The following is a 57,671-nucleotide window of genomic DNA, read 5'->3' on the forward strand; positions in this document are numbered from 1 at the left end:
GTCTGATCATCGCCACGGTGTTGACGCTGCTGTTCCTGCCGGCGCTGTATGCGGCGTGGTTCCGCGTCAAGCGGCCCGAGGCAGAGGCGGCTGCGCCGGCAGCCTGACCTTGCGGTCTTGCAGCAGGTGCCCGGGAGGGGACTCGAACCCCTGCTCCACGTGAGGCGGAGCGGGGGATGGAAACCCTCGAACGACTGCGATATAATCGCGGGCTTCCTTTCCGGCGCTCCTGTTCAGGGAGCGCCGCGATCCATCCGGCGAGGGTGGCGAAATTGGTAGACGCACCAGGTTTAGGTCCTGACGCCAGCAATGGTGTAGGGGTTCGAGTCCCCTCCCTCGCACCAAAACTCCATTTGAAGATCAACGATTTAGATTTTCAGGCCATTAAAAATCTGGCCAATCTTTTGCCAGATTTACACTCGATTGGCCTGCATCCTTGGGTGCGACCGTGAACCGTTGCGCGTGCGAGGGCTGCATATCTGCTCGGCTGTGAGCCCAGAAAAAAAAGGCGACCGGATGGTCGCCCTTTTTCTTAGCCATGCGCACGCCAATCAGCGGGACTTCTTTGCAATGTCCTTCGCTGCCTCCTTGACGTCTCCCGCCTCCTTGCGAGCTTGGCCGCCGGCCTGCTGGAGATCGCCCTTCAGCTCACGTGCAGGATTGTTGGTCGCTTTGCCCAAGGCCTCGTTGACCTTGCCCTTCATTTTCTCGACAGTACCTTTCACTTGATCCTTGTTCATGGTCTGCTCCTTTGAAAATGCGCTCTTGCGCACAGGAACGGGATAGCAGACAGCGTGCCTGGCGGCGTGATCGGACTGCGCGATGGAGCCCCCTTCGGTAATACGCTCGCATGCGGCACGCCACCCGCGCCGCACCGTGGAAATCAGCCTCCTGCGGGTTCCATGGACGGTACTACGCGTCTGGGGTGCCAAGTGCCTTATTGATCCGCAGCGCCACCAACGTCCCCACCACGCCCGAGAGCAGGTACAGGCTCACTGCACCCAGCCCGAACAGCGACGACAAACCTAGCGCCACGAGGGGCGCGAATGCCGCACCGAACAGCCATCCAAAATCGGTCGTCAGGGCAGCCCCGGTGTAGCGGAATCGGCTTTCGAAGTTGGAGGTGACCACGCCGGCCGCCTGGCCATACGACAGCCCCAGCAGACCGAAGCCGACCAGGATGAAGATGTCCTGCCCCGCAACACCGCCATCGAGCAGCCACGGCGCAGCCAGGCTGAAGATGCCGATCAGCACGGCCATGGCCGCCAAGGTGGTGCGTCGGCCGAAACGGTCTGCGATCAGGCCGGAGACCAGCGTACCCACAAACGCAATCGCAGCGCCGATGATCTGGACGGTCAGCACGGCAGGCACCGTCTGTGTCTTGCGCAGCGACACCCATGACAGCGGAAACACGGTGACCAGGTGGAATAGCGCGTAACTTGCCAGCGCGGCAAAGGCGCCCAGGAAGATATTGAAACCCTGCGCGTTCACCATCTGCAGGGTGCTGATGGGTTCCAGATCTTCTTCCTCAAGAAGTTGCGTGTATTCGTGCGTGACCACCAGCCGCAGCCGCGCAAACAGCGCCACCACGTTGATGGCAAAGGCGACGTAGAACGGATAGCGCCAGCCCCAATCGATAAATTCCTGAAAACTTAGGCTGGTGTAGAGGAACAGGAATAGCGCGCCAGCGATGATGAAGCCGGTGGGCGCGCCCAGTTGCCCAACCATGGCGTACCAGCCGCGCTTGTTTTCCGGCGCATTCAATGCCAGCAGCGATGGCAGGCCGTCCCACGAACCGCCAAACGCAATGCCCTGCATGAAGCGAAACAGCGCCAGCAGATAGATTGCCGAGTGGCCGATCGACGCGTACGACGGCAAGAACGCAATGCCCACCGTGGCTGTGCCAAGCAGGAACAACGACCCCGTCAGCTTGGTGCTGCGCCCCCATCGGCGCTGGATCCGCATGAACAGCGCCGTGCCGAAGGGGCGGCCGATAAAGGCGAACGAGAAGACCGTAAAGCTGAACAACAGCCCAGCCAGTTCACTCGCAAACGGAAAATAGACCGTAGGGAAAACCAGCACCGAGGCGATGCCGTAGACGAAAAAATCGAAGTACTCCGACGCTCGCCCGATCACGACGCCTATGGCGATCTCTGCCGGTGCAACTTCATGGTGTCCTGGTGCCGGAGGCGCAGTGGGCGACGCGCGATGCTGGTGGGTCAGACTTGCCATCGTGGAGTCTCCATCGAGATTTCGGGGGAGGAGGGGGGTGTCGTACGGCGATCTAAAAGTCCGTCATCACAAGACCAGAATAGCGCCTAAACTGCAACGACAAGTCGAAAGATCGTTGGGCCATCCCAGCGCGACGTTAACCAAACGCCACTTCCGAGACCCATGCCACGCTTCAATGCAGTAGTGACACCCCTTGGAATTACGGGAAGGTCGCTTTGGCGAGGTGCAGCAATTGCCTTGTTGGTGACCCTTGCTGGTTGTAGTAACGCTGTGCTGTTGGCGCCGGCTGGCGACATGGCGGTACGACAGCGGGACTTGATCATCATTGCAACATGCCTGATGTTGCTGATCATCGTGCCCGTGATCTTTCTCACGCTGCTGTTTGCGTGGCGATATCGGGAGAGCGCCGAAAACGCGAACTACAACCCCGATTGGGACCATTCCACCGTGCTGGAGCTGGCCATCTGGGCTGCGCCGCTGCTGATCATCATCACGTTGGGCGCCATCACCTGGGTCAGCACCCATCAGCTAGATCCGTATCGGCCGCTGACGAGACTGGATCAGAACCGTCCGGTGCCTGCCGAGACCAAGCCGCTCACCGTGGAAGTGGTGGCAATGGACTGGAAGTGGCTGTTCGTCTATCCCGAGCAAGGCATTGCCACTGTCAACGAGTTGGCTGCACCCGTCGACCGCCCGATTTCGTTCCACATCACGGCCACCACGGTCATGAACGCGTTCTTCGTGCCGTCGCTGGCAGGCATGGTCTATGCGATGCCGGGCATGGAGACGAAGCTTCATGCGGTGATCAACCGGCCTGGCGTCTATGACGGGTTCTCTTCCAACTACAGCGGCGCGGGCTTCTCGCACATGCGGTTCAAGTTCCATGGGCTGTCGAACGAAGAGTTCGACCGGTGGGTCCAGCAGGTCAAGTCGTCGGGTACGCCGCTGTCGAAGGACGCCTATCTGAAGCTTGCCAAGCCCAGCGAGAGCGAACCCGTGCAGCGCTACGCCAGCGTGGCGCCAGACCTTTATGACCGCATCCTGAACCGCTGTGTGGATGGCCAGGCATGCCTGGCCGACACCATGGCGAGCAACCGCAACGTAAGGCGCTTCGACCCGTCGGCGGAAATCTGTACCGCCAGCAATACGGCCGATGCCATGCCGATGTTTGCGCCGGATGCGGCCATCAACGACGGTCGAAGGCTGTTGCGGTAGCCGAGGGCCCTGAGTCGTTCCGGCCCTTTGCGCTTTTCAGCTATTTCAGTCCCTTTGACGTTTTTCGCCAACATTGATCGGCCAGAATTGGTCAATACAGGCACAGGTGACATCCATGCCCGAGCGTTCCGAACTCGCCAACATGATCTTTGGCCGCCTGACGTGGGAGGCCATTCCGTATCACGAGCCCATCCTGCTTGCTACCTTCGCGGTCGTCGCGCTTGGCGGCCTTGTGGTGGTCGGGGCGCTGACGTACTTCCGCCTCTGGGGCTATCTCTGGCGTGAATGGTTCACCAGCATCGACCACAAGAAGATCGGCATCATGTACGTCGTGCTGGGTATCGTGATGCTGCTGCGCGGCTTTGCCGATGCCGTCATGATGCGGATCCAGCAGGCGGTGGCGTTTGGCGACAACCTTGGCTACCTGCCACCGCATCACTACGACCAGATCTTCACTGCGCACGGCGTGATCATGATCTTCTTCGTGGCCATGCCGCTGGTGACGGGGCTGATGAACTTTGTCATGCCGTTGCAGATTGGCGCGCGCGACGTGGCGTTTCCGTTCCTCAACAACTTCAGTTTCTGGATGACCACGGGTGGCGCCATCTTGGTGATGATGTCGTTGTTCGTGGGCGAATTCGCACGCACCGGCTGGCTGGCCTATCCGCCGCTATCGGGCATCCTTGCGAGTCCCGATGTGGGGGTCGATTACTACATATGGGCATTGCAGATAGCGGGGGTCGGTACCGTGCTATCGGGCATCAACCTGCTGGTGACCATCGTCAAGATGCGTGCCCCGGGCATGACGCTGATGCGCATGCCGATCTTTACGTGGACGGCACTGTGCACCAACGCGCTCATCGTTGCAGCGTTTCCGGTGCTGACGGCCGCCGTGACACTGCTCGCCTTGGACCGCTACGTCGGCACCCATTTCTTTACGGTCGAGCAGGGCGGCAGCGCGATGATGTATGTGAACCTGATCTGGATCTGGGGCCACCCCGAGGTCTACATCCTTGTGCTGCCCGCATTCGGCATCTTCTCGGAAGTGGTGGCCACGTATTCGCGCAAGCGCCTGTTCGGCTACGCGTCGATGGTCTATGCAACAGTCGTGATCACCGTGCTGTCGTACCTGGTCTGGCTCCATCACTTCTTCACCATGGGGTCGGGCGCCAGCGTCAACTCGTTCTTCGGGATCACAACGATGATCATCTCGATCCCGACCGGGGCCAAGATCTTCAATTGGCTGTTCACGATGTACCACGGCAAGATCCGCTTCGAGCCGCCCATGCTGTGGACAGTCGGGTTCATGGTCACATTCGTCATTGGCGGCATGACGGGCGTGCTGTTGGCGGTGCCACCGGCGGACTTTTCGCTGCACAACAGCCTGTTCCTCATTGCGCATTTCCATAACGTGATCATTGGCGGCGTGCTGTTCGGCCTCATGGCCGGCATTACGTACTGGTTCCCCAAGGCCTTTGGCTACCGCCTCGTGTCGTCGTGGGGTAAAGCGTCGTTCTGGTTCTGGTTTGTCGGCTTCTACGTTGCGTTCATGCCGCTGTACTGGCTGGGCATGCTTGGCGTAACGCGCCGCATGAACCATTTCGACGATGCGTCGTTGCAGATCTGGTTCCAGATCGCCGCCTTTGGCGCGCTGCTGATCGCCATCGGCATTGCCTGCTTCCTGATCCAGCTTGTGGTGAGCTTCCTGCGCCGCGAGGAACTGCGAGATACGACAGGCGACCCTTGGAACGGCCGCACGTTGGAATGGTCAACATCGTCGCCGCCGCCGCAGTACAACTTCGCATTCACGCCGCTCGTACATGATTCCGACGCCTGGTGGCAGATGAAGCAGTACGGCTACCGGCGTCCGCAGGAGGGCTTCAAGCCGATTCACATGCCCAAGGGCACCGCTGCAGGCATCGTGCTCGCGGGGCTGTCCACGGTGTGCGGCTTTGCGCTGATCTGGCATATCTGGTGGCTGGCCATCCTGTCGTTCGCGGCCACGATCGTCTCGGCAATCATTCACACCTTCAACTACAAGCGCGACTACTACATCCCGGCGGAAGATGTGGTCCGGACCGAAGCATCGCGCACCCAACTGATGGCAGGCCATGGCTGAAACGACCACATCCCTGCATGTGACCGGCCCCACGGGTACCACCACGGTGGATGACGTCCCGCCGGGCGGCTACCAGTTCCACGTCACCGAAGAGCCCCATGTGCCAAATGGCACGCTGCTCGGGTTCTGGCTGTACCTGATGAGCGATTGCCTGATATTTGCGTGCCTGTTTGCCGCGTATGGCGTGCTGGGCCGCGAGTATGCAGGCGGGCCCACCGGGGCAGAACTGTTCGAGCTGCCGCTGGTGGCGCTCAACACATCGTTCCTGCTGCTGTCGTCCATCACCTATGGCTTTGCGATGCTGCAGATGCAGCAGAACAAGGTCTCGGCCATGCAGATCTGGCTGGCCATCACGTGGGTCTTCGGCGCTGCGTTTCTTGCGGTGGAGCTTTACGAATTCGCGCACCTGATACACGAGGGCGCGGGGCCGACGCGCAGCGCGTTCCTGACCTCGTTCTTCTCGCTGGTCGGCACGCACGGGCTGCACGTAACGTTTGGCCTGATCTGGTTGATCGTGCTGATGCTGCAAGTGTCAAAGCACGGGCTGATCACTGCCAACAAGCGCCGGCTGATGTGCCTGTCGATGTTCTGGCACTTTCTGGACGTTGTCTGGATCGGCGTCTTTACCTTCGTCTACCTGATGGGAACGCTGCCATGAGCGCGCAAGATCAAACGATGAACGGCCACGGTGATACCCACGATGGTCATCACCACGAAGAAGAGGTCGGACCGCACGCCACGCTGGGCGGTTACCTGACGGGTTTTGTGCTGTCCGTCTTCCTGACGGCGATTCCGTTCTGGCTGGTGATGGGGAACGTCTTCGACAGATCATCGACCACGGCGGTGGCGATCCTGCTCATCGGGGCGGTGCAGATCGTGGTGCACATGATTTACTTCCTGCACATGAACGCCAAGTCCGAGGGCGGCTGGAACATGCTGTCGCTGATGTTCACGCTGGTGCTGGTGGTCATTACGCTTAGCGGTTCACTCTGGGTGATGTACCACCTGAACGCGAACATGATGCCGCATATGCGTCCGCCAGCGCAGTCGAGCCCCGTCAACCTGCCGGCCCGAACACAGTAGGGCTGGCATGCACGCTCCAGAAATCATCGTCACCAACGAGGCGGATGACGAATCGATCCAGATCATCGGCAACGGGCTGAACCACTTCAACGATCAACACGTCGGCTATGGCGACCGGCAACCGCTTGCGGTGCTGGTCCGCGATCCGCAGAGCGGCGACGTGGTGGGCGGCGCGAGCGGGCGGACATCGTTGGGGCTGCTGTTTCTCGATCTGTTCCATCTGCCCGAGACGTTGCGCGGCATGGGCATTGGCACTGAGGTGTTGCGCCGGTTTGAAGACGAGGGCCGCCGCCGCGGTTGCCGCTCGGCGGTGGTCTATACGATCAGCTTTCAGGCGCCGCAGTTTTACGAACGCAACGGCTGGGTACGGTTTGGAGAGGTACCTTGCGATCCGCCTGGTACGAGCCGGATCTTCCTCAGCAAGACGCTGTGAGTTAAGCCCTCAGGGCTTCACGTTCTCTTGCGCCGCGGCTTCGAGGTACTCGAGAAAGCGGCTTGCTACCGGCTCTGCATCGCCCGTGCGTCGCAATGACAGCACGGGCGATTCTTTTTTGCCGCCAGCCAGCGGCACAAAGCTGACACGCGCGTCGCCGGCGTGTTGCAGCGTCTTGGGCACCAGCGCCACGCCCATGCCGAATCCCACCATCGTCACCACCGTTTGCCACAGCCGTGCCTCGTGACGAATCACGGGGCTGAAGCCCGCATCCACGCACAGCGCGATGATCAGGTCGTGATAGTGCGGCGACACCGTGCGCGGAAAGAGGATGAACGGCTCTTGCGCAAGTGCGTCCAGCTCCAGGCTCTTGCGACGCGCCAGCGCGTGGCCAGCGGGCAAGCAGGCGACGAAGGGTTCCGAGAAGATCGGCGTGGAAACGACCTCGGCGGGAAACGTGCCCCAGTACGCGCAGCCCAGGTCGATCTGCTGGCGCTGGATCGCCTGGACCTGCTCGCCGGTGTTCATCTCGCGCAGGATGATTTCCACGGCCGGGTGGTCGGCCTCGAAGCGCTCCACCGCGCGCGGCAGGCCCCGATACAGCATCGAATTGACGAAGCCCACGCGAAGCCGGCCCGCCAGCCCGTGGGCGGAGCGCTGTGTGATGCGCTCGACTTCCGCCGCTTGCTGCAACAGCTTGCGGGCCTCATCCAATAGCACCTGGCCGGCGTTGGTGAGCGCCACGCTCTTGTTGGTGCGCGCGAGCAGTTGCACGCCCAGCTGATCTTCGAACTTGCGGATGTCGAAACTCAGTGCGGGCTGCGAGATGAACAGCCGTTGTGCCGCACGCCCGAAGTGCAGTTCTTCCGCCACGGCAACGAAGTAGCGCAGCTGTTTCAGGTCCATGGCCGTCTTGTTAAACGATAAGGAATATTTATCGTACCGGATAAAACCTGTATTGGACGATTATCGATGGCGTTTCTATGCTGGCCGGACAAAACAGGAGACAGCGAGGCCACCCGCATGAACGACATCGCCCGCGAGCCGCTTATGACCCATCCCAGCGGCCACCAAAACATCCCCGACAGCCGGGGCATCAATTTCTTTCACGTCGATCCTGACCTCGGTCGCCTCTTGCGGTTGTATCTGGGCGACGCCCGATACCGCGAGCTGGAGCCCCAGCTCACGTCGCTCGGCCAGCGCGCCTCGGACGAACTTGACGCCTGGGCCATCAGCGCGGATCACAACCCGCCGCAGCTTCGCCACCGCACCCGCCGCGGCGAGCCCTTGCAGAGCATCGACAAGCACCCCGATTACATTGCGCTGGAACGCGTGGCCTATGCCGAGCTTGGTCTCGCATCGATGAGCCATGTCGGCGACGCACCGCCGCCGCTGGTCAAATACGCGCTCACCTATCTGTTCGTACAGGCCGAGTTCGGCCTTTGCTGCCCGGTCAGCATGACGGATTCGCTCACGCGCACGCTGCGCAAGTTCGGCGATGCGGCGTTGGTGGCGCGTTATCTGCCGATGCTGGCTTCGCGTGACTTTGATGTGCTGTACCAGGGCGCGATGTTCATGACCGAGCAGGCTGCCGGTTCGGACGTCGCCCGCATTGCCACGCGCGCCGCCTTGGAAACCGCGCCCGACGGCACGCAAGCTTGGCGGCTGTACGGCGATAAATGGTTCTGCTCGAACGCCGATGCCGACCTCGCTATGGTGCTCGCCCGACCCGACGGTGCGCCATCCGGCATCAACGGCTTGGCGCTGTTCCTCTTGCCCAAGACGCTGCGCGACGGCTCGCGCAACCATTACCGCATCGTCCGCTTGAAGGACAAGCTGGGCACCCGTTCGATGGCCAGCGGCGAGATCGTGCTTGAAGGCGCCACCGCATACCTCATCGGCGAGATCGGCCGAGGCTTCCACCAGATGGCCGACATGATCAACATGTCGCGCCTGTCGAACGGCGTGCGTGCTGCCGGCCTGATGCGCCGCGCCACCACCGAAGCGTTGCACATTGCGCGCAACCGCGAAGCCTTTGGCCGCAAGCTGATCGACATGCCGTTGATGCAGCGCCAGCTTCTGAAGATGCTGCTGCCGACTGAGCAGGCGCGGTCGATGTTCATGCAGATCGCGCAACTGCTGCCGCTGGCGGATGCGGGCGACGTGCAAGCCGCCAAATGCGTGCGCATCCTGACGCCGCTCATCAAGTTCCGCGCTTGCCGCGACGCCCGCCGCGTGACCGGAGACGCGATGGAAGTGCGCGGTGGCACCGGCTACATCGAAGAGTGGAGCGATGCGCGCCTCGTGCGTGACGCCCATCTGGGCTCCATCTGGGAGGGGACCAGCAACATCGTCGCGCTTGACATTGCACGCGCTGTGAAGCGCGAAGGCGCGTTGGAACCACTGCGTGCATATCTCATCGGCATGCTCGATGGCGTCACGCTGCCGGCGCAGAGCGATGCGTTGTTGCGCGCCACGCTCGACCGCGTATGCCGCGCAATCGCCAAAGTGGCTGAAGACGGCAGCGACGAACTGGTGCGTCAGGCAGGGTCCGCGCTGTATCACATCACCACGGCCATCTTCATGGCGGTGGAGGGCGTGCGTCTGGCGCCGGACCATCGCCGGCTGGCGCTTGCGCATCTGGTGCTACGTCACAACCTGCTGCCGGTCGATCCGCTGGCCTTGCCCGCGAACGATGACGCCTTGCTGCTCGATGCGCTCGTCAAGCAGCGCGAGGTCTCATTTGCGCTGGCCATGCAGGCCTTGCCGACCGGAGGCGCGCAATGAACGCAATCAACGGCGCGTTGCACGGCCTGAAGGTCATCGACCTGAGCCGGGTGCTCGGTGGGCCGTATTGCACGCAGGCGCTTGCCGATCACGGCGCGCAGGTCATCAAGCTGGAACCGCCTGTTGGAGACGAGACGCGCACCTGGGGCCCGCCGTTCGACGAGAGCGATACCGCCTGGTACTTCAACGGCGTCAACCGCAACAAGCTCGGTATCTCGGTCGACCTGTCGAACGAAGAGGGCCGCGCCGTGCTCTGGCAATTGCTGGAAGACGCCGATGTGCTGGTCGAGAACTTCAAGCCTGGCACGCTCGCCCGCTGGGGCATGGATTTCGAGCGCGACCTACAACCGCGCTTTCCGCGCTTGATCCACTGCGCCGTTTCCGGCTTCGGCCCTGACGGCCCGCTCGGTGGGCTACCCGGCTACGACGCCGCCATCCAGGCCATGGCCGGCCTGATGAGCGTCAACGGCGAACGCGACGGTGGCCCGATGCGCGTCGGCCTGCCGATCGTCGACATGGTGACCGGGCTCAACGCGCTCGCCGGCATCTTGCTCGCGCTGGCCGAGCGCGAGAAGAGCGGGCGCGGGCAATCGATCGATATTGCGCTGTATGACTGCGGCGTGTCGCTGCTGCATCCGCATCTGCCCAACTACTTTGGGTCGGGCAAGGTGCCACAGCGCAGCGGCAATGCGCACCCGAACATCGCGCCGTACGACAGCTACCAGACCGGTACCGCGCCGATTTTTCTGGCGGTGGGCAACGATCGCCAGTTCGCCAAGCTGTGCGCGCATATCGGTGCGACGGAATTGGCGCAAGACGCGCGCTTTGCCGGCAACCGCAGCCGCTGCGCGCATCGCGCGGCGCTGAAGCACGCGCTGGAAGCACACCTGGCGCGCTTCGACTGCGAGACGCTTGCGCAAGACCTGATCCATGGCGGCGTTCCGTGCGGGCCCGTGTTGAGTGTCGATGTAGTGGCGCGCCATCCGCATACGCTGCACCGGCAGATGGTGGTCGAGCTGGGTGATTACCGTGGGACCGGCTCGCCGATCAAGCTGTCGCGCACGCCGGCCACGTATCGCAACGCTCCGCCCGCACTTGGTGCCGATACCGATGCCGTGCTCGCGTCGCTCGGCATTGACGCAGACACCCGTCAGCGCTTGTTCCAGGCCGGCGTTCTGAAATGAAATAAAGCAGGTTCACCACAACAAGGCAGACAGCCCAGCAGAGGCTGCGCCAAACCAGCAGTACCACCAAGGAGACAAACATGCCTCACCAGCCTGCGCCCCAGACCGACGCGGCCGCAAACCTGCAACCGCGCCGGGCTGCGGTAGCCGCGTTTATCGGCACCACCATCGAGTGGTACGACTTCTACATCTACGGCCTTGCTGCCGCGCTTGTCTTCGGCAAGGTGTTCTTCTCCAAGACGCTGGACCCTGGCATCGCCACACTGCTGTCGTTCGTCACGCTGTGGGCAGGCTTTGCGGCGCGCCCCATCGGCGGGATCATCTTCGGCCACCTTGGCGACAAGATCGGCCGCAAGACCACACTCATCATCACGCTCATCCTGATGGGCGTGGCGACGATGGGAATCGGCCTGCTCCCGGGCTATGCGCAGATCGGCATGTGGGCGCCAGTGGGCTTGGTGGTGCTGCGCGTGATCCAGGGTGTGGCGGTGGGCGGCGAGTGGGGCGGTGCGGTGCTGATCGCCAGCGAGAGCGCGCCCAAGCGCAAGAGCATTCTGTACTCGGCGTTTGCACAGCAGGGTTCCCCAACGGGCAACCTGCTGGCGACGCTGGTGTTCTTTGCCCTGAGCGCATTGCCGACACCGCAGTTCTTGCTGTGGGGCTGGCGCGTGCCGTTCCTGCTGTCGGCGCTGCTGGTGATTGTCGGCATGGTCATCCGCCTGAAGCTGGAAGAGTCGGATGACATGAAACGCGTGCTGGCACAGAAGAAGACCGTCAAACTGCCGCTCAAAGACGTGGTGCGTGACCACTGGGGCCTCGTGCTGCTGGGTGCGGGCACGCTGCCGCTCATTCACGTGACGTACCTGAAGAGCAATTTCGCGCTCGCGTGGGCTACCAAGGAACTCGGCTACGCGCAGGACACCTTCCTCGGCATCATCGCGATTGCGCTGGTCGTGCAGTTCATTACGCAGCCACTCGGTGCATGGCTGGTCTCGCGCATGGACATGCGTCGAGCGATCTGCCTGATGGTGCTGCCTGAATTCCTGCTCATGCCGGTGATGTTCTTTGCCATCGAAACCAAGGTGGTCTGGATTGCGCTGCTCGGCATGTGCCTGGCAACGATTCCGCATTCGATGTTCTATGGCGCCATCGGCGGTATTCTGGCGCGCGTGTTCCCGACGCGCATTCGCTATACGGGCTTGTCGCTGGCGTATCAACTGTGTTCGCTTGTGGTGGGTGGCGGCACGCCCGTATTTGCGCAGTGGATGCTCAACAGGAGCGGCAATATCGTGGGCGTGGCGGTGTCGTCGGCGCTGTATGCGCTGGTGTCGCTGGCGTGCACGCTGGTGCTGCTCAACCGCACAGGCTACCGCGCAGACGAGTTGTCCACCGCCGAGCGCGCAGATGCAAGGGACCTGGGGCAGGGTGACGCCAATGTCTCGCGGCCGCTCAACGGCCCTGCACGCAAGCCGGTGCCTGCCGTCTGAGTAGCGGCCGGCACCGCGTCCTACACGAAACGTGCGGTGGCACACCTGCCGCACGTTCCCTACGATGGCAAGGGAAGCCATACGAAACGGGGAAGCGTGCCATGTCCATCTTTGACGAGAACGAGCATCGCGAGGCCTTCTGGGAAACCGTGCGCCAGGCGATTGAGGCGCGCCACCAAGCCGATGAGGCCCGTCGCGCCGGGCAGTTGACTGGGCTGGCAATCGGCCTGTCTGTGGGCGCGCTAGCGGTTGCGCTGATGGCGTGGCGGCGCCGGTCCCGGGACGATGTGGCCTGAAGCCATCTCGCTGCTTAACGCCGATGCCTTGCGCTCCCTTCCGGATTCCCGTCTATAGGGCGCGGCGGAGGTGCTGCCTGACACCCTCATGCGTGGGCTGGCAGCGCCGTAGAGACTGGATGGAGGGGCGGAGCCGCACGCTTATCTGGCCGCAACAGCCAAGCATCCGATGATCGTGCAGATGGTGAGTCTGGAGGACCCAGGCTCTGGCCTGAAGACGGCAGACGGACTGCTTCAGATCAAGGCGCAAGGGGTGGGCGGCGTTACAATTCGCCGCTTCCTCCCAGGGTGTTCCATGCCACGCGGCCTCGTTCTCGCCACGCCTCAGCTCACGTCGGACGGCACGCCGTTCTCCACGCAATACGACGACGTCTATCACAGCGCTGAGGGCGGTCTGGCGCAGGCGCATCACGTTTTCCTGGGCGGCAACCGCTTGCCGGCCGCGTGGCAGGGCAAGCGCACCTTCACCATCGTCGAAACCGGCTTCGGCCAGGGCCTCAATTTCCTAGCCACATGGGCTACATGGCGCGACGATCCGCAGCGTTGTGCTCGGCTCGATTTCGTCTCGATTGAGAAGCATCCGTTCGATCGTGCTGGCTTGTCGATCGTGCATCCGAAAAGCGGCGCGCTGGCCCCACTGGCCGAGATGCTCCGTCAGTCGTGGCCAGTGCCGGTACCCGGCGTGCATCGCCTGGAGTTCGACGGCGGCCGCGTCACCCTCACGCTACTGTTTGGGGATGCGATGGAGACGCTGCCACAACTGCCGTGCGCCGCCGACGCGTTCTATCTCGACGGGTTCTCTCCTGCCAAGAACCCTGATCTGTGGCAGCCTCGCGTGTTCAAGCAGCTTGCGCGAGTCGCTCGCGCGGGCGCCACATTGGCCACGTACACCGCTGCAGGATTCGTGCGACGCGGCTTGCAGGAGGCCGGCTTCGAGGTGCACAAGGCGCCCGGTTTCGGCTCCAAGCGCGACATGACCGTCGCGCAGTTCCCAACCCATTGGCGCACACGGCGTGGGCCGGCTGAAGCGCCCGCCTGGAGCCAGCGTCACGCCATCGTGCTTGGCGCCGGGCTTGCGGGCTGCTCTGTTGCCGAGCGGCTCGCATCGCGCGGCTGGCGCATCACGCTTATCGACGCAAACGACGGCCCCGGGCGCGGCACGTCGGCCCACCGCGCAGCGGCCATGCACCCGCATGTGTCCATCGACGACAGCGTGCTCTCGCGCTTATCGCGCGCCGGCAACCTGCTCGCACGCCGCCATTGGGACGCACTCGATCGCGCCGGCTTTGCCACAGGTTTCCAACCCACCGGCGTACTGCAACTCGCCGAACACGCCGACGACGCTGTCGAGCAGCAACGCATCGTGCAAGCGCTCGGCTATCCGACCGATTACATCGATTGGCTCAACGTGGACGAAGCCGCCCGGCGCGTCGGTGCCAGCGTGCCGCAGGGCGGCTGGTGGTTTGCGCAAGCCGGGTGGGTCGCGCCGCCTGATGTTTGTCGCGCCAATCTCGCCGCTGCTGGCACCGCAGTTGATGCGCGTTGGAATGCGCACGTCGAATCGCTGCGCCAAGTCGGCGATCAATGGCATGCGCTGGATTCCCAAGGCAAGGTGATTGCGAGCGCGCCGGTCGTCGTCCTCGCCAACAGCTTTGGTGCCGCACGCCTGGCTCCGCTGACATCTGCGTCGCTCAAGCCAGTGCGCGGTCAACTCACCGATGTGCCCGTGAGCAGTTTGGAGGCGGGTGCCGCGTGGCCGAAAACCGTCGTCTGCGGCGATGGTTACCTGCTGCCCGCCGAATCGTGTGCGAAAACGGTGCGCATGGGCTCGTCGTTCCAACCGGGCGAATCCGATCTGGCCGAGCGCATCGCCGATCACGCGGCCAATCTCGGACGACTGGCCCGGTTGCAGCCGCAGCAATCGGGCGCGCTGGCGAAGCTAGATCCTGCAGCGCTGCATGGTTATGTCGGTGTGCGGTGCGTTTCCGCGAATCGGTTGCCGTTGATCGGCCCACTGGTGGATGAGGCGGCGGCCATGGCGCCCGGCTTTCGTTTGCGCGGCCCGCACGCGCAACTGCCTCGCCTCGCCGGGCTGTATGCGGCGCTTGCGTATGGCTCGCGCGGGCTCACATGGTCGGTGCTGGGCGCGGAACTGCTTGCGGCCCAGATCGACGGTGGTCCGTTGCCGCTTGAATCCGATCTGGCCGCAGCGCTTGATCCTGGCCGCTTTACCCTGCGGGCATTGCAGCATCGACGCACGCAGGAGCAGGCCGCCGCACCCGCGGAAAACGAAATCGCGGGGCCACTGGATTAACGCCCCGTTTGAAGGGTTTTCCAAGCGTTCCGACCCAAAAAATCAGGGCCGGTGAACGTTCCATGCCATAATATGCGTTTTGCGTTTGCCAGCCTGAACGCGCCCGTTGTGCCGCGCATTGTGCAGTGAAGCGGCCCTCGCGCCGCATTCCTGCAAGCCCGGCAAGACCAAGAACTTTGAACCACGGCTGCTGCTGGCGCTGCGCCGTTCGACGCAACCATCTTCTGAATCTGGAATTACGACCATGTCGACTATCGAAAACCTCGGCAAGCTTGATCGCAAAGTGACCCTGGCTGTCCCGAAGGCCGAAGTGGAGCAAGAGAAGCAAAGCCGTCTGGCGCGTCTGTCCAAGACCGTCAAGATGTCCGGCTTCCGCCCGGGCAAGGTCCCGATGAAGATGGTCGAGAAGCAATACGGCCAACAAGTCGAATTCGAGGTGCGCTACGACAAGGCCGCCCGTCAGTTCTTCGACATCACCAACGAGCAAGGCGTGAAGGTTGCCGGCCAACCGCGCTTCGAGCTGAAGACCGAAGGCGTGTCCGATGACCAAGTCGCGTTCGATGCCACTTTCGAGGTGTATCCGGAAGTTAAGCTCGGCGATCTGGCTGGCGCGGAACTGACCCGCACCAAGACCGAAATCACCGATGCCGAGATCGACAAGACGCTCGACATCCTGCGCAAGCAACGCGTGCATTACCACCCGCGCGGCGAAGCCGGCGAGCATGGCGACGGCGGTGCAGCCGTCGCACAGGACGGCGACCGCGTGACGGTCGATTTCGTCGGCACGATCGATGGCGTGGAATTCGCCGGCGGCAAGGCTGAAGGTTTCAGCTTTGTGCTGGGTGAAGGCCGCATGCTGCCCGAGTTCGAACAAGCCACGCTGGGCCTGAAGCAGGGCGACTCGAAGAAATTCCCGCTGGCATTCCCCGAGGACTACCACGGCAAGGACGTCGCCGGTAAGACGGCTGAATTCACCGTCACGCTCAAGCAGGTCGAGTGGGCGCACCTGCCGGAAGTCAACGAAGCCTTCGCGCAATCGCTGGGCATCGCCGACGGCAACCTCGACAAGATGCGCGCCGACATCCGCGAAAACCTCGAGCGTGAAGTCAAGCGCCGCACGCACGCGCTGCTCAAGGACCAAGTCATGGAAGCGCTGCTGAAGGTAGCAGAGCTGGACGTGCCGAAGTCGCTGGTCGAACAAGACCAGGAGCGCCTGGTTGAAATGGCGCGCCGTGACCTCGAGTCGCGCGGCATGCCGAACGCCAAGAACATGCCGATCCCGGCCGAGATGTTCACGCAGCAAGCCGAGCGCCGTGTGAAGCTGGGTCTGGTGCTGGCCGAAGTCGTGAAGGCCAACGGCCTGGAAGCCAAGCCGGAACAGATCAAGGCCGAGATCGAAGAGTTTGCCAAGAGCTACGAAGATCCGAAGGAAGTCATCCGCTGGTACTACGGCGACCAACAGCGCCTGGCCGAGATGGAAGCCTACGTGCTCGAAAACAACGTGGTAAATTTTGTGTGCGACAAGGCCAAGGTAACTGAGAAGGCTGTGTCGTTCGAAGAGCTGACCGCCACCCCGGCGCAAGGCTGATTCGATCGATAGAGTTTCCGAAATAAGCACCGGAGAACCGCATGATCCGCAATGAACTGATCGACCAACTTGCCCGCACCCAGGCTTCCGCGCTCGAAACGCAGGGGCTCGGTCTGGTGCCGATGGTGGTCGAGCAGTCGGGCCGCGGCGAGCGCGCCTACGACATCTACTCGCGCCTGCTCAAGGAGCGAGTGATTTTCATGGTGGGCGAGGTCAACGACCAGACTGCCAACCTCGTGGTGGCACAGTTGCTGTTCCTGGAAAGCGAGAATCCGGACAAGGACATCTCGCTGTACATCAATTCGCCGGGCGGTTCGGTATCGTCCGGTCTGGCGATGTACGACACGATGCAGTTCATCAAGCCGGACGTGTCCACGCTCTGCATGGGCATGGCAGCCAGCATGGGCGCGTTCCTGCTGGCGGCCGGTGCGAAGGGCAAGCGCCTGGCCTTGCCGAACTCGCGCATCATGATTCACCAGCCTCTGGGCGGTGCACGTGGCCAAGCTTCGGACATCGAGATCCAGGCGCGCGAGATTCTGTACCTGCGCGAGCGCCTGAACACTGTGCTTTCGGAAGCGACCGGTCAACCAGTTGACAAGATCGCTCGCGACACTGATCGTGACAACTTCATGAGCAGCGAACAGGCCAAGGAATACGGCCTGATCGACCAGGTCATCGCCAAGCGCTGAAGTGTCGAAGTCATGCGCTGATGTGCGCGGTAGGCGGTATTGTCGGTGCGCTCCACGACACACCGGTTAACCGCGTCAAACATGTCAAGCGGTGTCAAAAACGAGGCCTCGCGCCTCGTTTTTGCTTTGAACAACACCTGCGGATCGTCGCCAGATAATTTGGCGTATGATGCTGCCAAGAACTACTGGTAATCGTTATGGCGGACAAGAAAGGCTCGACTGGCGAAAAGCTGCTGTACTGCTCGTTCTGCGGCAAGAGTCAGCATGAGGTCAAGAAACTGATTGCCGGCCCCTCGGTCTTCATCTGCGATGAATGTATCGACCTGTGCAACGAGATCATCCGGGACGAAGCTGCCATCTCCGAAAAGGAAGGGGGTCTGGCAGTCAAGTCCGATCTGCCCACGCCACATGAAATTCGCCAGAGCCTTGACCAATATGTGATCGGTCAGGAGCAGGCCAAGAAGATCCTGGCGGTCGCGGTTTACAACCATTACAAGCGTTTGAAGCACCTCGGCAAGAAGGACGATGTCGAGCTGTCGAAGAGCAACATCCTGCTCATCGGGCCAACTGGCTCCGGCAAGACCTTGCTCGCTCAGACGCTGGCGCGTCTCTTGAACGTGCCGTTCGTCATCGCCGACGCCACTACGCTGACCGAAGCTGGTTATGTAGGCGAGGATGTCGAAAATATCATCCAGAAGCTGCTGCAGAACTGCAATTACGAGGTCGACAAGGCCCAGCGCGGCATCGTCTACATCGACGAGATCGACAAGATTTCGCGCAAGTCTGACAACCCTTCCATCACCCGGGACGTTTCTGGAGAAGGCGTGCAGCAAGCGCTGCTCAAGCTGGTTGAAGGAACGATGGCGTCGGTGCCCCCGCAAGGTGGTCGCAAGCATCCGAACCAGGACTTCCTGCAGGTTGATACAACCAACATCCTGTTCATCTGCGGTGGGGCGTTCGATGGTCTGGAGAAGATCATCATGCAGCGCTCCGACAAGACCGGTATCGGTTTTGGTGCGGAGGTGCAGAGCAAGGAAGAGCGCGACGTCAGCGAAGTGCTGCCGCAAGTGGAACCAGAAGATCTCATCAAGTTCGGTCTGATTCCCGAGTTGATCGGCCGTCTGCCCGTGGTGGCGACGCTGGCCAAGCTCGACGAGGCTGCCTTGATGGAAATCCTGGTCGAGCCCAAGAATGCAATCGTCAAGCAGTACCAGAAGCTGCTGGCAATGGAAGGGGTGGAACTGGAAATTCGTCCGAGCGCGCTGACGGCAATCGCCCGCAAGGCGATCAAGCGCAAGACGGGGGCGCGCGGTCTGCGTTCCATCGTCGAGCACGCTTTGATGGATGTGATGTATGACCTCCCCAACCACAAGGGTGTGCAGAAGGTGGTGATCGATGAAAGTACGATCTCCGACGAGGGCAAGCCCTTGCTGATTTACGAAGAGCAACCCAAGGTTGCAGGTTCCAACTGACGCGAATGCCCGGCCGGGATGCGCAGTATGCGTCCCAAGCAGGAAGCCGTTCGCTCGCGAGCGGCTTTTTTGCTTCGGGAAACTGGGTCGGCATGCGACTTGCAGCAGCGGTCTTGTAAAACCGTCGCTGTGCCCAATTTAGCCCTTACATGACTTTCTGGGGAAAATAATGTCCGGAACCCAACTTTTACCCGCTGAGCAGATTCGCCTGCCGCTGTTGCCGCTGCGTGACGTGGTGGTGTTTCCGCACATGGTGATTCCGCTGTTCGTGGGGCGCCCCAAATCCATCAAGGCACTGGAAGCTGCGATGGAGGCGGGCAAGAGCATCATGCTCGTGGCGCAAAAGACCGCCGCCAAGGACGAGCCGACCGACAAGGATCTCTACGAGGTCGGCTGTATCGCCAACATTCTGCAGATGCTGAAGCTGCCGGACGGCACCGTGAAGGTGCTGGTCGAGGGCACGCAGCGCGCCAACATTCTGTCCGTTACCGACGACGAATCGCACTTCTTCTGCGAAGCTGTGCCCGTCGGCCCGGAACCCACTGAATCGGCCGAGACCGAGGCGCTGCGTCGCGCCATCGTGTCGCAGTTCGATCAGTACGTGAAGCTGAACAAGAAGATCCCGCCTGAGATCCTGACGTCGCTGTCGGGCATCGATGAGCCGGGTCGTCTGGCCGACACCATCGCCGCGCATCTGCCGATCAAGCTCGAGCAGAAGCAGAAGATTCTCGAGATGTTCAACGTGACCGAACGTCTGGAGAGCCTGCTCTCGCAACTGGAAGGTGAGATCGACATCCTCCAGGTGGAAAAGCGCATCCGTGGCCGCGTCAAGCGCCAGATGGAGAAGAGCCAGCGCGAGTATTACCTGAACGAGCAGGTCAAGGCGATCCAGAAGGAACTGGGCGAAGGCGAGGAAGGCGCCGATCTCGAAGAGCTGGACAAGAAGATCAAGGCCGCCCGCATGCCCAAGGAGGCCAAGAAGAAGGCCGAGTCCGAGTTTAAGAAGCTCAAGCTGATGTCGCCGATGTCGGCCGAGGCAACGGTCGTGCGCAACTACATCGACACGTTGGTCGGCCTGCCGTGGCGCAAGAAGAGCAAGGTCAATAACGACCTGTCGAACGCCGAGCAGGTGCTGGATCAAGACCACTACGGCCTGGAGAAGGTCAAGGAACGCATCCTTGAGTACCTCGCAGTGCAACAGCGGGTCGACAAGCTGAAGGCGCCGATCCTGTGCCTGGTGGGGCCGCCGGGTGTCGGCAAGACCTCGCTCGGGCAGTCGGTGGCGCGTGCAACGAACCGCAAGTTCGTGCGCATGGCGCTGGGTGGCGTGCGTGACGAGGCCGAGATTCGCGGTCACCGCCGTACGTACATCGGGTCGATGCCGGGCAAGATCCTGCAGAGCCTGACGAAGGTCGGCGTACGCAACCCGCTGTTCCTGCTCGACGAAATCGACAAGATGGGCGCGGATTTCCGAGGCGACCCGTCTTCTGCTCTGCTCGAAGTGCTGGACCCGGAACAGAACCACACGTTCCAGGACCACTACATCGAGGTGGACTTCGACTTATCGGACGTGATGTTCGTAGCGACGTCGAACTCGCTGAACATTCCGGCACCGCTGCTGGACCGGATGGAAGTGATTCGTCTGTCGGGCTACACGGAAGACGAAAAGGTCAACATCGCCCGCCGCTATTTGCTGCCCAAGCAGATCAAGAACAATGGTCTGAAGGAAGGTGAGATCGAGGTGACCGAAGCCGCCCTGCGCGACATCATCCGCTACTACACGCGGGAAGCTGGTGTGCGTTCGCTGGAACGTGAGGTCTCGAAGATCTGCCGCAAGGTCGTCAAGCAATTGCTGCTGAAGAAGGAAGCCAGTGCGTCCGTGAAGGTCGATTCGGACAATCTGGACAAATTCCTTGGCGTGCGTCGTTTCGACTTTGGTCTGGCCGGCAAGGAAGATCAAGTCGGCCAAGTGACCGGTTTGGCATGGACCGAAGTGGGCGGCGATCTGCTGACCATCGAAGCCGCGCTGATGCCGGGCAAGGGCAATATCACCCGCACGGGTTCGTTGGGCGACGTAATGAAGGAGTCGGTCGAGGCTGCGCGCTCGGTGGTGCGTTCGCGATCGGCGCGCCTGGGTATCAAGGATGAGATGTTCGAGAAGCGCGACATCCACATCCACGTGCCCGAAGGTGCGACGCCCAAGGACGGCCCGTCTGCAGGTATTGCGATGACGACGGCGCTGGTGTCGGTGCTGACCGGTATTCCGGTGCGTGCTGATGTCGCGATGACCGGCGAAATCACCCTGCGCGGCGAGGTACTGCCGATCGGCGGCTTGAAGGAAAAGCTGCTGGCTGCACACCGCGGCGGCATCAAGCTGGCGCTGATTCCGGAAGAAAACGTCAAGGACCTGGCGGACATTCCGGACAACGTGAAGAACAGCATCGAGATTCAGCCGGTGCGCTGGATCGACAAGGTGCTGGAACTCGCGCTGGTGCGCAAGCCGGAGCCACTGCCGGAAGAAGAAGCCAAGCCGGCACCCGCCAAGGGCGACGACGGCAAGTCGCAGGAAATGGTGCATCACTGACACCGTAGCCTGCCAAGGTTGAGGAAGGGCCCGACATGTTCGGGCCCTTTTTCTTTGCGCAGGCTGCGACGTGTAGCACACAGTTCTTCGCCTTGACACGTCGATTGGCGGCCACTTTAATGAATCCACACTAGCGGGTGTTCGGGGAGGTGGCACGATGAACAAGACAGATCTCATCGACCATGTGGCGGCGCAAACTGACATGTCAAAAGCCGCGGCGGGGCGCGCCATTGACGCGCTGATCGACGGTATCAAAGATGCGTTGTGCGACGGTGGGTCGGTCACGCTGGTCGGCTTCGGTACGTTCCTGGTCGGCAAGCGATCTTCACGTAATGGACGCAACCCGCGCACGGGGGCCGCCATCACCATCGAAGGCGGTAAGGTTGCGAAATTCAAACCTGGCAAAGCGCTGAAAGATGCGCTAAACTAGCGGGCTTTGGTGCTCGTGGGTGACAACACGGGCGCCGGACAGTCCGGCTCACGCCGGCAGTACGAACGGGTGCTTAGCTCAGTTGGTAGAGCAGCGCCCTTACAAGGCGCGGGTCGGGAGTTCGAGCCTCTCAGCACCCACCATCGTTCGTATTGCCGCTCCTGTGTCGGGTGGTTCGACCCAATCTGGAGCGGTAGTTCAGTCGGTTAGAATACCGGCCTGTCACGCCGGGGGTCGCGGGTTCGAGTCCCGTCCGCTCCGCCAAAATCCTGTTCAAAGGCCCGATTCGTTCGGGCCTTTGTCTTTTCAGCGGCGAATGCGTTGCAAGTCATGTCTGCACGCTGTGCCGTGATTGTCCGGAATGTCGGCGGCACCTGATAGAATCGCCGGATTTTCCATCTTCCATTCACCTCCGGTCCAGCATGCTTGATTTCGTACGTACGCATCGGCGCTTGATGTTTCTGGTGCTGCTGATTCTGGTGTTCCCGTCGTTCGTGTTCTTCGGTGTGCAGAGCTATTCGAGCTTCATGGACAGCTCGCATGACGCCGCCAAAGTCGACGGCAAGGTCATCTCCACCAACGAAGTCGACGCGCGCGTGCGCGAGCAGACAGAGCGTCTGCGCCAGATGCTTGGCGCGCAATATGATCCGCGCCAGTTCGAAGGTCCGCAGATGCGCCGCGATGTGCTCGACGGCATCATCCAGCAACGCGTGCTGGCCAATGAGGTCGTGCATGCGAACCTGACCATCTCGAACGAGAAGATTCGCGACACGATCCTGCAGATTCCGGCCGTGGCAGCGCTGCGCAAGCCGGATGGCTCGTTCGACCAGGAAGCCTACGTGCGACTGCTGGCTGCACAGAATATGACGCCCGAGCAGTTAGAAGGCAATCTGCGGTTCGAGCTGTCGCAGCAACAGATTCCGCAATCGATTGTGTCGTCGGCGTTCGTGCCGAAGTCGCTGGTGGAGCGACTGATCCAGGTACGCGATCAGCAACGTGAAGTGCAGGCGCTGCTGTTCAAGCCGGCTGACTATGCTGCAAAGATCAACCCGGACGACAAGGCGATCCAGGCTTATTACGACGCGCACCAGCAGGAGTTCTCCGTGCCGGAGCAAGTCAAGGCCGAGTATGTCGTGTTCTCGGGCGAAGACATGATGAAGCAGATTCCGGTCACGCCTGAGCAGATCAAGGAGTACTACGACCAGAACGCTGCGCGCTTCAAGACGCAGGAAGAGCGCAGCGCCGCTCACATCCTGATCAAGCTGCCGGACAACGCCAAACCTGCCGACAAGGAAACCGCCAAGAAGAAGGCCGAAGAAGTACTCGCCGAGGTGCGCAAGAACCCCGCGAGCTTTGCCGAACTGGCCAAGAAGTACTCGGGCGATCCGGGTTCGGCTGCGCAGGGCGGCGAGTTGGGCTTCCTGGGCAAGGGTGCGACCGTGCCTCCGTTCGAGAACGCGCTGTTTGCCCTCAAGCAGCCAGGTGACATCAGCGATGTGGTCCAAAGCGATTTCGGTTTTCACATCATCAAGCTGGAAGAAGTGAAGGGCGGCGGCGTGCAGCCGTTGGAAGCTGTCAAGCCGGAGCTTGAACGCGAACTGCGTACGCAACTCGCCAACAAGAAGTACTCGGAGCTGGCTGATGCGTTCTCCAACACCGTGGAAGACCAGTCCGACAGCCTGAAGCCGGTGGCTGACAAGCTTAAGCTGCAGATTCAGACGGCCGACAACGTGACCCGCACGCCGAGCCCGGCGCAGTCTGGCAGCCCGATCGGCAATGACAAGGTGGTCAAGGCGCTGTTCGCAGACGACGTGATCAAGAACCACCGCAATACGGCCGCCATACAGGTGGGCCCGACCACGCTGGTTGCGGCGCGTGCGGCGGAGTATCGTCCGGCCACGGTCAAGAAGCTGGCCGACGTGCGTGAGCAGGTCAAGGCCAAGGTGATCGCCGAGCAAGCGGCTGCGCTGGCCAAGAAGGCTGGCGAAGAGAAACTGGCCGCCGTAAAGCAGAGCAACAGCGCCGATGGCTTCAGCGCCGCACAAACCGTCTCGCGCCAGCAGGCGCAAGGCACGTCGCCCGCTGCACTGACGGCCATCCTGCGCGCCGATGCGACCAAGCTGCCGGCCACCATCGGCGTCGACCTCGGTGCCCAGGGCTACGCGCTGTATCGCATCAACAAGGTGCTGCCGCCGGCCAATGTGGATGAGGCGCGCCGTGCTGCCGATGCGCAGCAACTGGCTCAGGCCGCTGGTCAGACCGAGTTCAACGCCTACTACGAAGCACTGAAGGCGCGTTCGAAGGTGAAGATCAACAGTAACGTGATTGACACCAGCAAACCTGCCAATACGGCAGAGGACTGATACGGCGCGCAGCAGGTAGCCTGACGAAAAAGCCCCCTCAACAACGAGGGGGCTTTTTTTTGCGTATTTTTTTCGGGCGACTAGTCCAGCGGTTTGCCGATGCGCGCGAGGCGCGGCATGTACAAGTGGTCCGGATCGAATGAGAGTGCCACGTGGGAAGCGCGGGCGATCAGGTTCTTGCGCGGCACGAGGCCGAAGTAGCGGGAGTCTCGGCTGTTGTCGCGGTTGTCGCCCAGCATGAGGTAGCGGTCTTGAGGGACGGTGATGGGGCCGAAGCTGCGCACTGCTCGCACTTCCGGCAAGACCATCACCGTGTGCTCGCGGCCGGGCAGGGCTTCGGACCAGAGTTCGTGCGGCAGCGCCGCCGTCGCTTGGGGCAACGCTCCGGGCGCGACGTCCGGCAATGGGGTATAGGCGATGTGCTGGTGGTTGATGTAGAGCGCTTCGCCGCGCATTTCAACGACATCGCCGGGTAGACCGATCAGCCGCTTGACGAGCTTTGTGCCGTCTTCCGGTGAGGAGAAGACGACAACATCACCACGTCGCGGCTCGCTGCCGCGCTTGAGCCAGACGGTGGTGGCCGGTACGCGCACACCGTAAGCCAATCGGTTCATCAGGATGTAGTCGCCCTCGATAAGGGTCGGGTTCATTGAGCCGCTGGGCACGACTGCCCAGTCGGCAATGCAGGCGCGGAAGGCAAAGAGCAACGACATGCCGACCAGGAACCGCTTGTTGTCGCGCGCTGCACGCAGCCCGTTTGCCAGAAGCTTCATGGTGTCCGCCCGTGTGAGATGTGGCCGCGCGTTCGACTTAGAAATCCGATGCACCTGATGGCGCCGCAGAATTGTCATCTTCCGACCCGCGCTTTGAGAAGAGGTTCCAGTTTGGGCCACACGTTATCGAGCATCGTCGGTTGCGCTGCGGCAATGGGGTGGATGCGGTCTTCCTGGAACCAGTCCGGCCGTTGCGCAACGCCCTCGAGCAGGAATGGCACCAGCGGCAGCTTGTACTGCTGCGCCAGCTTGCCGAACATGGCGAAGAAGCGCTCGCTGTAATCCGGGCCGTAGTTGGGCGGGATGCGCATGCCCACCAGCAGCACCTTCGCGCCTGTCGCTTGCGAGGCTTCGATCATTGCCTTGATGTTGCCTTCGCTGGAGGCGAGGGAGAGGCCGCGCAGCGCATCGTTGCCGCCCAGTTCGAGGATCACGACAGAGGGCTTTTCACGCGCCAGCACGGCGGGTAGGCGTGAGCGGCCGCCGGCCGTGGTGTCGCCGCTGATGCTTGCATTGGCGACGCTATAATCGGGCTTCCGTTCTTTGAGGCGCCTGTCGAGCAACGCGACCCAGCCTGTGCCTTGCGCAAGGCCGTATCCGGCCGACAGGCTGTCACCCAGCACCACCACGCGATGCGATGCCGGCGCGCCTTGTGCTGCAGCCGTCTGTGCGAATGGCAGCATGCCAAACACTGTGCAGCCAAGTGCTGCTACAAGTGACTTCACGCTGCGCCTTCTACTACCTACCAGTCCAATCATGTCGTCTTCCGCTACCTGGGTGATTGATGTCGATTCGCTGCACAAGACTGTGCGCGATGCCACCGGTGAGTTGCCTATTCTGAGCGATGTTGCCTTCCGTGTGGAACGGGGCGAGACACTGGCCATTGTTGGCGCTTCCGGCTCGGGCAAATCGACGCTGCTTGGTTTGCTCGCAGGCCTGGACTTGCCGACATCGGGTTCGGTCAAGCTGCTGGGCAACGACCTGTTCAAGTTGGATGAGGATGGTCGCGCGGCCGTGCGCGGCAGCCACGTAGGCTTTGTCTTCCAGTCGTTCCAGCTGCTGCCACATCTGACGGCGCTTGAGAACGTGATGCTGCCGTTGGAGTTGCAGGGCGATGTCAGCACCGCGGAAATGCGCCGTCGCGCCACGGTTCTGCTGGAGCGCGTCGGCCTGGGAGCACGGCTCTCGCACTATCCGAAGACGCTGTCCGGTGGCGAGCAGCAGCGTGTGGCCCTGGCACGCGCGTTCGTGACCGAGCCCGACATTCTCTTTGCCGACGAGCCGACAGGGAGTCTCGACACCGCCACGGGAGAGGCCGTTATCGCGCTGATGTTCGAACTCAACCGCAGTGCCGGCTCCACGCTGGTGCTGGTGACGCACGACCGCTCCGTCGCGGCGCGTTGCAGCCGCATTCTCACCATCGAAGCCGGGCATCTCGTCGGCGACGAGACCGTTACCGAACTCTGAACGTTTGCGTCAGAGTGCGGCTTTGGCGCGGCGGATCAACGCCGCCGTCGACGCGTCATGCGCCACAGAGGCTGGCGCACCTTCCAGCTCTGCCTGGATCGGCTTGGCGAGTTTCTTGCCAAGCTCCACGCCCCACTGATCGAACGAGTTGATGTTCCAGACCGCGCCCTGCACGAAGGTGCGGTGCTCGGCGCAGGCAATGAGCGCGCCGAATGACGCGGCGTCGAGCCGTTCCATCAGGATGGTCGTGCTCGGGCGATTGCCTTCGAACACCATGTGCGGCACGAGTGCTTCGTCGGTGACGCCACCCGCGCGGACTTCATCCGCGGTGCGGCCGAGCAGGAGCGCCTCGCCCTGCGCGAAGCAGTTTGCGAGCAGTTTGGCGTGATGGCCGGGCAGGCTGCGCACCGGCTCCAGCGTGGTGATGAAATCCACCGGCACGATCTGCGAGCCTTGGTGGATCAGCTGGAAATACGCATGCTGTCCGTTGGTACCGGCCGTGCCCCAGACGATGGGGCCGGTGTCGGTATCGATGGCTGCGCCGGTCCGCTGGACGGATTTGCCGTTGCTCTCCATCTCCAGCTGTTGCATGAAGTCGGTCAGCAGCTCCAGTGGCGCGCAGTAGGGCACGGTACAGGCGCTCGCCGCGTCGAAGAAGCCGCGATACCAGACCGACAACATCCCGAGAATGAGCGGCAGGTTTTCACGCGGCGCGGCTGTGGCGAAGTGACGGTCCATCGCGCGCGCGCCGTCGAGCATCGCTTCAAATTGCTGCGGCCCGATCGCCAGCACGATAGACAGGCCCACCGCCGACCACAGCGAGAACCGCCCGCCAACCCAATCCCAGAACGTGAACATATTGTCCGGGTCGATGCCGAACTGGACGACCGCCTCGCGGTTGGTGGAGACGGCGACAAAGTGGTGCTTGAGCTGGCTTTCGGCCACGCCATGCTCGACAAACCAGCGGCGCATGCTGTGCGCGTTGGCCATTGTCTCGAGCGTGGTGAACGTCTTCGAGCAGACGATGGCGAGCGTGGTGTCCGGGTTCAGGTGGTCGAGTGTTTCGGCCAGGTCCGTGCCATCGACGTTGGAGACGAAATGTACGCGCACCTGCGGCACGGCAAGGTGGTCGAGCGCGCGGCACACCATGCGCGGGCCGAGGTCCGAACCGCCAATGCCGATGTTGACGATGTCCGTGATGCGCTGGCCGGAATGGCCCGTCCAAGTGCCGCCATGCACGCGGTTGGCGAAGTCGTGCATCTGGGCCCGCACGCGCAGCACTTCGGGCATGACGGGCTCGCCGTCGGAGCGATAGTTGTCTTCCGCTTGTCCGCGCAGGGCCATGTGCAAGACGGAGCGGTGCTCGGTGTTGTTGATGCGGTCGCCGCGCAGCATGGCATCACGCAGTGTGAGCACGCCGGCCTCGTCGGCCAGTTGCAGCAGCAGGGCGAGCGTCTCAGGGGTAATGCGGTTTTTTGAGTAGTCCACCGTCAGGCCAGCCGCTTCCAGCGTGAAGGCGCGTACCCGTTCCTCGGCGTCCGGCGCAGCAAACCAGTTGCGCATATGCGTCGCGCGAATCGATTCAGCATGTTGCGTCAGGGACTGCCAGGCGGGTAGGGCTGTGGGCATACGGCGTGATGTGACGTGAGGTGGGTGCGGGAAAGCGAATGCGCAGTATAACGGCGCTGTATGACGCCTTTCTATCGGCGAACGTCCGACGCCAGCAGGGCGTTGAGCGCACGTCGTGCCGGCGCGCATAGCTCGCTGGCGTGCAAGCCGATGGGGCCGACGCCCGCCTGGACAAGATCGTCGGCGGCGCGCCCGTGCAGCCACACGGCCGCGAGTGCGGCTTCGCGCGCACCCATGCCTTGCGCAAGCAATGCGCCGATCATGCCGGTCAACACATCGCCTGTACCACCGGTGGCGAGTCCGCCGTTGCCGGTGGGGTTGACGGCTGGCGGGATGCCCGGCGCCGCGATAACCGTGCCCGAGCCCTTGAGCACGACCACCGCACCCGTCCGATTGACAAGCGCCTTGGCGGCGGCAAGTCGATCCTGCTGGACGGCGTGCGCATCGGTATGCAGCAGGCGCGCGGCTTCCAGCGGATGCGGTGTCAGTACCAGCGGGACATCGCTTCCGGCAAGTTGTGTGAGGCGCGCGAGCAGGGCTGGCGTTTTCGCAAACAGGTTGAGTGCATCGGCATCGAACACAGCAGGCGTGCGCGCCGAGAGCATGCGGTCCAGCAGATGTTCGAGCGCGCCTTCTGACTCTTTGCCGATGCCCATGCCGGGGCCCACGGCCAGCGCCTGCATGCCGCCCAGATCGAGGGTGCCCCAGGTGTGCAGCATCAATTCAGGTTGCGCGGGGTCGACACGCGGTGCATCGGTGGCAAGGGAGACCACGTGCACCTTGCCCGCGCCCAGATAGAGCGCGCCGCGCGCGGATAGCAGCGGCGCCCCGACCATACCGGTCGCGCCCCCCACGATTGCCACGCTGCCGTATGTGCCCTTGTGGCCGTTATGCCGGCGGCGCGGCACGTGCGCGAGCCAGCGTGACGGCGCGTTGACGAAGGCGTCCGCTTCAATCACGCCGTCATAAGCGGCCTGCGCGGCTTGCAGGTCGGCCAGCGCAATGTCACCGGCGGCATCGCGGCCATCGCCCGTCAGCAAGCCCGGCTTGACGGCGAGAAAGGTGATGGTGGCGCGCGCCTGGATAACAGGTGAATCTGGCGCGGGCGGCTGGCCCGTATCGCCATTCAGGCCCGAGGGAATGTCCAGTGCGTACACCGGCAGGCCGCTGGCGTTGATGGTGTCGACCAGCGCCGCATGCAATCCCGTCAACGGCCGGCCGAGTCCGATACCAAAAAGGCCGTCGACGATGGCGGAGGTGGGGGCCGGCACCGAAGCCGTCGTGTGCAGACGTTCGATGGGGACATTAGCGGCACAAGCCTCCGTCCACGCGCGGCGCGCATCGTCGGGCAGCTTGGCCGGGTCTGCGGCAAGCCACACCGTGACGGCGCGCCCGGCCAGATGCAGCACCGTCGCCGCAACGAGCGCATCGCCACCGTTGTTGCCTGGGCCGGCAACGAGCAGCACGTGCCCATGTGGCGCGCGCGTCTGTAGCCAATCGGCGGCAGCTTCGCCCGCGCGCGCCATCAGGGCGAAGGGTTCGAGGGATCGGTACGCCGCCGCTTCCAGTGCGCGGATGCCGGCCGTGCCGAAGAGCAGGTCGGCGCCGGTGTGTGCGGCCAGGGCACCGTCGATCAGGATTTCGCGCCAGGCGGGGTGTGAGGACATGGCAACTACGCTTTCCACTGTGCAGACATGACGATCTATTCTCTTACAATAGCCCGCGTTTCCGGTCCTTTCTCAGCCCGTTGCAATGTCCAAATCGCCGACCACCCCGAAAGCTGATCTGCCGCAATCCGCAGCCAATGAGGACGCAGGCAAGGGCGGGCCGATCGTGTCTTCGTCACACCTGGTGTCGGCGCGAAGCCCAGAACTGTCGGAGTTCGAGTTTGCGCTCAATACCGCCTACAACGCCTACAACCGCTGGTGCGTGCGCTGCATGGCAGCCGCCGGCGTGCGCGACCTGACCTTCCTCGATGTGCTGGTTGTGCACCACGTCAACCACCGCGGCCGCGCCAAGCGCCTGGCCGACATCTGCTTCGTGCTCAACGTGGAAGACACCCACCTTGTGACGTATTCGCTCAAGAAGCTGCAGGGGATGGAGTTGGTGGAAGGCACGCGCAACGGCAAGGAAGTCACCTACACCACGACTGAAGCTGGCGAAAAGGCCTGCGCCCGCTACCGCGAAATCCGCGAGCAGTGCCTGACCAGCAATATTTCGCCCGGCGGCGAGGAAAATGCCGAGATTGGCGAACTGGCGCGCCTGCTGCGCGTGCTGACGGGCCTGTACGAGCAGGCAGCGCGGTCCGCCACGTCGCTGTAAAACGGGCGTTTGCAGTCGGTTGCAGCCGAGGCAGCGCCATTTTCGGCCGATTTGAGGGTCGGTAACGCGGGCAGGGCAAGGTACAATAGCGGTTTCCCCGCGCACGCCGGGGACCTCCTCTTCCAGCTACTGCCTGCCTTGCCCACCATGGCGCATTTCTCGTGCTTTCCCGGCGCTCTCGCGCTGTCCGCCTTCCGTCAGCAACGCCTGCTTTCCACCCTCAAGCGCATCGATCCCGATATCGATGCCGTCAGTGCCCAATACCTGCATTTCGTGGCCGCCGACACGCCGCTGTCGGCCGATGAATCTGCCCGTGTGCAAGCGCTGCTGACCTACGGTTCGCCAGCCCCGGCCGATGTCGAGGGCGACCGCTTTGTGGTGATCCCGCGCTTCGGCACGATCTCGCCGTGGGCCAGCAAGGCAACGGAAATCGCCCGCCACTGCGCACTGCCGCAAATTCATCGCATCGAGCGCGGCGTGGAATTTACCGTCACGTGCAAGAAGGGCCTCATCCGCAGCCTGACCGGTGCTGCTAAGCACCTGGACGACGCCACCCGCGCCGCCGTGGCCGAGCATTTGCACGACCGCATGACCGAAACGGTCATCGACTCGCGCGAAGCCGGCTACGGCCTGTTCGACGTGTTGCCCGCCAAGGCATTGCGCTTTGTGGACATTGGGGGCGGCCATGATGCTGGACGTCGTGCGCTGGAAGCCGCCAACGTCGAGATGGGCCTGGCCCTGTCCGATGATGAAATCGACTATCTGGTCGACGCCTACCGCAAGCTCGAACGCAACCCGACCGACGTCGAGCTGATGATGTTCGCGCAGGCCAACAGCGAGCACTGCCGCCACAAGATCTTCAACGCCGACTGGACCATCGACGGCGAGACGCAGGACAAGTCGCTCTTCGCGATGATCCGCAACACGCACCAGCTCGCGCCGCAGGGCACGATCGTCGCGTATTCGGACAACGCCGCCGTGATGGAAGGCGGCATGGCCGAGCGCTGGTTCCCGCACGCAGGCACGGAAGGCGAGACGGGCGTGCCGCAATACGGCCGCCGCGAAGCGCTCACGCACACGCTCATGAAGGTGGAGACGCACAACCACCCGACGGCCATTTCGCCGTTCCCGGGTGCGTCGACCGGCGCGGGCGGTGAAATCCGCGACGAAGGTGCAACGGGCCGCGGCGCCAAGCCCAAGGCGGGCCTGACCGGCTTTACCGTGTCGAACCTGCTGCTGCCGGAAGCCGTGCAATCGTGGGAAAACGCCCGCGATACGGCGCAACCCGTGGCACACCGCAACCCGAATGAAGCCGCACCAGGCCCCGTCGGCAAGCCGGACCGCATCGCTTCGCCGCTGCAGATCATGATTGAAGGCCCGATCGGCGGCGCTGCCTTCAACAACGAATTTGGCCGGCCCAACCTGGGCGGCTATTTCCGCGTCTACGAGCAAAACGTCGGCGGCACCGTGCGCGGCTATCACAAGCCGATCATGATTGCCGGCGGCATCGGCAATATCGACGCAGGCCACACGCACAAGCACGGCCTGCCGGCCGGTACGCTGCTGATCCAACTTGGCGGCCCCGGCATGCGTATCGGCATGGGCGGCGGCGCTGCCAGCTCGATGGCCACCGGCACCAATACCGCTGACCTGGACTTCGATTCCGTCCAGCGCGGCAACCCCGAAATGCAGCGCCGCGCGCAGGAAGTCATCAATGCGTGCTGGGCACTGGGCGAAGACAACCCGATCCTGTCGATCCACGACGTGGGCGCCGGCGGCATCTCCAACGCCTTCCCTGAAATCGTCGACGGCGCCGAGAAGGGCGCGCGCTTCGACCTGCGCCAGGTGCATCTGGAAGAGTCGGGGCTCTCCCCGGCGGAAATCTGGTGCAACGAATCGCAAGAGCGCTACACGTTGGCGATTGCCCCCGGCGATTTCCCGCGCTTCCAGGCCATGTGCGAGCGCGAGCGCGCGCCGTTTTCGGTGGTCGGTTTCGCCACGGATGAACAGCAACTGCAAGTCGTCGACGGCGACACTGCCCCCGACGTCGCCGAGCACTTCCCCGTCAACATGCCGATGGACGTGCTGCTCGGCAAGCCGCCGCGCATGCACCGTGATGTGCGTCGCGTGGCGCAGGAATTTCCGGAAGTCGATGTCACCGGCCTTGACCTGGAAGTCGTCGCGCGCGACGTGCTGCGCCACCCGACCGTTGCCAGCAAGTCGTTCCTCATCACCATTGGCGACCGCACCGTTGGCGGCCTGAACACGCGCGACCAGATGGTCGGCCCGTGGCAGGTGCCGGTGGCCGACGTGGCCGTCACCACGCTGGACTACAAGGGCTACGCCGGCGAGGCGATGACGATGGGCGAGCGCACGCCGCTGGCCGTCATCAACGCACCCGCGTCGGGTCGCATGGCCATCGGCGAGTCCATCACGAACATCGCGGCCGCTCCCATCGACTCGCTCACGCAGCTCAAGCTGTCGGCCAACTGGATGGCTGCCTGCGGCGTGAACGGTGAAGACGCCCGCCTGTACGACACCGTCAAGGCCGTCGGCATGGAGCTGTGCCCGGCGCTGGGCATCAGCATTCCGGTGGGCAAGGATTCGTTGTCGATGCGCACCAAGTGGGAAGACGAGGGCGCAGCGAAGGAAGTGGTTGCGCCCGTGTCGCTCATCGTCTCGGCTTTCGCGCCGGTGACGGATGTGCGCAAGACGCTCACGCCGCAACTCAAGCAGGTTGAATCGGCCAATGCGCCGGCCGACACCACGCTGATCCTGATTGACCTGGGCCGCGGCAAGAACCGCATGGGCGGCAGCATCCTGGCGCAGGTCACGGAGCAGATCGGCAACAGCGTGCCCGACGTAGACGACGCCGAAGACCTCAAGCGCTTCTTCGCCGCCATCCAGCAACTGAACGCGACCGGCTCGCTGCTGGCGTATCACGACCGCTCGGACGGCGGCCTGTGGGCGACCGTCTGCGAAATGGCTTTCGCCGGGCACTGCGGTGTGTCGATCAACGTCGACATGCTCACGCTCGACGGCGCACATGAGTCCGACTACGGCGACGCCAAGAACTGGGCGCAGCAAGTCTCCGGCCGCCGTGCCGACCTGACGCTGCGTGCGCTGTTTGCCGAAGAGCTTGGCGCCGTCATCCAGGTGCCCCTGGCTCAGCGCGACGCTGTGTTCGCGGTGCTGCGCGAGCACGGCCTGGCCGGCTGCAGCCACGTGATCGGCGCACCTAACGCCAACGACCACATCGAAATCTGGCGCGACGCCAAGAAGGTGTTCAGCGCGCAGCGCACGGAACTGCAACGCACGTGGACGGACGTCTCCTGGCGCATCGCCAGCCTGCGCGACAACCCCGAGTGCACGCAGAGCGAGTACGACCGCATTCTCGACGCGCAAGACCCGGGCATCTCGCCCAAGCTCACGTTCGACATTGCGGAAGACGTGGCCGCACCGTTCATCGCCACGGGTGCCCGCCCGCGCATGGCGATCCTGCGCGAGCAGGGCGTGAACTCGCAGGTCGAAATGGCCTACGCGATGGACAAGGCCGGCTTCGACACTTACGACGTCCACATGAGCGATCTGCTGGCTGGCCGCACCACGCTCGCCGGCTTCAAGGGGTTCGTTGCCTGCGGCGGCTTCAGCTACGGCGACGTGCTGGGTGCGGGTGAAGGCTGGGCGAAGACGATCCTCTTCAACAGCATGCTGGCCGAGCAGTTTGCGGCGTTCTTCAACCGCACCGATTCGATCGCGCTGGGCGTGTGCAACGGCTGCCAGATGATGGCGAACCTCGCACCGATCATCCCGGGCGCCGGCGCATGGCCGAAGTTCACGCGCAACCAGTCGGAACAGTATGAAGGCCGTCTGGTGACTGTGCAGGTCGAAGCATCCCCGTCGATTTTCTACGCGGGCATGGAAGGCAGCCGCATTCCCATCGTCGTCGCGCACGGCGAAGGTTATGCCGATTTCTCCCAGCAGGGCGACATCGGCAAAGTGGCCGTTGGCCTGCGCTACGTCGACAACCGCGGCGAAGTCACGCAGACATATCCGTTGAACCCGAACGGCTCGCCGCAGGGCATTGCCTCGGTGACGACGCACGACGGCCGCTTTACCGCGCTGATGCCGCACCCGGAGCGCGTGTTCCGCGCCGTGCAGATGAGCTGGCATCCGAAGGAATGGGAAACCGCCGGCGACGGCAGCAGCCCGTGGATGCGGATGTTCCGCAATGCCCGCAAGTGGATGGGCTGACCTGCCTGCTGCACCAGTAAAAAACGCGCCGGGGTGACTCGGCGCGTTTTTTTTTTGCCCTTGGCGAGGGCAGCAGACCCGGCACAGCAGGGCTTACCGATGGCCAGGGCAATATTACCTAGGCAAATGTTATATTTCGCGCGCATGCGCCCCGATCCATAAGTCGAAAAAACGGTATCCACCGGACGGCGCGCCAGAGAACGACAACACAAAAATGGGTCACTCGCGCCGCGGTCCTGCCTCTCAATGGTCAGCGCCCGACCCATGGGTCTATGCAACGAGGGGATCAACATGAACCGGGTCTATCGGCTGGTCTGGAGCCGCACCTTGCGTGCTCCGCAAGTGGTGTCCGAACTGACGAAGGCGTCGCACGGGGGCGTTGACGCCAGCCCTGACACGACGCCCGCCCGTCGGCGCGCATCCATCATTTCAATCGGGGTGTCACTCGGTTTGGCCGGTGTGGCGCTCCCGGGTTGGGCCGCGACCTGCTCGCCGAGCACGATCGCAAACTGCAGCGCCGCCGGCGGTAACGGCATCCCGAACCGCAGCGGCAATGGTGGCAGCGGCAACGGCGGTGGCGGTGGTGGGTCCGCGCTGGGTGGAGGCTCCTCCACTATCCAGGTTCCGGGCGGGCCGACTTCCGGCGGAACGGGCGGTACCGGTGCCACGAACGACAGTGGGCAAGGCGGCCCCGGAGGAGCCCCTGATGTGGTGCTCGCTGGCGATGCCGTGATCAACGCGAACGCGCAGGGCGGGGCTGGCCAGGGCTTCGATGGATTCAATTTCGCGGGGGGCGGCGGAGGCGGAGGCGCCGGCGTGTATTCCACCGGCACCAGCGTCACTGTCAACGGCGGCGTGACCGTGCAGGGCGGCACCGGCGGAAATGGCGGTGCCGGCACCTCGGGGTCAGCCTCCAACGGCGGAGGCGGCGGCGGAGGCGGCGCAGCGTTTGTCATTGTGACGCCGGCTGCCGACGTAAACAACCAAGGCACCCTAGTCGGCGGCAATGGCGGCAACGGTGGCGGCGGCGGGAACCCGGGCGGCGGAGGCGGAGGCGGCGATGGGTTGCTGACCTTGGGTTCCGGCACTCAGGTGACCAACATTGGGACGATCGTGGGCGGCGTTGGCGGTGTCAGTGGTGGCGGCGGCAGCACGGCCGGGACCAGCGGCGCGGGCGTCAATCTGTCTGCCGGGTTCAACGTGCTTTCCAACGTCGGCACGATCACTGGCGGGGCCGGCAATGGCGGTGCCGCGGGCGTGGGCGTCATTTCCAACGGTGACGTCATCGTCAATGGCGGCACCATCAGCGGTGGGCTGTACAGCGACGGTGTCACGCGGGCGGCTGCCATCCAGTTCAACGGGGCGAACAACACGCTGCAACTGCTGACGGGTTCCAACATCATCGGCAACCTCGACGTGGCGGCGGGGGCAGCAGCCAAGATCACGGCTGGCAGTGCAGGCCTCTCGCTGTCCAACAACGTCACGCTGGGCGACGCCACGTCGCGCGTCACGCTCGATGCGACCACGACCAGCCTCGTGGTGTCGGGCGTCATATCGGGCGCAGGCAGCGCGGCCGTTACCGGCAGCCGAACGATCACGCTGACGGGCAACAACACCTATACGGGCGATACCACCATCACCGCCGGCACGCTGCAGATCGGCAACGGCGGGACCACGGGCTCGGTGGCGGGCAATATCGTCAACAACGGCACACTGGCTTTCAACCGCAGCGATGCGGTGACCTACGCCGGCACCATCAGCGGCACCGGCAATCTGGTGCAGGCGGGGGCTGGCACGTTGACCATCTCGGGCACGGCGGGCTATGCCGGTAGCACGACCATCAACGCGGGCACGCTCGCGCTGTCGGGGGCCGGCAGCATTGCGGCGTCCTCGGGCGTGGTCAACAACGGCACCTTCGATATCTCTGCGACGACGTCCGGCGCCACCATCCGCGCACTGACCGGCACGGGCGCGGTGGCTCTGGGCGGCAAGACCTTGACCTTGTCCAACGCCGCCGGCACGTTCAGCGGCGTTATCGGCGGCGCAGGCGGGCTCACGGTGGCGGGTGGCACGCAAACGCTGTCGAGCACAAACGTCTTTACCGGCGCAACGACCATCAACGCGGGCACGCTAGCGCTATCGGGTGCAGGCAGCATTGCGACCTCCGGCGGGGTGGTCAACAACGGCACGTTTGATATTTCTGGGACGACCTCCGGCGCCACCATCAGCACCCTGACGGGCACGGGCACCGTTGGCCTGGGTGGCCAGACGCTGACGCTGGCCAATGCAGCCGGCACATTCAGCGGTGCGATTGGCGGAGCGGGAGGCCTTACAGTCAGCGGTGGCACGCAAACGCTGTCGAGCACAAACGTCTTTACCGGCGCAACGACCATCAACGCGGGCACGCTCGCGTTGTCGGGTGCAGGCAGCATTGCGGCGTCATCGGGCGTAGTCAACAACGGCACGTTTGATATTTCTGGGATGACCTCCGGCGCCACCATCAACGCACTGACGGGCTCCGGTGCAGTCTCGCTGGGCGGGCGGACGCTCACCTTGGCGAGTGCCTCCGGCACGTTCAGCGGCGCGATCGGTGGTACGGGCGGCCTCACACTGGATGGCGGCACGCAAACACTGTCTGGCGTGAACACCTATAGCGGGGCAACGACGATCAACGCCGGCACGCTGGCGCTGTCGGGTGCTGGCTGCCTGGCGTCGGCAACGACGGTCACGCTCACGGGGACAAGTTCGGCGCTCGATTTGTCTGCTGGCGTCAGCCAGACGGTGGCGCACCTCTCCGGCGTCGCGGGTAGCCGCGTGGTGCTGGGCGGCGCGCTCACGCTGGCTGACGACTCGTCTCAAACCTTTAGCGGTAGCCTGAGCGGCAACGGCGCGTTGATCAAGCAGGGCACGGGCACGCTCACGCTCAATGGCGTCAGTAGCGGCTTCGCCGGGTCGACCACGGTAGCGGGCGGCACGCTGGCGGTCGGCGATGCGGCAAACGCCGGTGCTGTGCTTGGCGGCAATGTCCTGGTGAACGCGCTTGGCACGCTGCGCGGCCACGGCACGGTCTCGGGCGACGTGAGCAGCAGCGGGGTGGTCGCGCCGGGCGGCTCCATTGGAACGTTGTCCGTCGGCGGCAATTACACCCAAGGCTCGACTGGGACGCTCGCCATCGAAGTCAGCCCCACGGACGCATCGCAACTGCGCGTGGGCGGTGCGGCAGTGCTCGGCGGCTCGCTGGCCATCGTGTTCGATCCGGGCACCTATACCGCCCGCCGCTACACCGTGCTGAGCGCAGCCAGTGGCGTGACGGGGCGCTTCGCAAACGTCAGCACAGCAACGGCAGGAGCCAACCTTGGCACGTTGCAGACATCCGTGGACTACGGAACGAATGCGGTCGACGTGCTGCTCGCAGAAGCAGCAGCGCCCGGCACCCCCGGCAGCCCGACCGTCGTGGCACCGACCAAGACCTCCATCTATACGGCGCTGGGTACGACAGCACTGCTGCAGGCACAGGGCGTCAACTCAACGCTGCTCGGCCGGTTGTCGGGGCCGCAGGACGCCCCCAGTGGTTCCAAGGATGTGTGGGTGACGGCCAGCGGCTCCAGTACGAAGGTGGGCGGTACGGGGAATGCGCCGGGCTTCCTCACGCACGCCTATGGGTTCCTCGCGGGCGCGGAGGGTCGCCTTGGCGCTGCCACCGTGGGCGCGGCGGGCGGCTACACGCACACCACGCTGGGCGAAGACACCACCGGCGCATCGGGCGCCATCGACACCCTGCGTGTGGCACTTTACGGGGCGCAGCCGATGGGTGCCGTCAACCTGTCGGCCACGGTCGGCTACGGGCTTGATTTCTTCTCGCAGAAGCGACCGTTCGGCAGCGTCGGTACCGCCGAGGGCGACCATCTGGCGCACGAATTCACTGCCGCCACGCAAGCCAGCTTGCCCCTGGAGATGATGAGCGGCATCCGGCTCGCGCCGCATGTGGGCCTCCGATATGCGTACGTGCGCGGCAGCGGCTTCGGCGAGAACGGCGCCAACGGCCAGAACCTGCAAGTCGGGCCGGACAGCGCGCGCAGTCTTCAGCCGTATGTGGGTGTCACGCTCGACAAGGCCTTCGGCGATGTGCGCCCGGTCAACGTGCAGCTTCGCTTGGGCTACGCGCACGAGCTGATGAACGCTGGCCGCGTCGTCCAGGTCCAGAGCCAGGACGGCACCGTGTTCGCCGCCCCCGGCACCGACCTGCCGCGTTCGTTCCTGACCACCGGGGCCAGCGTCACGCTCCAGGCCGCCAAGGCGACCACGGTGTCCTTGGGTATTGATGCCACCATCAACACGAGCCATGTGTCTGCGCAGTCCGCCTACGTGCGGGTCAACCACAGGTTCTGACGGAACAGGGCGTGCCGAAGCGCACGCTAGATCGATCGAAAAACAACGCGCCGGGGCAACTCGGCGCGTTTTTTTTCACGCTGCACCACGCGTGTGCGGCATGTTGACTTGCATCAATGGCAAGAACGGTATGGCGCCTAGATTTCCGTAGAGAGGGGGCTGTAGCAGCCACAAGCCGACAGAGCAACAGAGCGCGGGACGCATCCACGGAGACGCAAATGAACATGATTCGCACACTCGCTTCCACGCTTGTCGTAGCCGGTCTGGCGGTGGCTGCGGAGGGCATCCAAGCACAGACTCTGGAAAAGATCGCAGCGGCAGACAAGATCACGGTTGGCTATCGTGAAGCGGCGGTTCCGTTCAGCTATCTGCTGGCCCCGAACAAGGCCGTCGGATTTTCGGTCGATCTGACGCAAGCCATCGTCGACGATGTGCGCGCACGATTGAAGAAACCATCTCTGCAGGTCGATTCGATTCCAGTGACTGGCACGAATCGGATTCCGCTTCTGGTCAATGGCACCTACGACCTCGAATGCGGATCGACCACCAACACCAGCGCGCGGGGCAAGGAGGTGGCCTTCTCCATCAACTTCTTCTACGCGGGAACGCGCCTCTTGACCAAGCGCGATTCGGGCATCAAGAACTATCCGGACTTGGCGAACAAGACCGTCGCCAGCACAGCCGGCAGCACGAACGAGAAGGTGCTGAAGAAATTTGCCGTCGACCACAACATCGACGTCCAGATCATCTCCGGCAAGGACTATGCAGACGGGCTGAAGCTTGTGGAAACCGGCCGAGCGTCGGCATTGGCGCTGGACGATGTGTTGCTGTACGGCCTGCGTGCCAATTCTGCGAATCCGGCTGCGCTGGAAGTCGTGGCGGAAACCCTGCAGGTCGAGCCGTACGCCTGCATGGTCCGCAAGGGCGACCCTGCCTTCAAGCGGCTCGTTGATGCAACCATCACGCGCCTCATGAAATCCGGCGAGTTCACAGCGCTGTACAAGAAATGGTTCGAGTCACCCATCCCGCCGGCTGGCGCAAACCTCGACATGGCGATGAGCGATGCGCTACGCGCCAACCTGAAAAAGCGCAGCGACAAACCGGCACAGTAGCGTGATGCGTGTGTGGGCGGGCCGTAACCGCCCACACTATCGCCCGCTCGATGCCGTTTCCAGGTACGGCGCCAACAGCTCTGCCATCCAGTTCATGAACACCTGTGCCCGCACCGGCAGATTTCGCCGGTTCGGGTACACCAGCGACACCGGCATCGGCAGCGGCCGAAAATCGGGCATCACCTCCACCAGCGTACCGTCCGCAATCGCCGACGACAGCCCCGCATACACGGGCGCCTGGATCATCCCGAGCCCCGCGCGGCACGCAGCGTCGTAGCTCTCGGCTGAGCTGACGGTCACCGCGCCCTTCATCGGCCGGAATGCGGAGCGGCCATCCACCGTGTATTCCCACCCCGGCGACTTCGTGCCCAACGTCTGCACGTAATGGACGATGCGATGGTGATCGAGGTCTTCGAGCGTTTTCGGCATGCCGTGGCGTGCGATGTAACTGGGGCTCGCGCAGTTGACCTGATGCAATTGGCCGAGCGGGCGCGCGATGAGGCTGCTGTCGGTCAGGTTGCCGATGCGCAATACGCAGTCGAAGCCTTCACGCACCGGGTCCACGCGGCGGTCTGTGCTGGAGAGTTCGATTTCCAGCTCAGGGTGCGCGTCGAGCAGCGCGGGCAGGGCGGGGATGACGATGCGGCGTGCAACGCCCACCGGCATGTCTACACGCAGCCGGCCGCGCAGCGCCTGAGGGCTTTGGCGGAACATGGTCTGCAGCTCGTCCATGTCGGCCAGGAGGTCTTGGCAGCGCTCGTAGAAGGTCTGGCCGTCTTGCGTGAGCTGCACCTTGCGTGTGGTCCGGTGGAGCAGGCGCGTGCCGAGCATCGTTTCCAGCTGCTGCACCGCCACCGAGGCGGCCGGTTTGGGAATGCTCAGGGCTTCTGCTGCGCGCGTGAAGCTGGCAAGTTCGGCCACGCGCACAAAGATCTGCATGGCTTCGAGTCGATTGGCGGACATGACGGGCGGATTGATTGTTATCTGTGGACAAACACAGAGATAGGATAGGCGAGATTTATTCTTTTTTAGTCGCCCAATACCATGTTCTCACGGTGTTCGACACCCCAAACCCAACCGGAGAGCAGACATGACACAGTCCCACACCCCCATCGCCATCATCACCGGCGGCAGCCGCGGCCTTGGCAAGAACATGGTGCAGAAGCTTGCCCAGCGCGGCACCGACGTCATCTTTACGTACCGAAGCAACCGCGCTGAAGCCGATGCCCTGGTCGCTGAACTGACTGCCCAGGGCCGTCGCGCCGCCGCCTTGCAGCTCGACGCCGGCAAGATCGCCACGTTCCCCGCCTTTGCTGATGCCGTGCGCGGTGTGCTGGCACAGTGGAAGGCCGAGCGCTTCGATTACCTCGTCAACAACGCCGGCATGGGGGTGTACGCCGCAGTGGCCGAAACCACCGAAGCCCAGTTCGACGAACTGATGAACGTGCACTTCAAAGGCGTGTTCTTCCTCACGCAGATTCTGCTGCCGCTCATGGCCGACGGCGGCCGCATCGTCAATGTCTCGTCGGGTCTCGCGCGCTTTGCGCTGCCGGGCTACGGCGCGTATGCGGCGATGAAGGGTGCGGTGGAGGTGCTCACGCGTTACCTCGCCAAAGAACTCGGCCCGCGCGGCATTGCAGTGAACGTGGTGGCGCCGGGCGCCATCGAGACGGACTTTGGCGGCGGTGCCGTCCGTGACAACGCCGATTTGAACGCGATGGTGGCATCCAATACTGCGCTCGGCCGCGCTGGTGTGCCGGATGACATTGGTGGCGTGGTGGCCTCGCTGCTGTCGCCGGACAACCGCTGGATCAACGCCCAGCGCATTGAGGCATCGGGTGGAATGTTCCTGTAAGCGGCGCGCCTCCCCGCGCATGGGGTTCAGAACGCCAACTGTGGAGCTCCGAGCTCCATCCGTCGAGTTCCGAGCTCCATTCGCCGAGCTCTGAGCTCCATTCGTCGAGCTCCGAGCTCGGGGCGCCGCGCAAAAAGCTCCGCGTGTTGAGTTTGGAATTGGGAACTTGGGGGCTTGATGCTTGACGCGGCGGTTCATCGCCTGTTTCACCCCCTGCCGGGGGCGACTCACTTTCTTTGTCTTGCCAAAGAAAGTAAGCAAAGAAAGGCGCGCCCGAGATGGCGACTTCCCCTTGGATTTTTGTAACCGGGCGGAGACGGGGAAAACTCGCTGCGCTCAGACAGTTCCCCGTCTTTTTTCCGCCCGCTTACAAAAATCCAAGGCGCCATCAAGGGCAGGAACGTCAAAGGCCACACCATCGGTGTGCTGCCCTAAGTGGTGCTTGTTTTGTGCTGTCGTTGCTCGCTTTGCTTTGCTTCGCGTTGTGTTGTGGTTCCTGCTGCACGGGTGATCGATGGTTTGACCTTCCCTTGCCCTATGCGGCGCCTTGAATTTCTGTGAGCGGGCGGAAAAAGGAAGGAGGCTTGTTTGAGCGAAGCGAGTTTGCCTCCTTCCCCGCACGGTCACATAAATTCAAGGGGAAGTCGCCGCATCGGGCGCGCCTTTCTTTGCTTACTTTCTTTGGCAAGACAAAGAAAGTGAGTCAGCCCCGGCAGGGGATGAAACAAGGGATGAACCACAAGAAACAAACCCCGACCAGAAGCCCAAACAACAACCAAAACCCAAAAAAACTTACGCCACCGCCTTAGCCGCAGCCCGCCCCCGCAACCACTCAAACGTCAGCAGCAGACCCGTCGAGAACACAATCAGAATCGTCGCCAGCGCAGCAATCGTCGGCGAGATGTTCTCGCGAATACCGGTGAACATCTGTCGCGGCAGCGTCACCTGATCCGCCCCGGCAAGGAAGAGCGTGACCACCACCTCATCAAACGAGGTGGCAAACGCAAACAGCGCCCCGGAAATCACGCCCGGTGCGATGACGGGCAGGGTGATGCGGAAGAACGTCATGACCGGGTTGGCACCCAGCGACAGGCTCGCCCGCACGAGGTTGTGATTGAACCCCTGCAGCGTCGCCAGCACCGTCGTCACCACAAACGGCACGCCCAGCGCCGCATGCGCGAGGATCAGACCGATATACGTGTTGGCCAGGCCCAGCGGCGCAAAGAACAGATACATGCCCACACCCACCACCACCACGGGCACGATCATCGGCGACACCAGCACCGCCATCAGCAGGCCCTTGCCACGGAAGTCGGCCTTGTTCAGCCCGATGGCGGCCAGCGTGCCCAGCACCGTTGCCACGATCGTGGCCGCAGGCGCGACGATGAAACTGTTCTTGGCCGCCATGCGCCATTCGTCAGACGTGACGAGGTTCTGATACCAGCGCAGCGAATAGCTCGGGATGGGGTACGAGAGGAACGTGCTCGACGAGAACGACAGCGGCACGATCACCAGCACCGGCAGCACAAGGTAGAGCAGCGTCAGCACGGCCAGCCCGCGCAGCGAGAAGTACCAGATGCGCTCGATGAGCGAGGTGTGCGGGGCAAACATCGGTTTGGCGAGTTTCATGGTCGATGTTCTCCGTTAGCCGACGCGAACCTTGGGTCGCGTAAAGCGCCCGTACACCGCGTACAGGACGAGCGTGGCCAGCAAGAGCAGGGCGCCCAGCGCGCAGGCCATGCCCCAGTTGATGGTGACGTTGGTGAAGTAGGCCACGTAATAGCTGACCATCTGATCATTCGGGCCGCCCAGCAGCGCGGGCGTGATGTAGTAACCCAGCGCGAGGATGAACACCAGCAGCGCGCCGGCACCGATGCCCGGATACGTCTGCGGCACATACACGCGCCAGAACGCAGCAAACGGATGGCTGCCCAGCGACACCGCCGCGCGCTGGTACGTGGGCGGGATCGACTTCATCACGCTGTACAGCGGCAGAATCATGAACGGCAGCAGGATGTGCGTCATAGAGATGTACACGCCCACGCGGTTGAACAGCAGCGCAAGCGGCTCCTTGATGATGCCGAGGTCCATCAGCCCGTGATTGATGAGGCCTTCGGTCTGCAGCAGCACGATCCACGCTGCCACGCGCACGAGGATGGACGTCCAGAACGGGATCAGCACCATCACCATGACCAGATTGGCACGACGCTCCGGCAGCGAGGCGATCCAGTATGACAGCGGGTAGCCGAGCAGCAGGGCGAACACCGTCACCATTGCGCTGATGACGAAGGTGCGGATGAACACCGTCACGTAGATCTGCTCGTCGGGGTCGGTTGCTTCGATATGGCCGAAGGCATCTTGCCGGTGGTCCAGCGCGGCCAGCAGGTAGAACGGCGACGTGCGGCTGCTGTTCTTGGCGATGGCCTGCCAGTACGTGACATCGCCCCAGCGATCGTCGAGTTCGAGGAGCTTGGCGCGGGTCTGCGCAGGCGTCAGCGCCAATGGCTTGCCTTGGTCGTCAGCCAGCGGCATGGCCCGCGCCGTCTTGGCGACCAGCGAGCGGAAGCCCGGGATTTCAGTGTTGAGGCGGCGGGCCAGTGCCCCCATCGCTTCGCCTTCGCTCACGATCGTGAGGTCTGCGGCAAGCGCGGCGTAGGCGGCGTCGGCCGGCGGGCTCTTGCGGTCCCAGTCTTTCAGGGCGATGCCCGTCTTGGGCAGCGCATCGGCCACCTCGGGGTTCTGCACGGCGCGCGTGAGCAGGGCGCCGATCGGCACGACAAAGATGAGCAGCAGGAAGATGGCGAGCGGCGCCACCAGCGCCAGCGCCATGGCACGCCTGCGCGCCTCAGCGCTCTTCAATTCGCGTTTGAGTTTGGCCGTCGAATCAGGAACCGATTCAGCCGCGATCGTCATGGTGTTCAATGCTGCCTCGCCATCGCTACGGGAATTCGTCCGGCGGATGCCTTGCCATGGGGCGAGGGCATCCGCGCGGTCACTGCGTTACACCGCTATGCGGTTACTTCGAAGCCCACGAGGCGAAGCGCTGTTCCAGCTCGTCGCCGTGGTCAGTCCAGAACTGCAGGTTCTGCAGCACAGCGTTCTTCGCGTTCTCCGGCGAGTTCGGCATGTTCGCCTGCGTCTTCGCGTCGAGCGCCTTGATGGCCGCTACGTTGGCCGGGCCGTAGGCGATGTGCTTGGCGTACTCCTGCTGCGGTTTCTGCGACAGCGTGTAGGCGATGTACTGTTCGGCCAGCGCCTTGTTGGGCGTGCCTTTGGGGATGGCCCAGTAGTCCAGGTCGTAGATGCTGCCGTTCCAGACCACCTTCAGGTTCTTGCCTTCGCGCTGCGCGGCGTCGATGCGGCCGTTGAACGCGGTGGACATCACCACGTCACCCGCCACCAGGAATTGCGGCGGCTGCGCACCGGCTTCCCACCACTGGATGTTCGCCTTGAGCTGGTCGAGCTTCTTGAACGCGCGGTTCTGGCCGTCCTTGGTGGCGAGCACCTTGTACACGTCCTTGACCGGCACGCCGTCGGCCATCAATGCGAATTCCAGGTTGCCGCGTGCACCCTTGCGCATGCCGCGCTTGCCCGGGAATTTCTTCACGTCCCAGAAATCGGCCCAGCCGGTCGGGGCGGTCTTGAGCTTGTCGGCGTTGTACGCCATCGCGGTCGACCACACGAAGAAGCCCACGCCGCAGGTGCTCGGCGACTCGGGGATCAGATCGCTCTTCTTGGCGATCTTGCTCCAGTCGAGCTTCTCGAACAGGCCTTCATCACAGCCTCGGCCGATGTCGCCCGATTCGACTTCCACCACGTCCCAGTTGACGTGCTTGGCTTCGACCATGGCCTTGATCTTGGCCTGCTCGCCGTTGTACTCGACCACGGTGACCTTGTTGCCGGTCTGCGCCTCGAACGGCTTGTTGAAGGCGGCCTTCTGTGCGTCGCCATTGGCTCCGCCGAAGTTGACGACGGTGAGTTCGGCCGCGTGCGCGCCGAATGCAATGGCGAACGCGCCGGCAAATACGGAGAGACGCGTCTTTGCGATGTGTTTCATCTTGGCTCCTCTTTTTGGTGTGTGGGTACAACGTATGGTGGTGACATGCGGGCGGGGATGCCCGCATGGGTCATGCAAGGTCATGCAAAAACGCGCAGGTGTTCCGGTGCGAATTCGAGTTGGATCGGCGCGCCCGGCGCAAAGCCTTCGAGCGCGCGCGTGCCCAGCGGCACCTTCACGAAACATTCAGGCTGATCAGGCAGGGCGCAGCGCATGCGCACGTGGTCGCCAAAGTAGACGAGGCCGCGTGTCTGGCCCTGCAACGCATTGCCGGCAGCGGAAGCGCCCTCAGCCAGGCGCATGCGCTCGGGGCGGATGCAGCCGGTGGCGGTGGCCCCCACATTGGCGCCGGCGATATTGCGGCCCATGATGCGGGCGCCGTCGTTGAGCTGCAGCTCGCAGTAGTCGCCTTCGACGCGGGTGACGGTGCCGCGCAGCGTGTTGCTGTCGCCGATGAAGTTGGCGACGAACTCGTTGCAAGGGCGTTCATAGAGGCTATCTACCGTGTCAAGCTGCTGCACGATGCCCTTGTCGAAGACGGCCACGCGGTCGGACATGGTGAGCGCCTCGCCCTGGTCGTGCGTCACGTAGACGAAGGTCACACCGAGCTTTTCGTGCAGGGATTTCAGCTCGTACTGCATGTGTTCACGCAGTTGCTTGTCGAGTGCGCCCAGTGGTTCGTCCATCAGCACGAGCTTGGGCTCGAACACCAGCGCGCGGGCCAGCGCAATGCGCTGCTGCTGGCCGCCCGAGAGCTGTGCCGGGTAACGCTTGGCAAAGCCCTCCATGCGGACCATCTGCAGGGCCTTGTGCACGCGGTCTGCACGCTCGCTAGCGGGGATCTTGCGCACGGTCAGCGGGTATTCCACGTTCTGCGCCACCGTCAGGTGCGGAAACAGCGCGTAGTTCTGGAACACCATGCCGATGTTGCGCTTGTGTGGCGGCACGTTGTTGAGCAGGGCGCCTTCCAGGCGGATCTCACCGCCGGTCGGAAATTCAAACCCAGCCAACATCATCAGGCAGGTGGTCTTGCCCGAGCCGGAGGGGCCGAGCAAAGTCAGAAACTCGCCTTGGTAGATGTCCAGGTCCAGATGCTTGACCACGAGGGTCTCGCCGTCATACGTCTTGCGTACACCGCGAAAGCTGACGATCACGTCGTCGGTCTTCATTACTGCCTCCTGCCGTTCTCCGATCCATTCGGGTCGGTCAACATGCCGTGTTGTGACGAATTGTTGATGGACTATAGCGGCTCATTGTTCTGCAAAGTGGACCCAATCCTGGTTATTTGATGGAGCCATTTTTGGCGACACCTCGGGCGCGGCCTACGGGCGTGCGGCCCGTGGCACCACAATAGGGAAAACCCCGGATGCCTTGCCCGAGCAAGCTCGGCGGTCGATCGTGCGGTGGTGGCGATGTGTTTGAGTTTAGGTCGTATGCCAGCCCACGTGCGGCGGGCATAACAGAGCGCGGATGGAACCAATTTCGGCGGAACAGCGGGCCGTGCAGGCTGCGTGGAAATGGTGCGCCGCGTTGTCACGCAAACGGTGCACGGCGTTGGGCGATGTGCGGAGCCCTGCGAAGACAATGTTGTCGTGCAGCAACCCGCGTTCAGGTAGTCGTGTCTTCAGCCAATGCCAGGGCCAGGTAGACGCTTACGGTCAGTCCTCCACCGGGCGTTTCCGACAGCGCTACCGTGCCGCCGTGCAGGAGCGCGATCTCGCGGACGATTGCCAGACCCAAGCCGCTGCCGTCGTGGCCTTCCGATGCCGCACCGCGATAGAAACGGCCGAATACCGCATCGCGCTCAGGCACCGCAATGCCAGGGCCATCGTCTTCCACTTGCAGCACGGCCTGCTCGCCGAGCATCGCCATCGCCAGACGCTTGACCCGCAGCGTGACGCGCGCCCCGTTTCCCGCGTAGAGGATGGCGTTGTCGAGCAGGTTGCCGATCAGTTCTTGCAGCCATTGCGGCTCGCCGGCCACCGTCACCGGTTCGCCTTCAAAGCCGAGGTCGACGCCGGATTTGCGCGCAACGGGCGCCAGTTCCAGCGCGACATCCGCGGCCAGGGTGTCGAGGCGCAGCGGCTGGAGTTGCGGTGCGTAGCCGCTGTCGGTCTCCAGGCGGGAGAGCGACAGCAGTTGCTGCACGCCCCGCGCAGCCTCTCGCACGGTGCCGTGCAGCGGCTCAAGATGGCGGCGGATGCGGTCTCCATCGGGTTCGCGCAGGGCGAGTTCGGATTGCGCCTGGATCACGGCCAGCGGCGTCTTCAATTGATGTGCGGCATCGGCAAAGAAGCGCTTGCGGGCTTGCACCATGTGCAGCAGGCGCGCCACATACTGATTGATGGCCTCGACCAGCGGAGCGACTTCTGCCGGCAAGCCCTGCTGCGGCAGCGGGGCAAGCTCATCGGTGCCGCGTCCGGCGACGGTTTCGCTCAGCTGGCGCAGGGGCCGCAGACCCCGCCTGATGCCCAACCAGACGATGCCGACCGCCAGCACCACCAGCAGGCCCTCCTGCTGCAATGAGCCCGCCAGGATCTCGTGCGCCAGCGCCTCGCGGGGCTCCAGGGTCTCGCCCACCAACAGCCACACGAGCTGGATCTGCGTCGACTGGGTATCGCGCACCGGCACGGCCTGCGCGGCCAGGCGCACGGGCATGCCCTGGAACTGGCTGTCGTAAAAAACCGAGCGATAGGGCGCCGGCCGCCGCCCTGTGGGCATGGGCAGGTCGTCGTAACCGGTCAGCGTCTTGCCGTTGGCATCGGTCAGGCGATAGAAGACGCTGCTGCCGGTTTCCGATTGGAGAACGTCCAGCGCGAGGTAGGGCAAATCGATGGCGAACTGCTTGTCGCGAAGGCGCACGCCCTCGCGCATGGCCTTGAGCGACGCTTCGAGCGTACGGTCGAACGCGGCGTTTGCAGCCGTCATGGCCCGCGCATACGTGAGCCAGGCGTCGAGCGCGAGCAGCCCCATCAGAGGGAGCAGCAACCAGAACGAAAGCTGCCGGCGCAGGGTGGGCAGACTCATCGGCCTGCGTTCGCCGGTGTGCTGGGCGTGGCTTCCAGCAGATACCCGAGCCCGCGCAGCATGACGATGGCCACACCGCTGCCGTCGAGTTTCTTGCGCAGGCGGTGCACGTAGATCTCGATGGCATCGGCGTTGACCGATTCGTTGATGCTGAAGATCTTTTCCGAGATGGCGGCTTTGTTGACGGCGCGGCCATCGCGCAGCATCAGCACTTCCAGTACGGCGCGCTCGCGGCCGGTCAGGGCGAGCAGTTCGCCGTGAAGCGTGAAGGCGCCGCTGATGCCGTCGTAGTGCAGCGGCCCACATTGCAACTGCGTGCTCTCGTGGCCGTGGCTGCGCCGGATGAGCGCACGGGCGCGGGCCTCCACTTCGGTCAGGTCGAACGGCTTCGCAAGGTAATCGTCAGCCCCGAGGTTCAGGCCGCGCACGCGTTCTTCCACGGCGCCATGTGCGGTCAGGATCATCACCGGCAGCGGGTTCTTGCGCGCGCGCAGGCGGCGCAGCACTTCCAACCCATCCATGCGCGGCAGGCCAATGTCGAGAATGGCGAGCGCGTAGTCCTGCGTGGTGAGCAGCAAGTCAGCCGCATGGCCGTCATGCACGCAATCGACGGTGAAGCCGGCCTGGCTCAGGGCTTCTTCCAGCGTGCTGGCCAGCTTCAGGTTGTCTTCCACCAACAGGATGCGCATATCGGACGTCTCTCAATCAGCCGCAGAGGAATACAGACATCGCCGCATGTTTTGAAGCTAGGGAAACCCCCGAGAACGCCGCGACACACACCGGCAATTTCCCGCCAATCGAAAGTGAACTGAAAGTGCGCCCCTCATACGATCCGTCCCGCCCAAAGCCCTGTGAATGGGGCTTTTGCGCAAGGACAACGAATAAGGGAGACCTGATGAACAAGACTTCGATGGCGCTGGCAGTGGTTGCGCTTGTCACCGCCACCACGGCCGGCACGGCCGCCGCTCAATCCTCCAACGTGACCCTGTACGGGATCATGGATTCGGGTATCGAGTATGTGAACCACGCTGGCCCGAACGGCGGCAGCGCCACGCGCCTCGTCTCGGGCGGCAAGAACACGTCGCGCTGGGGCATGCGCGGCACCGAGGATCTGGGCGGCGGCCTGAAGGCCGTGTTCAACCTGGAAAGCGGCATCGCCATCGACACCGGCAAGCTCGACACCGACAACACGCTGTTCGACCGCCGCGCCGTGGTCGGTCTGGCTGGCGGCTTCGGGCAGGTGGTGGCAGGCCGCACGTTCACCACCACGTACGACTTCATGCTGCCGTACGACCCGATGGGCTACGCGCCGAACTACTCGTGGGCCACGTCGTCCACGGCCACGGGCGATCGCAAGGACGGCCTGTTTTCGCGCGCTTCCAACGCCGTGCGCTACGACGGCACCTTTGGTGGCCTGAAGCTTGGCGCCACCGTGGGCTTTGGCGAGGCAGCCGGCAACTTCAAGAGCAGCTCCAAGTACGACCTGGGCGTCGGCTACAGCGTGGGCGGCTTCTCGGCTGCAGTCACGTGGGATCGTCAGAACGGCGCAGGCACGAGCACCACGCCGGCAGATACAACCGATTACATCCAGGGCATACACGCCGGCGCCAGCTACGACTTCGGCGCGCTCAAGCTCTTCGCGGGCTATCGCAACTACAAGCGCGCCTTCACGACGGCGGCCGCCAGCCTGCGCAGCGATATGTACTGGGCGGGCGCCAGCTACGACGTGACGCCGGCCTTCACGCTGTACGGCGCGGTGTACAAGCAGAACATCAAGGACGGCACGGATGCCGATCCGATCCTGTTCTCGGTGCGCGGCCAGTACGCGCTGTCCAAGCGCACCACGGCATACCTGTCTGCCGGTTATGCCAAGGCCAAGAACGGCCAGAACGTAAGCCTGTCGCGCGACGTGATCGGCTACGCCAACAACCAGGTTGGCGTGACGATGGGCCTGCAGCACCGCTTCTGATCGGCCGATCGACCGATCGCTATAACGAACACGGGCACCTTCGGGTGCCCGTTTTGTTGGATCGGCGTGCAGTTCAGCAGGCCATCAGTCGAGCGCCGGGCGGGATTTCAGCATCCGCCGCACGTCTTTGAAATCGTCAAAGGCGGCAAGATCCTGCTCGATATTGCGAACATCTTGGCGGAGCGCAGCGATGTCGATGTCGAGCTTTTGCAGGATGGCGTCCGGCGGCAGCGCCCCGAACCGCTGATAGCCGTACGTGTGCCGAAACCTCGTCTCGACACGATGGATTTGCCGGTCCAGCTCGCGCACCTGGTCTTTCAGGATCTGGTTGTAATGCGTCAGCCGCGCTTCGCTGATGTGGTTGATTGAGCGCTGATCGATGTGCTCAAGCTCAAGCTGCAACTCCAGCAGTTGCAGCAGGTTGTTCTTGTCGTAGGCCTCATTGACGCGCTGCATGAGCCGTGTCTTCCGCTCCCGCTCCTGCGGATCAGTTTCGCGGTCGGGGTGCAGGGCGCTGGCGAGTTTGCGGTAGACCTCGCGAATGGACAGGCTGATCTGCGCCTGTTCGTCTTCTTCCCGTGCTTCTGCGGCCAGTTGCTTGGGAGACTTCTTCCGGGCGGCCCGGCGGGCTTCGCGCTTATTTGCTGCGGCGGCTTTTTTCTCGGCCCGTTGCTCGATGTGCGCGCGGGCGCGTTGCAGGAGTGCCTCCTCTGAATCGACATCCGTGTCGTCGCCCAGGTCGACACCGAGGGCTGCTTCCAGCCTTGACTTCATCACTGCCGCTTGCCGCGCGGCTTCCCGGTCGTAATCCGTGCCGCTGTACTTGTTGTAAAGCGCCTTCAGGCTCGGGTCTTCGTCAATCAGATCTGTCGTCAGCTCGACGATGAGGGCGGATATCTTGCGGCGCTCGGCTTTGGTAAAGGCGTCGTGCTCATAGACCTGATCGAGGCTGCGGACGAGGCGGATCTGCAATGCGATGCGGCTGCGCTCCAGCGGCAAGAACTCGCCTGCATATCGGCCCTGGAACTGAACGGTGGCAGTCTCCCAATCCGCCAGCCGCTTGCGCCGATTCTCAATTTGCTTGATCAGCGCGTTGAATGCTCTCTGGCCTTTTGTCAGCGTCGGCGAGTCGTCCGGGTGCTGATGGGGCGCGATGCTGATGGCAGGGCGGTGGGCCTTGGTCATGGCGGGGTGTTCGAACAGCGAAAGACGTAACGGTTGAGGGTGAATTTTACCCACGCGACGTCGCCCCCCCCGGGGCTGCTTGTATGCCCCCCGAATGGCTATCGGCCCCCGGATGGCTGGCGACTGGGCTCGCCATTCGCTCGGGATCTCGGCGTATCAAGCGCGGGCAAGGGCGGAGGGGCGGAGACCAACTGATCGATGGCTTCAATTGCCTGCAAGGTTGCCTCCTGTGCCTTGTGCAGCTTGAATTGGAAGTACGCATAGGTTCCAGTGGCAATCATCAGGCCAACGACTGCAGTCAACCACACCGGAACGCCGCCGATCGGCTTGAGGTTGCGTTCTGTGGCGACGTGCAATGACGGTGAAAGCTCCCGTGGCACGGGCGGAACTCTAGCCTTCACAATCGCGTAGAGCTTTTCACGCAGCAGTTGATGCTCGCGTTCGCCATTCTCCTTGACGCGGTAAGAGCCCATGAAGCCCACGTTCAAGATGAAGTAGATCAAGTAGATCAACTGTAGATTGGCATTGGGGTCTTCGACCAGGCGAGCAAGGAGTTGATACACCTTGGTGCCGCTATCGCGATCGCCGTGAAACTGCGCGGTGAGCGAGTGTTGCGGCCATGCGCCAATGCCGTCTTTGCCACCACCACCCCATGGGGTGTGATGCGCCTCTTCATCCAACGCAGCACACAAGCAATAGCTCGCCCCCACGATGTGATGACGGTCAAAGGCCGCCCGATGGCAAAGCTTTTCAAAGGTTTGGATTTCGAGCACCAGCAGGGCACGCAGGTGCTCGATTTGACCGCGTCTGAGGTGTTTGATGGAAGACAGATCGGCGATGGCCCTGAGTAGTCGACCTGCTGCGATTCTCAAGCCCCACGGATGCTCCGTTCGCTTGATGCGATCCAGCATTTTTTGAAGCGCGGCTTCACTGTACGCCTCGACCGTCACGGGCTTGGCGTCATTGTCATGGATGGCGCCTTTGATGTCCGTGAGTTTCTTCTCAGCCGCAGGTGCCTTCCGCTCGGATTTGGCCTGGGGCTTGCCAGGTTTCGCACCTTGATCGGCCAGCCAGACTGGCGCCTTTTTTTTGAACGCTGACGTTTAGCCATCGACATACCCCGTCGTGGTGCCGACAAGTGTGCAGCCGCATCGGCAACGATGCCCGTGCAGAGCCACCGGTTGGCCGTTCACGATCATGGAATCGTCACCTTCAACGATGGGGTTGATGCCATGCAAGCGTCCATCTGGGTAGCGCGCGGGGCAGTCCACGAGATCGCCCTTGCGGGCGATCGGCTTGCCGTCAATGGTGTCCGTTGGTGATCCGCTGATGACGGGGCCGTTGCTGGAGTTGACGTCTCCGACCACGATGATGGACCTGGATAGCATGTTCAATCTCCCATCAGCATTTCATCGAGCGTTGGCGTTGGACCGGCGTTGATACTACGCACAAGCGCTTTTGTTCGTGCAGCTTGTTCCGCCGCGCGCGCATCTTCCTCCAAGCCCAAATGCCTGATGGCGTTGTCGTTGCCGACAAAGAACACTCGTGCCCAGCCATACCCGCCTGGCGCGTACTCATGAAAGTACGGCATGCGAAACCATGCGCGGTTGTCATGGATATAGTCATCGAAGAGGGCGATGATGGCTCGGTTCTGACGCTCAAACTGCTCTACTGCTTTGGGTGCAGTCCATTCGCGCAGCTTCTCCACCATTTCGCGTGCTGGCAGAACCAACACGTCGTAGCGCTCTGGCAGGAATGCCTTGGTCTTGAGCGCGCCAGCGACCACTGGGCCTGTTCGCACATGCATGTCTTTGTCTACCAGATTGATACGCTCGCTGTCGGGATTTCGATCGCGTCGCACGTAAAGCAATTGGGCTGCATTCTTGTAGGCATCGTAGGCTGCGGCTCCAATGCCGACCGGGCCGATCGCCGATCGCTCCATCTTGGCCATCAACGGTGATGGCATTTTCTCAACACCAAGCTCGGCCTGCCGTTCAGGATGAAGGTAGCCAAGCAGCAGGCGGAATTCTTCTGCGCTCTCCCGCAGGTCATGCTGATCATTAGTGACGGTTTCATCCGCACCTTCGCCAGGCCGGGTCTTGTCTTTCTTCCTGGCGATTTTTTGGCAGAGTTGCTCCCGCCTGCGTGCCATGGCGTTCCAGGCTGCCTGCATCTTCTTGTCTCGTTCGGCAGCCTGTACCATCTGGGCCGCTCTCGTCGCCGCACTGGCGTAGCCCCGTGAAGCATTTTCCAGCCCTGCAGTGGCGCTGCCTGCGGCCAATTCTTTGATGCGCTGGCGCAGCTTCAAGGTTTCTGCATCGGTTTCCGTTGCCTTGTCGACCTGCAATTCCAGTTGATACGGCGTCAAGCTGTCTTCAGAAGCAGCCTTGAAGAACGGTCGATTGGTGAGATAGTCGCCAGTGTTCCAGCGTGCGCGCAGCGTGCGCCATGCAAGGTTCTGCTGCATGCCGATGCGCATGGCATCTGTCACGGTCGATATTCCGCCCATTTTGTCCAACCATGCATTGAAGGCATTGACGACCGACTGACTCAAGGCAAAATCATCCCTCATGTACGGGCTCTTGCTGACGTCCTCACCAACCAAAAGCGGCACACCCCAGCGCAATGCTTCGATGTACATGTGATGCAGTGGAATCTGGCTGAGCTTGTCGGCATCGCCAGCGCGGGCCTTCCCTTGGGCACCAGGCGGATAACCGCCGCCGACGTCTGAATGCACACCGGGGTAGGCCACCTCCAGCCTTTGGCCAGCGCCGCCCGGATAGGCTTGGCCCTCCATGATGGTATCCAGCGGAAAACTCATGCGCTGTTCGTGAATGGAAAAGAAATGGGTGCAGCGTTTGACGTCTCTGGGAATGTTCATGAGGCCATTGCTGGACCACGCAAAGTGGCCATCGAACGTATCGAAATCAAATGCCGCCCGCACGGAGTCCGGTGGCCCCACGGATGCCACGGTATCGAACAACCCCATGAAGTTGATCTGGTAGGGGATCGTTCCAGCAATCTTGCCGTTCGGTGCCCAATCGCGCGTGAGCTTTCCGATGAACGAGCGCGCGCAGGCTGCACCGCGCGAAAAGCCAAACACGTTGATCCACACCTGCTTGACCATCTTGTTGCGCTGGCAGTCGCGTTGCCTGTCGCGTTGGATGCCGGCGAGTTTGCGGTGTGTCATGTCGAAGAGATTGGAGAAGCCCCGGTAGCCGTCAGCAGTGGAATGGCAGAGGCGTCTGGCTTCGTCGTTTTCTATAAGCGTCGCGTTGGCGCCAGCAATTGCTCGGTAGATCGAGTTCAGCACGCGCGTGTAACCCCACACGCAGCGCCAACCGTAGCCGCGCGCGAAGGCTTTGCCTGTGGAGGAGTATTCGAGTTCACCGAGCTTCTCGAAGATCGTGCCAACACCGGCGATGTAATGCCGGTAGATGCCATTCCAGGGTTCTTCCCGTGCCGCGTTATATAGGCGTGCCACGTTGGTGTGTGCCTGCCAATTGGAATCTCGGAACTCCGGGTTGTCTTCGTCATCGTTATTGTTGGTGCCATCGAAGAACAGGCTGATATGAATGGTCTGTTCGCAGGAGCCGAGTGGGTCGATGACTTTGCTCTTACCGTGCTCATATGCGGTTTTTGCTTGTGAGAGCAAGCCGCCATCGGGCATCTTAGTGGGCCAGCGTAAGACCTTCATTGGTTCGTCTCCTCTTGCTTTCTGAGTTCGGCTTCGCGGGCCAATTCGGCTTCTCGAGCAATCTTCATTTGACGTTGTTTCTCGCGCCGCTCTTCATCTTGACGCGTGAGTTCTTCGTCCACCGTGCCTGTGGCCACATAAGGGTCATCGTCAGTTGGTTTGACTTCAAGACTGTTGTGTCCATTTGCGTTACCGTCCTGCACCATCAGCTTCACGCGGTCTCCGGGAAGAAAGATGGCAAATAGCGCGCCTGCCCTTGGTCCATACTCCGGCACCTCCGCTTTGGCTTTGTACCAAGAACCGTAAGTGACACCGTCTAGTTTCTTATCGGCAATCCACCGCACCACCACCTTCAGGCCAGGGCGCCATTTCTTAGGGAAGGAGGCGCAACATTTCCCTCCACCTCCGCCGGATGGCAAATCGTCGGATCGGGCTGGTTGAATATTCGGCCCGCCCCCTTTTATGCCGTTGTCGTCGAGCCCCTTTAGGTTGAAGGTGTGGATGTAATAGGGGGTGTAGTTCAGCCCACTAACTTCGCCATACTGCATTGGGTCGCCATCATCCCGTGCCGCCATGGCCGCGCGGTCGTCGCAACTGGCAAGTAGGGCGAGGCTGATCAGCAAAAGCGCCCTGATCGATTGGGTTTTCATAACCGGTTACTCCGATTAAAGAATAGAGCTGATGTGATTGATTTATTCGCAGGAGACTTCATCGGGTGGTCTCCTTTTGCTTATTGAGTTCGGCTTCGCGGGCCAATCCGGCTTCTCGCGCGACCTTCATTTGACGTTGCTTCTCGCGCCGCTCTTCATCTTGACGCGTGAGTTCTTCGTCCACCGTGCCTGTGGCCACATAAGGGTCATCGTCAGTTGGTTTGACTTCGAGACTGTTGTGTCCATTTGCGTTACCGTCCTGCACCATCAGCTTCACGCGGTCTCCGGAAAGAAATATGGCAAAGAGTGCGCCTGCCCGTGGGCCATACTCCGGCACCTCCGCTTCGGCTTTGTACCAAGCCCCCCATGCAATACCGTCTAGCTTCTTATTGGCAATCCACCGCACCGTTACCTTTAGGCCAGGACGCCATCTTTTGGGGAAGGCGGCGCAACATTTTTCCGCCCCCCCTCCGGATGGCATGTTGTCTGGGGTGGCGGGCATGATGTTTGGTCCGCCGCCGCTGATGCCGTTGTCATCGTGGCCTTTCACGTTGAAGGTGTGGATGTAGTACGGCGTGTAGTTCAATCCGCTGACACCACCGTATTGCATGGGGTCGCCATCATCCCGTGCCGCCATGGCCGCGCGGTCATCGCAGCCGGCTAGTAGGGCGAGGCTGATCAGCAAAAGCGCCCTGATTAATTGGGTTTTCATAAGCTGACGTTCCGAATCAAGGACAGACGGATGCGCACGCGCTTTCCGTACGAGGCACCGCAATCCCTTGTGATCGGTTCTTTCAAATGCATTCGGCTATCTCGAGCGCTTGGCTTTCGTAAGCAATTGCTCCCACGTTGCAGGGTGAATGCCTTCCTCACATGCCGCCATGGAGCTGCCGCTATGCATGCGCTTTTCCAATGCGATGCGAACGCTGCCGTGCTCGTCGAAAGCTGGGCCGTATTGGTAGGACAGCTCGCAAAAGCGCAGTCTGTCAGCGGGTTCGGTTAAACCCCA

At 62.8% G+C, this 57,671-nt stretch carries 45 protein-coding genes and 3 tRNA genes (2 of these 48 cut by a window edge); 27 read left to right on the forward strand and 21 right to left on the reverse strand.

Features of this window, described 5'->3' with window-relative positions:
- Positions 1–107 carry the end of an efflux RND transporter permease subunit gene (locus tag BG83_RS0104430; RefSeq protein WP_024975583.1) on the forward strand. 3,013 nt of this gene lie to the left of the window's left edge, so only the last 107 of its 3,120 coding nucleotides appear in the window; the start codon falls outside the window, past its left edge; its stop codon occupies positions 105–107.
- 150 nt (positions 108–257) lie between these two features.
- Positions 258–344 (forward strand) — tRNA-Leu (locus tag BG83_RS0104435).
- 207 nt (positions 345–551) lie between these two features.
- Here the strand turns inward: BG83_RS0104435 and BG83_RS0104440 are convergent.
- A complete protein-coding gene (locus tag BG83_RS0104440) occupies positions 552–740 on the reverse strand; it encodes a CsbD family protein (RefSeq protein WP_024975584.1) in 189 nt (62 codons plus the stop codon).
- 172 nt (positions 741–912) lie between these two features.
- A complete protein-coding gene (locus BG83_RS0104445; protein ID WP_024975585.1) occupies positions 913–2,232 on the reverse strand; it encodes an MFS transporter in 1,320 nt (439 codons plus the stop codon).
- Between the two features lie 162 nt (positions 2,233–2,394).
- On the opposite strand from BG83_RS0104445, the gene cyoA reads away from it, so the two are divergent.
- The 5 genes from cyoA to BG83_RS0104470 all read left to right on the forward strand — a co-directional run bounded on the left by cyoA (position 2,395) and on the right by BG83_RS0104470 (position 7,082).
- The gene (cyoA, locus tag BG83_RS0104450) at positions 2,395–3,447 is read left to right on the forward strand and encodes a ubiquinol oxidase subunit II (protein WP_024975586.1); all 1,053 of its coding nucleotides are present in this window, start codon (positions 2,395–2,397) and stop codon (positions 3,445–3,447) included.
- A 115-nt stretch (positions 3,448–3,562) separates the two neighbouring features.
- Positions 3,563–5,566, forward strand: coding sequence for a cytochrome o ubiquinol oxidase subunit I (gene cyoB, locus BG83_RS0104455; RefSeq protein WP_024975587.1), 2,004 nt, complete (start codon positions 3,563–3,565; stop codon positions 5,564–5,566).
- Positions 5,559–6,224 carry a cytochrome o ubiquinol oxidase subunit III gene (gene cyoC / locus BG83_RS0104460; protein WP_024975588.1) on the forward strand — a complete coding sequence of 222 codons (666 nt, stop codon included), beginning with the start codon at positions 5,559–5,561 and terminating at the stop codon, positions 6,222–6,224. Before cyoB ends, cyoC begins: the two co-directional genes overlap by 8 nt.
- A complete protein-coding gene (gene cyoD, locus BG83_RS0104465; RefSeq protein ID WP_024975589.1) occupies positions 6,221–6,649 on the forward strand; it encodes a cytochrome o ubiquinol oxidase subunit IV in 429 nt (142 codons plus the stop codon). The genes cyoC and cyoD overlap by 4 nt, the downstream gene beginning before the upstream one ends.
- A 7-nt stretch (positions 6,650–6,656) precedes the next feature.
- Entirely contained in the window at positions 6,657–7,082 is a 426-nt protein-coding gene (locus BG83_RS0104470) for a GNAT family N-acetyltransferase (protein WP_024975590.1), read from the forward strand.
- A 9-nt stretch (positions 7,083–7,091) separates the two neighbouring features.
- On the opposite strand, the gene BG83_RS0104475 is transcribed toward BG83_RS0104470, so the two are convergent.
- The gene (locus BG83_RS0104475; RefSeq protein ID WP_024975591.1) at positions 7,092–7,988 is read right to left on the reverse strand and encodes a LysR family transcriptional regulator; all 897 of its coding nucleotides are present in this window, start codon (positions 7,986–7,988) and stop codon (positions 7,092–7,094) included.
- Positions 7,989–8,105: 117 nt separating this feature from the next.
- Here BG83_RS0104475 and BG83_RS0104480 point away from each other — a divergent pair, with 117 nt between their 5' ends.
- The 13 genes from BG83_RS0104480 (at position 8,106) to BG83_RS0104540 (ending at position 24,276) form a co-directional block, all read left to right on the forward strand.
- Positions 8,106–9,869 carry an acyl-CoA dehydrogenase family protein gene (locus tag BG83_RS0104480; protein ID WP_024975592.1) on the forward strand — a complete coding sequence of 588 codons (1,764 nt, stop codon included), beginning with the start codon at positions 8,106–8,108 and terminating at the stop codon, positions 9,867–9,869.
- Complete coding sequence (locus tag BG83_RS0104485; RefSeq protein WP_024975593.1) at positions 9,866–11,053, forward strand: CaiB/BaiF CoA transferase family protein; 1,188 nt, start codon at positions 9,866–9,868, stop codon at positions 11,051–11,053. The genes BG83_RS0104480 and BG83_RS0104485 overlap by 4 nt, the downstream gene beginning before the upstream one ends.
- A gap of 80 nt (positions 11,054–11,133) precedes the next feature.
- Complete coding sequence (locus tag BG83_RS0104490; protein ID WP_024975594.1) at positions 11,134–12,540, forward strand: MFS transporter; 1,407 nt, start codon at positions 11,134–11,136, stop codon at positions 12,538–12,540.
- A 101-nt stretch (positions 12,541–12,641) separates the two neighbouring features.
- On the forward strand, positions 12,642–12,836 hold the full coding sequence (locus BG83_RS0104495; RefSeq protein WP_024975595.1) for a hypothetical protein: 195 nt from the start codon (positions 12,642–12,644) through the stop codon (positions 12,834–12,836).
- 295 nt (positions 12,837–13,131) lie between these two features.
- Entirely contained in the window at positions 13,132–15,150 is a 2,019-nt protein-coding gene (gene mnmC / locus BG83_RS0104500) for a bifunctional tRNA (5-methylaminomethyl-2-thiouridine)(34)-methyltransferase MnmD/FAD-dependent 5-carboxymethylaminomethyl-2-thiouridine(34) oxidoreductase MnmC (RefSeq protein ID WP_024975596.1), read from the forward strand.
- Positions 15,151–15,394: 244 nt separating this feature from the next.
- Positions 15,395–16,738: a trigger factor gene (tig, locus tag BG83_RS0104505; protein WP_024975597.1), complete on the forward strand. Its 1,344-nt coding sequence runs from the start codon at positions 15,395–15,397 to the stop codon at positions 16,736–16,738.
- 41 nt (positions 16,739–16,779) lie between these two features.
- Positions 16,780–17,427 carry an ATP-dependent Clp endopeptidase proteolytic subunit ClpP gene (clpP, locus tag BG83_RS0104510; protein WP_024975598.1) on the forward strand — a complete coding sequence of 216 codons (648 nt, stop codon included), beginning with the start codon at positions 16,780–16,782 and terminating at the stop codon, positions 17,425–17,427.
- A gap of 197 nt (positions 17,428–17,624) precedes the next feature.
- Complete coding sequence (gene clpX, locus BG83_RS0104515) at positions 17,625–18,899, forward strand: ATP-dependent Clp protease ATP-binding subunit ClpX (RefSeq protein ID WP_009238059.1); 1,275 nt, start codon at positions 17,625–17,627, stop codon at positions 18,897–18,899.
- 169 nt (positions 18,900–19,068) lie between these two features.
- Positions 19,069–21,483, forward strand: coding sequence for an endopeptidase La (lon, locus tag BG83_RS0104520; protein WP_024975599.1), 2,415 nt, complete (start codon positions 19,069–19,071; stop codon positions 21,481–21,483).
- A 103-nt stretch (positions 21,484–21,586) separates the two neighbouring features.
- The gene (locus BG83_RS0104525) at positions 21,587–21,913 is read left to right on the forward strand and encodes an HU family DNA-binding protein (protein WP_160169388.1); all 327 of its coding nucleotides are present in this window, start codon (positions 21,587–21,589) and stop codon (positions 21,911–21,913) included.
- Positions 21,914–21,980: 67 nt separating this feature from the next.
- Positions 21,981–22,056, forward strand: a tRNA-Val gene (locus BG83_RS0104530).
- Between the two features lie 44 nt (positions 22,057–22,100).
- Positions 22,101–22,177 (forward strand) — tRNA-Asp (locus BG83_RS0104535).
- Between the two features lie 158 nt (positions 22,178–22,335).
- The gene (locus BG83_RS0104540) at positions 22,336–24,276 is read left to right on the forward strand and encodes a SurA N-terminal domain-containing protein (protein ID WP_024975600.1); all 1,941 of its coding nucleotides are present in this window, start codon (positions 22,336–22,338) and stop codon (positions 24,274–24,276) included.
- A gap of 80 nt (positions 24,277–24,356) precedes the next feature.
- Here BG83_RS0104540 and lepB read toward each other — a convergent pair whose 3' ends face one another.
- Both lepB and BG83_RS0104550 read right to left on the reverse strand, forming a co-directional pair.
- The gene (gene lepB, locus BG83_RS0104545; protein WP_024975601.1) at positions 24,357–25,049 is read right to left on the reverse strand and encodes a signal peptidase I; all 693 of its coding nucleotides are present in this window, start codon (positions 25,047–25,049) and stop codon (positions 24,357–24,359) included.
- A gap of 74 nt (positions 25,050–25,123) precedes the next feature.
- Entirely contained in the window at positions 25,124–25,732 is a 609-nt protein-coding gene (locus BG83_RS0104550; RefSeq protein WP_037031568.1) for an arylesterase, read from the reverse strand.
- Between the two features lie 73 nt (positions 25,733–25,805).
- Here BG83_RS0104550 and BG83_RS0104555 point away from each other — a divergent pair, with 73 nt between their 5' ends.
- Entirely contained in the window at positions 25,806–26,516 is a 711-nt protein-coding gene (locus BG83_RS0104555) for an ABC transporter ATP-binding protein (protein ID WP_024975603.1), read from the forward strand.
- 9 nt (positions 26,517–26,525) lie between these two features.
- Here the strand turns inward: BG83_RS0104555 and pgi are convergent, their stop codons facing one another.
- Positions 26,526–28,145: a glucose-6-phosphate isomerase gene (gene pgi, locus BG83_RS0104560; RefSeq protein WP_024975604.1), complete on the reverse strand. Its 1,620-nt coding sequence runs from the start codon at positions 28,143–28,145 to the stop codon at positions 26,526–26,528.
- Between the two features lie 71 nt (positions 28,146–28,216).
- Entirely contained in the window at positions 28,217–29,812 is a 1,596-nt protein-coding gene (locus tag BG83_RS0104565; protein ID WP_024975605.1) for a bifunctional ADP-dependent NAD(P)H-hydrate dehydratase/NAD(P)H-hydrate epimerase, read from the reverse strand.
- 85 nt (positions 29,813–29,897) lie between these two features.
- On the opposite strand from BG83_RS0104565, the gene BG83_RS0104570 reads away from it, so the two are divergent.
- From BG83_RS0104570 to BG83_RS0104585, 4 genes are all read left to right on the forward strand, one after another.
- Positions 29,898–30,467, forward strand: a complete 570-nt coding sequence (locus BG83_RS0104570; RefSeq protein WP_024975606.1) for a winged helix DNA-binding protein — start codon at positions 29,898–29,900, stop codon at positions 30,465–30,467.
- 147 nt (positions 30,468–30,614) lie between these two features.
- Positions 30,615–34,721 carry a phosphoribosylformylglycinamidine synthase gene (gene purL, locus BG83_RS0104575; protein WP_024975607.1) on the forward strand — a complete coding sequence of 1,369 codons (4,107 nt, stop codon included), beginning with the start codon at positions 30,615–30,617 and terminating at the stop codon, positions 34,719–34,721.
- A 291-nt stretch (positions 34,722–35,012) separates the two neighbouring features.
- Positions 35,013–39,110 (forward strand): autotransporter domain-containing protein, encoded by a 4,098-nt coding sequence (locus BG83_RS0104580; RefSeq protein WP_024975608.1) that lies wholly within the window; start codon positions 35,013–35,015, stop codon positions 39,108–39,110.
- A 218-nt stretch (positions 39,111–39,328) separates the two neighbouring features.
- Complete coding sequence (locus BG83_RS0104585; protein WP_024975609.1) at positions 39,329–40,222, forward strand: transporter substrate-binding domain-containing protein; 894 nt, start codon at positions 39,329–39,331, stop codon at positions 40,220–40,222.
- A 36-nt stretch (positions 40,223–40,258) separates the two neighbouring features.
- On the opposite strand, the gene BG83_RS0104590 is transcribed toward BG83_RS0104585, so the two are convergent.
- Positions 40,259–41,185, reverse strand: coding sequence for a LysR family transcriptional regulator (locus tag BG83_RS0104590; protein WP_024975610.1), 927 nt, complete (start codon positions 41,183–41,185; stop codon positions 40,259–40,261).
- Positions 41,186–41,312: 127 nt separating this feature from the next.
- On the opposite strand from BG83_RS0104590, the gene BG83_RS0104595 reads away from it, so the two are divergent.
- Positions 41,313–42,077, forward strand: coding sequence for an SDR family NAD(P)-dependent oxidoreductase (locus tag BG83_RS0104595; protein ID WP_024975611.1), 765 nt, complete (start codon positions 41,313–41,315; stop codon positions 42,075–42,077).
- A gap of 792 nt (positions 42,078–42,869) precedes the next feature.
- On the opposite strand, the gene BG83_RS0104600 is transcribed toward BG83_RS0104595, so the two are convergent.
- The 6 genes from BG83_RS0104600 to BG83_RS0104630 all read right to left on the reverse strand — a co-directional run bounded on the left by BG83_RS0104600 (position 42,870) and on the right by BG83_RS0104630 (position 49,850).
- Entirely contained in the window at positions 42,870–43,706 is an 837-nt protein-coding gene (locus tag BG83_RS0104600; RefSeq protein ID WP_024975612.1) for an ABC transporter permease, read from the reverse strand.
- A gap of 15 nt (positions 43,707–43,721) precedes the next feature.
- Positions 43,722–44,990, reverse strand: coding sequence for an ABC transporter permease (locus tag BG83_RS0104605; protein ID WP_024975613.1), 1,269 nt, complete (start codon positions 44,988–44,990; stop codon positions 43,722–43,724).
- A gap of 103 nt (positions 44,991–45,093) precedes the next feature.
- Positions 45,094–46,134 (reverse strand): ABC transporter substrate-binding protein, encoded by a 1,041-nt coding sequence (locus BG83_RS0104610; RefSeq protein ID WP_024975614.1) that lies wholly within the window; start codon positions 46,132–46,134, stop codon positions 45,094–45,096.
- Between the two features lie 80 nt (positions 46,135–46,214).
- On the reverse strand, positions 46,215–47,303 hold the full coding sequence (locus tag BG83_RS0104615; protein WP_024975615.1) for an ABC transporter ATP-binding protein: 1,089 nt from the start codon (positions 47,301–47,303) through the stop codon (positions 46,215–46,217).
- 439 nt (positions 47,304–47,742) lie between these two features.
- On the reverse strand, positions 47,743–49,161 hold the full coding sequence (locus tag BG83_RS0104625; RefSeq protein WP_024975616.1) for a sensor histidine kinase: 1,419 nt from the start codon (positions 49,159–49,161) through the stop codon (positions 47,743–47,745).
- On the reverse strand, positions 49,158–49,850 hold the full coding sequence (locus tag BG83_RS0104630; protein ID WP_024975617.1) for a response regulator: 693 nt from the start codon (positions 49,848–49,850) through the stop codon (positions 49,158–49,160). The genes BG83_RS0104625 and BG83_RS0104630 overlap by 4 nt, the downstream gene beginning before the upstream one ends.
- 206 nt (positions 49,851–50,056) lie before the next feature.
- Here BG83_RS0104630 and BG83_RS0104635 point away from each other — a divergent pair, with 206 nt between their 5' ends.
- Complete coding sequence (locus tag BG83_RS0104635) at positions 50,057–51,130, forward strand: porin (RefSeq protein WP_024975618.1); 1,074 nt, start codon at positions 50,057–50,059, stop codon at positions 51,128–51,130.
- A gap of 84 nt (positions 51,131–51,214) precedes the next feature.
- Here the strand turns inward: BG83_RS0104635 and BG83_RS0104640 are convergent, their stop codons facing one another.
- The 7 genes from BG83_RS0104640 to BG83_RS0104670 form a co-directional block, all read right to left on the reverse strand.
- On the reverse strand, positions 51,215–52,315 hold the full coding sequence (locus BG83_RS0104640) for a J domain-containing protein (RefSeq protein ID WP_024975619.1): 1,101 nt from the start codon (positions 52,313–52,315) through the stop codon (positions 51,215–51,217).
- A 98-nt stretch (positions 52,316–52,413) separates the two neighbouring features.
- Positions 52,414–53,265: a type IVB secretion system protein IcmH/DotU gene (gene icmH / locus BG83_RS27615; RefSeq protein ID WP_235193155.1), complete on the reverse strand. Its 852-nt coding sequence runs from the start codon at positions 53,263–53,265 to the stop codon at positions 52,414–52,416.
- 153 nt (positions 53,266–53,418) lie between these two features.
- Positions 53,419–53,703, reverse strand: a complete 285-nt coding sequence (locus tag BG83_RS0104650) for a PAAR domain-containing protein (protein WP_024975620.1) — start codon at positions 53,701–53,703, stop codon at positions 53,419–53,421.
- Positions 53,704–53,705: 2 nt separating this feature from the next.
- Positions 53,706–56,012 carry a T6SS phospholipase effector Tle1-like catalytic domain-containing protein gene (locus BG83_RS0104655; RefSeq protein WP_024975621.1) on the reverse strand — a complete coding sequence of 769 codons (2,307 nt, stop codon included), beginning with the start codon at positions 56,010–56,012 and terminating at the stop codon, positions 53,706–53,708.
- Entirely contained in the window at positions 56,009–56,662 is a 654-nt protein-coding gene (locus tag BG83_RS0104660) for a DUF3304 domain-containing protein (RefSeq protein WP_024975622.1), read from the reverse strand. Before BG83_RS0104660 ends, BG83_RS0104655 begins: the two co-directional genes overlap by 4 nt.
- A gap of 58 nt (positions 56,663–56,720) precedes the next feature.
- On the reverse strand, positions 56,721–57,374 hold the full coding sequence (locus BG83_RS0104665; RefSeq protein ID WP_024975623.1) for a DUF3304 domain-containing protein: 654 nt from the start codon (positions 57,372–57,374) through the stop codon (positions 56,721–56,723).
- A gap of 96 nt (positions 57,375–57,470) precedes the next feature.
- On the reverse strand, positions 57,471–57,671 hold the final stretch of the coding sequence (locus BG83_RS0104670; RefSeq protein ID WP_024975624.1) for a DUF4123 domain-containing protein. 654 nt of this gene lie beyond the right edge of the window; the window shows 201 of its 855 coding nt (coding positions 655–855); its start codon lies off the right edge, out of view — the gene reads right to left on this strand; its stop codon occupies positions 57,471–57,473.

The organism is Ralstonia pickettii (genome assembly GCF_000607165.1).
Taxonomy (GTDB): domain Bacteria; phylum Pseudomonadota; class Gammaproteobacteria; order Burkholderiales; family Burkholderiaceae; genus Ralstonia; species Ralstonia holmesii.

Coding starts and splice junctions, on each gene's coding strand:
- BG83_RS0104440 (WP_024975584.1), bottom strand. CDS start 740: ATGAACAAGGATCAAGTGAAAGGTACTGTCGAGAAAATGAAGGGCAAG.
- BG83_RS0104445 (WP_024975585.1), bottom strand. CDS start 2,232: ATGGCAAGTCTGACCCACCAGCATCGCGCGTCGCCCACTGCGCCTCCG.
- cyoA (WP_024975586.1), top strand. CDS start 2,395: ATGCCACGCTTCAATGCAGTAGTGACACCCCTTGGAATTACGGGAAGG.
- cyoB (WP_024975587.1), top strand. CDS start 3,563: ATGCCCGAGCGTTCCGAACTCGCCAACATGATCTTTGGCCGCCTGACG.
- cyoC (WP_024975588.1), top strand. CDS start 5,559: ATGGCTGAAACGACCACATCCCTGCATGTGACCGGCCCCACGGGTACC.
- cyoD (WP_024975589.1), top strand. CDS start 6,221: ATGAGCGCGCAAGATCAAACGATGAACGGCCACGGTGATACCCACGAT.
- BG83_RS0104470 (WP_024975590.1), top strand. CDS start 6,657: ATGCACGCTCCAGAAATCATCGTCACCAACGAGGCGGATGACGAATCG.
- BG83_RS0104475 (WP_024975591.1), bottom strand. CDS start 7,988: ATGGACCTGAAACAGCTGCGCTACTTCGTTGCCGTGGCGGAAGAACTG.
- BG83_RS0104480 (WP_024975592.1), top strand. CDS start 8,106: ATGAACGACATCGCCCGCGAGCCGCTTATGACCCATCCCAGCGGCCAC.
- BG83_RS0104485 (WP_024975593.1), top strand. CDS start 9,866: ATGAACGCAATCAACGGCGCGTTGCACGGCCTGAAGGTCATCGACCTG.
- BG83_RS0104490 (WP_024975594.1), top strand. CDS start 11,134: ATGCCTCACCAGCCTGCGCCCCAGACCGACGCGGCCGCAAACCTGCAA.
- BG83_RS0104495 (WP_024975595.1), top strand. CDS start 12,642: ATGTCCATCTTTGACGAGAACGAGCATCGCGAGGCCTTCTGGGAAACC.
- mnmC (WP_024975596.1), top strand. CDS start 13,132: ATGCCACGCGGCCTCGTTCTCGCCACGCCTCAGCTCACGTCGGACGGC.
- tig (WP_024975597.1), top strand. CDS start 15,395: ATGTCGACTATCGAAAACCTCGGCAAGCTTGATCGCAAAGTGACCCTG.
- clpP (WP_024975598.1), top strand. CDS start 16,780: ATGATCCGCAATGAACTGATCGACCAACTTGCCCGCACCCAGGCTTCC.
- clpX (WP_009238059.1), top strand. CDS start 17,625: ATGGCGGACAAGAAAGGCTCGACTGGCGAAAAGCTGCTGTACTGCTCG.
- lon (WP_024975599.1), top strand. CDS start 19,069: ATGTCCGGAACCCAACTTTTACCCGCTGAGCAGATTCGCCTGCCGCTG.
- BG83_RS0104540 (WP_024975600.1), top strand. CDS start 22,336: ATGCTTGATTTCGTACGTACGCATCGGCGCTTGATGTTTCTGGTGCTG.
- lepB (WP_024975601.1), bottom strand. CDS start 25,049: ATGAAGCTTCTGGCAAACGGGCTGCGTGCAGCGCGCGACAACAAGCGG.
- BG83_RS0104550 (WP_037031568.1), bottom strand. CDS start 25,732: ATGCTGCCATTCGCACAGACGGCTGCAGCACAAGGCGCGCCGGCATCG.
- BG83_RS0104555 (WP_024975603.1), top strand. CDS start 25,806: ATGTCGTCTTCCGCTACCTGGGTGATTGATGTCGATTCGCTGCACAAG.
- pgi (WP_024975604.1), bottom strand. CDS start 28,145: ATGCCCACAGCCCTACCCGCCTGGCAGTCCCTGACGCAACATGCTGAA.
- BG83_RS0104565 (WP_024975605.1), bottom strand. CDS start 29,812: ATGTCCTCACACCCCGCCTGGCGCGAAATCCTGATCGACGGTGCCCTG.
- BG83_RS0104570 (WP_024975606.1), top strand. CDS start 29,898: ATGTCCAAATCGCCGACCACCCCGAAAGCTGATCTGCCGCAATCCGCA.
- purL (WP_024975607.1), top strand. CDS start 30,615: ATGGCGCATTTCTCGTGCTTTCCCGGCGCTCTCGCGCTGTCCGCCTTC.
- BG83_RS0104580 (WP_024975608.1), top strand. CDS start 35,013: ATGAACCGGGTCTATCGGCTGGTCTGGAGCCGCACCTTGCGTGCTCCG.
- BG83_RS0104585 (WP_024975609.1), top strand. CDS start 39,329: ATGAACATGATTCGCACACTCGCTTCCACGCTTGTCGTAGCCGGTCTG.
- BG83_RS0104590 (WP_024975610.1), bottom strand. CDS start 41,185: ATGTCCGCCAATCGACTCGAAGCCATGCAGATCTTTGTGCGCGTGGCC.
- BG83_RS0104595 (WP_024975611.1), top strand. CDS start 41,313: ATGACACAGTCCCACACCCCCATCGCCATCATCACCGGCGGCAGCCGC.
- BG83_RS0104600 (WP_024975612.1), bottom strand. CDS start 43,706: ATGAAACTCGCCAAACCGATGTTTGCCCCGCACACCTCGCTCATCGAG.
- BG83_RS0104605 (WP_024975613.1), bottom strand. CDS start 44,990: ATGACGATCGCGGCTGAATCGGTTCCTGATTCGACGGCCAAACTCAAA.
- BG83_RS0104610 (WP_024975614.1), bottom strand. CDS start 46,134: ATGAAACACATCGCAAAGACGCGTCTCTCCGTATTTGCCGGCGCGTTC.
- BG83_RS0104615 (WP_024975615.1), bottom strand. CDS start 47,303: ATGAAGACCGACGACGTGATCGTCAGCTTTCGCGGTGTACGCAAGACG.
- BG83_RS0104625 (WP_024975616.1), bottom strand. CDS start 49,161: ATGAGTCTGCCCACCCTGCGCCGGCAGCTTTCGTTCTGGTTGCTGCTC.
- BG83_RS0104630 (WP_024975617.1), bottom strand. CDS start 49,850: ATGCGCATCCTGTTGGTGGAAGACAACCTGAAGCTGGCCAGCACGCTG.
- BG83_RS0104635 (WP_024975618.1), top strand. CDS start 50,057: ATGAACAAGACTTCGATGGCGCTGGCAGTGGTTGCGCTTGTCACCGCC.
- BG83_RS0104640 (WP_024975619.1), bottom strand. CDS start 52,315: ATGACCAAGGCCCACCGCCCTGCCATCAGCATCGCGCCCCATCAGCAC.
- BG83_RS0104650 (WP_024975620.1), bottom strand. CDS start 53,703: ATGCTATCCAGGTCCATCATCGTGGTCGGAGACGTCAACTCCAGCAAC.
- BG83_RS0104655 (WP_024975621.1), bottom strand. CDS start 56,012: ATGAAGGTCTTACGCTGGCCCACTAAGATGCCCGATGGCGGCTTGCTC.
- BG83_RS0104660 (WP_024975622.1), bottom strand. CDS start 56,662: ATGAAAACCCAATCGATCAGGGCGCTTTTGCTGATCAGCCTCGCCCTA.
- BG83_RS0104665 (WP_024975623.1), bottom strand. CDS start 57,374: ATGAAAACCCAATTAATCAGGGCGCTTTTGCTGATCAGCCTCGCCCTA.